Genomic DNA, 55,932 nt, shown 5'->3' on the forward strand with positions numbered 1-55,932 from the left:
GTTCCGACCTGGCAAAGTACATCACCGGACAGACCATTATCGTCGATGGCGGCGCGCTGCTGCCGGAGAGCGTTACCGCGCTGGTGTAGGTTCGGTTTGAATAGCGGGCAGCAGATTTCCATTGCCCGCCGGTGGCCGTCTCGCTATGTTGGGATATCGAACTACATGGAGTCGGCCGCCATGCACTCCCCCCAGGAGCTGGGTACTTACTGCCTGAACGCCTTTACCCGAGCGGTTCCTGCATCGCTTGCCGCGTTCTACCGTATTGATGATGGCTTGAGCGCAGTCGATTTTCAGCTTCATGGCGACCCCGCCCGCATGCACGACAGCTACCTGCGCCGCTACCGCCATCTCGATCCGCTACAGCCTGGCTACTGTCAGCGCCTGGAGCGAGGGGTCGTATCGCTGCGCGATGCGCAAAGGCTACAATCAAAACAGCGTAATGACGGTTATCAGACGTTTCTAAGCCAGCACGACGTGGTGGATGTTACCGAAGTGTTGTTTTACCGCCACCGGCGCCCGGTTATGGGCATATCGCTACTACGCAAGTCATGCTTCGGCCGCTTTAACTCGCATGAACTGGCGACGCTGCAATCGCTCCAGGAGATGCTCCAACTGGCGGTTACCCACACCCCCCACGCCTTGGCTCCGGCCGAGTACGTACCAGTATCGCTGACTAAACGCGAAGCCCAACTCGTACCGCTTCTACGCGAAGGCGCCAGCAATAAGGCCATTGCCCGCGCACTCGGCATCGAGCCTTCGACCGTCAAGACTCACCTCGATAACCTGTATCGCAAGTTCGAGGTCAACAACCGTACCGAACTGGTCGGGCGGCTTTAATAATCATCCCTTGAGGGGATGCAAACTTCGTTTTCTGAGAAGGGCATACTGAGTAGGGTGTTTAAACCCATTTACGTGGACGCTGTTGAGTAACAGGGCTCGGCCAAAGCCAGGCCCTGTTTGAATCAGTTAGGTTCGGGATATTGCGTTCGAATCCGCTGCTTTAATGCTTCACGCTGATGCCGTTGTCGCGCAGTATGTTACAGAGGTTCCAGAGTTTTTGAACGATGTCATTATGGGGCATGGTGTTTCAGGCTTATGAATCATTCAATGGTAGGGGCGTAGCGTGTTGCTGTCGCTGGTCATCAGGTTCAAAAGGCGCGGGTTAACGAAGAGCTTTTCATTGCCGGCCGTTTTTTCCTGCAAAACGCCGATATCCACCAGTTGTTTAAGGTAATGGGACGCGGTCTGGCGTTTTGCGATTCCCTTATCGACCAGATTGATGATGCGACAATAGGGTTGCTCGAAAATGGTTTGAACTAGTTCGTGGCTATAGATTTTGGGCAGCTGTTGTCTGATATGCGCTTCTGTCAGAGTAATCAGTTCGCGCATGACGGCAATTTTGGCGCAGGTCCATGTCGATACCTGCTCTACTCCCTGGAGTATAAAAATCACCCATTCCTGCCAGCTTCCTGTTCGGGTGACGTGCGTCAGCAAACGGTAGTAATCATTTTTATGGGCCACGATATAGCGGCTCAGGTAGAGAATGGGCAGGGTCAGCAGCCGTTGTTCGATCAGGTAGAGGACGTTGAGTATGCGCCCGGCCCGGCCATTACCGTCATGAAAAGGGTGGATGGCTTCGAACTGGTAATGGCTGACGGCCATTTTGATCAATGGGTCGGTGTCATCTTCTGTGTGCAAATAGTTTTCCCAGTTGGCCAGCAGATGGCGGATGACCTCCTCGCCATGGGGAGGCGTGTAGATAGTTTCGCCGGTTGCCTGGTTGCCGATGATGGTACCTGGAATCTTGCGGATATCCATGTCCACGCCCTTGAGTGTGCTGCAGATTTCGACGGCCGTATTGGTGCACAAGGGCTTGCGCTGAAGGTAGGTAAACCCTTCAAAAAGCGCAGTGCGGTATCTTAGCGCTTCCTTGGTGGCGGCATCGGCCCCCTGGCCTTCCTGTGAATATTGAAACAGCTTGTCGGTGGTCGTGACGATATTTTCGATCTCGGAGCTGTCCTTGGCTTCTAGCAATGGCAGAAGGTTGATAAGCAGTGTCTGATTGGGAATCAGCTCGCCAGCTTGCTTGAGTTCAGCCAATGCGGCGCGAGCACGAATGCAGGCCTTGAGAATCGCCACCGTTTCCAGCGCTTCTTCGGCGGGTGGCAGTGGGGGGAGCTGATTGTAGGGTTGATCTGCCTGCCAAGCCATGTACGTTTTTTCCATTTATATCGACATTTTGTGACGCGGTAGCCAGTCTATGTCGATGCCATCGACATCACAATAATCAGTGTCGAAAAAATACATAAAAATCGACAATTGCCGCTCTGGTATCGATACCTTCACCGTATCTGAGAGTGCTTTGGCTTAGCTTGTTTTTGGCCGCCCTATCGCTTCGCTTAGCTCGGCCAGCATGCTATCGAGTTGGCCGTTAAGTACCTTGTTGAGTTGTTTGGCGCCGCCGGACAGGGCGAGTGGTTGAACTGCTCGGCGATAAATTGTCGGAAGCACTGTGGGTTGGCATATGGCGTGTTCGCTTTGAGTTATCGATCTCATATTAACGAAAGGGTGTTAGGAGCTTAAGGCGGTCTCATTCGTAAAGCCAATGCGTCACTAAGTAACAAAATGTTTCCAAAACTTTGTTAAAGTAGGCGTCTCAAGGCGGGAGGTTGGTGGCTGCGTGGCTATCTCAACGTTTACTGCGTTGACGCTTTCCGGCAGTGGCACACTCTCATTATCTCTTTTCTTGGAACCTCTCCATGCACGACCATCATGGCGCTTACAACCTTGCTTTGGTGATGCTTTCGCTAGGCATCGCGGCCATTGCCTCGTTTACGGCGCTGGACTTGGCCGGGCGGGTGCGGGCGAGCCAGGGGGTGATGCGCCATCTATGGCTCGTGGGTGGGGCCTTTGCCATGGGGATTGGCATCTGGTCGATGCACTTCATCGGCATGCTGGCGATGGAGATGGGCGAAGGGGTGGCCTACGGCATACCGCTGACGGTAGCGTCCTTGGTGGCGGCGATTCTCTCTTCGGCGTTGGCGCTGGGCATCGTGCAGACCGGGAGGCTCTCTTTCGTGCGCTTGGCCTTCGGCGCGTTGGTGATGGGCAGTGGTGTCTGTTTGATGCACTACGTGGGAATGGCGGCAATGCAGACGCAAGGGCCGCTGTCCTATCAGCCTTCGTTGTTTACGGTCTCGGTCGTTATTGCCATTTCGGCCTCGGCCGTGGCGCTATGGCTGGCGTTTAAGCTCAACCCGACGGCAACGCGGCGCCCGCCGCTATGGCAGCGTTTGGTGGCGGCGTTGTTCATGGGGGCGGGTATTTCCGGCATGCACTATACCGGCATGGCGGCGGCGATTTACCCCGAAGGGGGAATGCTGGCGTCCAGTAGCGGGCTGTCTACCTATGAGCTGGCCATCACCGTGGCGCTGGTATCTACCTGCATTATGCTTTCGGCGCTACTGATTTCGCTGTTCGATGTCCATATGTCGTCGCGCAATGCGCAACTGGCAGCGTCGCTGCAGGAGGCCAATCTCGAACTCAAACAGATGGTGTATCGTGATGCGCTCACCCAGCTACCCAACCGGCTAATGCTGGAGGAGCGGCTGGATCAGCAGCTGAGTGCTCAACCGTCTAGCTTTGCACTCTTCTTCGTCGATCTCGACCGCTTCAAGCAGGTCAACGACAACCTGGGTCATCACGTGGGCGATCAGTTGATTCAGCAGACCGGTGCACGCCTGCGCGCTGCCGTGCGTGATACCGATACCGTGGCCCGCGTAGGCGGCGACGAGTTCATCGTGCTGGCGGGTGACAGCGCCGCGCGTGCCGAGGCCGAAAGCTTGGCCAAGCGCTTGGTGAGTACGCTGGATAAACCGTTCCAGATCGGCACGAGTGTGGTCAAAGTCTCCACCAGCGTAGGGATCAGCCTCTACCCAGAGGATGGTCAAGACAAGCACGAACTCATGGTCCACGCCGATGCGGCGATGTACGCCGCCAAGCGCCTGGGGCGCAACAACTATCAGTTCTTCGACCCCGATATGACCTCCCACGAAGAGCGCCGGGTAACGCTCGAACGGCGCCTGCGCCATGCCATCGAGCACGCTGCTCTGCGCCTTGCCTATCAGCCCAAGGTGAGCGTCGAAACCGGGCAGGTTACCGGCGTCGAGGCGCTGCTGCGCTGGGAAGACGACGAGTTGGGCGCGGTGCGTCCCGACGAGATCATTCCGCTAGCCGAGGAGACCGGGCTGATTCTGCCTATCGGCGAGTGGGTACTGCGTACCGCTTGCCGCTATGCCCAGGCGTGGCGCGAAGAGACCGGGCAGCCGCTGGCGATGGCAGTGAACATTTCCGCCGTGCAACTCAACCATCGCCACTTTGTGGCTACGGTGAAAGAGGTACTGGAAACGACGGGCTTGGCGCCTGCGTCTTTGGAGTTGGAATTGACCGAAAGTGCGCTGGTGCTCAACCCCGACCTAGCCTTGGAAACGCTGACCGAGCTGCGCGCCCTGGGTATCGCCCTGTCTATCGACGATTTCGGTACCGGCTACTCCAACCTGGCCCAGCTGCGCCGTTTTCCTATCGATCGTCTGAAGATCGACCGCGCTTTCATGTCCCACGCGGTGACCGACCGACAAGACGCCGCCATCGTCCGCGCCGTGGTCGCGCTGGCGCGCAGCCTCGATCTGCAGGTCGTCGCCGAAGGGGTAGAGAACGAAGACCAACTGAGCCTGATCCGCCAACTGCACAGCGACGAGTACCAAGGCTATCTATGCAGTCAGGCGCTTTCGGGGGAGGCGCTAAAGGCGTTCATGCAAGAGTATGCCAAGCGTTCACCGTAACGTTTGAGCATATCAATCCAATTTCCTGCAACGAAAGCAGGCAAACTATTCGCTCCTCCTGGACACGTTGAGGCTCTATCCTGGGCGTTATTTACCAGGAGAGCACCATGGCGACGAATGCTTTCTCGCTTCGGCAGGTCATTGCCCAACATCCCGCGCGGCGCGACGACATCGGCACCTTGGTGACCCGGCGGCCGCTACCGGGCCCAACACTCGATCAGCTCGATCCGTTTTTGTTTCTCAACCATCACGGCCCGCAGGTCTACCCGCCGCATAACCAGGGGTTGCCGTTCGGGCCTCATCCGCACCGTGGTTTCGAGACGGTCACCTTCATTCTCGACGGCTCGCTCGCTCATGCCGATAGCGCCCAGCACCAGAGCGTGATCCACGCCGGTGGCGTGCAGTGGATGACGGCGGGCAGCGGGATCGTCCACGCCGAAATCTCCCCGCCCGAATTCCTGCAAGAGGGTGGGCCGCTGGAGATTTTGCAGCTGTGGATCAATTTGCCGTCGCGACTGAAAATGAGCGAGCCGCGCTACGTTGGCCTTCAGCGCGACGCCATTCCCGCCATTGCACTCCTGGGTAATGAAGATGCGAGCGGCGCAGAGCTGAACCTGATTGCCGGACAGTGGAAAGACCAAACAGGGCCCATCGATACACTTACGGGCGTATTCATGTCTACGCTGAGGCTCGACGCTGGGGCAAGCGTGGCCCTGCCCGTGGCGCCCGGCCGCCAAGTGTTTCTCTACGTGATCGATGGCGACGTAACAATAAGCGGCGAGCCTGCCAAAGCGCACCATCTGATCGAAGTGGACCGCCAGGGCGACGGTTTAACGATCGAGGCGCACAGCCAAGCGCGCTTGGTGTTTGGCCATGGTGACGTGATCGATGAGCCCGTCTATTCGCACGGCCCCTTCGTCATGACCACCCGCGAGGAGATCGTCGAGGCCATCGAAGATTACCAAGCGGGCAAGTTTGGCGGTCTTGGCGCTTAAACCGGTTCACCGCGATAGTAGTGCCATAAAAATAGCGACCCTACGCTGCGCCAGGGTGCCCAGTGGGCGACCATCTGGCGCGCCTTGGCGGGCGTGGGTTTGTCGTCGAGCCCTTTGAGGCGGCCTAGGGCCACGCGCAGGGCGAGATCGTCTGCCGGGAAAATGTCTGGGCGCTTGAGCGAGAACATCAAGTAGATCTCGGCGCTCCAGCGGCCAAAGCCGCGCAGGGCGGTGATCGCGGCGATCACTTCTTCGTCGCTCAAATGCTCCAGCCCATCGGCGCTGAAGGTGCCCGCCAGTTCCGCCTCGGCGAGCCCCTTGGCGTATTCCACCTTGCGCCAAGAGAGCCCTGCGTCGCGCAGCGCTTGGCCTTCTATATCGATGATGGCCTTGGCGTGCAGCTCGGGCAGCAGGGTATTTACCCGGCCCATGATGGCACGCGCCGCTTCGGTAGAAATCTGCTGGCTGACGATGGTGGAGAAAAACGTGGCAAAGCCCCTGTCGCGCTCGCGCGGCGAGGGCGCTCCCACCTGCGGGAGCGCCCGGGCGATATCGGGGTCGGCCTCGGCGAGGGCTTGCATGGCGTGAGCAATGACGTCGGGTGACATGGCGTTATGCCTCCTGGTGAGCAATGGAGTGGTGGCGCAGAGTGGGGCCAAAGCCTTCAGTGTCGGCTCGATGAGGCTGAGGATAGCGAAGAGCCGCCCGTCTATTTTCGCTGGACGTATTTATACTTTCGTCTAGTCTTGCGATCATTGTGGCCAAAGCATCTGTGACTAGCTCCTTAGTGAACTGACTGCAGTAAATAGAGAGTAAAGCACGCCGAGCGTGCGTTGGGAGACATCATGCAAGAGTCGACGCAGGGGCTAGCGCGTAATCCGCGCCTGGCCGAGTTCGCATTGGCGTTGGGTGGCTTTGGTATCGGCACCAGTGAGTTCGTCATCATGGGGCTGATGAACCGCGTGGCCGAAGATTTGGCCGTTGCCCCTCAGCAGGTGGGCTATGCGATTAGCAGCTACGCCTTGGGCGTGGTCATCGGCGCACCGATCATTTCGGCGCTGGCGGCGCGCGTGCCCAAGCGGCTGTTATTGATCGTGCTGATGCTGGTGTTTGCCGTGGGCAACATCGCCAGCGCCATGGCGCCGGGCTTTTGGTCGTTCGTTGGCCTGCGCTTCATCGCGGGTCTACCTCACGGGGCCTACTTCGGCGTTGCGGCGCTGGTGGCTGCGGGGGCCGTGCCCATCGACCAGCGCGCCCGCGCCATTTCGCGGGTCATGCTGGGGTTGACCACGGCGATTCTGATCGGCGCCCCTCTGGGCACCTGGACGGGCCATATGTTTGGCTGGCAACTCGCCTTTGCCGCCGTGGGCGTGATCGCGCTCTTGACCGCCGTTGCCATCCGCTGCTGGGTGCCGGTACAGCCTGTCGATACGCAGGCAAGCCCCGTGCGTGAGCTTTCGGCGCTGCTCAAACAGCGTGTGCTGGTTACCGTGGCCATTGCTTGCGTAGGCTGCGGCGGTATGTTCTCGATCTTTAGCTATGTGATGCCGACGCTGACTCAGCAGGCAGGCATGAGCGAAGCCCTGGGGCCGCTGGTGCTGGTGATCTTCGGCATTGGTTCGATCTTCGGCAACCTGATCGGCGGGCGCATGGCCGATAAGAACCTGATGCGGGCGATTCCGATCATTCTGATCTGGTGCGCGCTGGTGCAGGGGCTCTACTACTTCGCCGCCAACTACGTTTGGACCGGATTGCTCTTCGTGGGTCTCGTGGGTACCAGCATGGCCTTGGCGCCCTCGCTGCAAACGCGCTTGATGGACGTCGCCGAAGACGCCCAGACCATGGCGGCCTCACTCAATCACGCCGCATTCAACGGTGCCAACGCCCTGGGCGCTTGGCTGGCGGGGCTTGTCACCAGCACCGGGGTGGCGTGGTCGAGCACCGGTTTGGTCGGCGCTGGGCTTGCGCTGTGCGGCTTAATAATTTTCCTTTTTGGTCGCTGGCTGGAAAAGCGCTACCCGCCGCAGCAGGTAAACCGCCAAGCCGTGTGAAAGTGGCGAAAACACGTTGGTTTGCCTAGGGTGTAGTAGGGACGAGCCCATATGGAGGTGATCTATGCAAACCCAACACACTCAACGTACGACGTTTCGCTTTCTCACTCTTGGCGCCATTGCCGCGCTGACCATTGGCCTTGCCGGCTGTGGTACCACCACCGGTGAGCGCTCTGCTAGCGGCGCGGGTATTGGTGCGGCGGTAGGCGCCGGTGCGGCGGCGGCCACCGGCGGTAGCGTCGGCGGTGGCGCCATTCTGGGCGGCGCCGCAGGTGCCGCAACGGGCGCGCTGACCGACGAGGACGACATCAACCTCGACCGTTAACGGCACAGCCTGAATCCGCGCATGCCCATATGGAAGTGATCGGCATGCGCGGCGTTGTATTCAGGCCCCAGCACATTGCCGAAGGTCTTGCAGGCACCGTCGCGCGCCGCGCGCAGAAACGCCGCATTTTCCCCCTCATTCCCCCAATCTCGGCTCAGCGTTAGGCGTTGACCATTGTCGAAACGAAAGCCCGTAACGTCCAGTGCCTCGGCGGTGGCGTGTTCGCTGCGACGCCCGCTTTCACGGTTATAGACGTTACGACAGGCAAAGCTCCCCACGTGATCCACTTGGCGCACCCGGCTGCCCATGATTGTTTCGGCTGCGGGCTGGAGCTCATGGCGCTCGAACATTACCCAGGCTAGCGCCAGCGGGCAGGTAGCAACGAAGCTGCTACTAAACGCCACGCGTCCGCCCTGCACGCGCACGACGTTCTCTAGCGGGCAGGCGGCGGTAGGGCTGTAGTCGGCCAGCGGCGTATAGCGAAACTCGCCCTCGGGAACGGTATCCAACGCCGCTAGGCAGCCTTCCCGGTCGTTGGCCAGGCGCTGAAGCTTGAGCTTGGTGATCGGCGTCACCGGATCATCGACGCGTAACGGCGCCCAGGGTGCCCACTGGCGCGGAATCTCGATCAACCCTTTATCGAAGGCGACGCCGAGCGCGATCAGCGCCAGGATGAAAACGATACGACGCATGGCATCTCCACAGTAGTGTCGCAAGCTACGGTAGTTACGACAGCTACGGTAGTTACGACAGTTGTAACGGGGGTGGCGAGGTAGGTGAGCGCTACAGTCCCGCTCTTGGGTATGCGATACTGCGCCTCTTTTGCGGCGCTATCGCCATCGTCGGTCAAGCTTGCGATATCGCCACCTCTTTGCCAATGAAAGGGAATAGTGCTGCATGTCCCACGATACGGTCTCTCAGGGCACTCTGTTCATCGTCTCTGCGCCCTCGGGTGCGGGCAAGACCAGCCTGGTGCGTGAGCTGATCGAGAGCCTGGACGGTATTCAGGTCTCGGTATCGCACACCACGCGCGCCAAGCGTGAAGGCGAGGTGGATGGCGTCAACTATCACTTCGTCACCGTGGATCGCTTCGAGGCCATGATCGCCGAAGGCGCCTTCTTCGAATACGCCAAGGTGTTCGATAACTACTATGGCACCTCTTGCCAAGCGGCGCAGACGCTGCTCGATGCGGGCCAGGACGTCATCCTCGAGATTGACTGGCAGGGCGCGCGCCAAGTGCGCGAGCGGATGCCCGAGGCGGTATCGATCTTCATCCTACCGCCCTCGCGCGACGAACTCGAACGCAGGCTGTCGGGGCGCGGCACCGACGAGCATGCGGTCATCGCCCGGCGCATGCGCGATGCGGTCAGCGAAATGTCGCACTTCGACGAGTACGACTACCTGGTGATCAACGACGATTTCACTACCGCGCTCGAGGAGCTGCAGGCGCTGGTGGTCTCCCAGCGTCTGCGTTGCGAGACGATGCATTCGCGCCATGCGCCGCTGCTGGCTGCACTCTTGTCACAGCAGCCCAGGGTCGAGTAATCTAGTCGGTCACATCGATTTCTTTTGCCGGGTCGACCCGCTTCCCACCATCGCAAGCGTCGACCCGGCGTCGTCATTATAGGAAGGCACTCATGGCACGCGTTACCGTTGAAGATTGTCTGGAAAACGTCGAAAACCGTTTCAAGCTGGTGATGATCTCTACCCAGCGCGCACGCCAGCTGGCGCGCGGCTCCCGCGATGCCCAACTGCCTTGGGAAAACGATAAGCCGACGGTCATGGCGCTGCGCGAAATCGCTGCGGGCCTGGTCGACCACAGCGTGCTCGACGAGCCCGTCGAGGCGCCGGTGCGTCAGCGCCCCGTCATCACCAGCGCCCAGATCGACGACTGAGTCTTCGTCGTACGTATACGTAGCACAGTAGAGGCGCGGTAATGTTCACGATCGATGACCTGGCCGACCGGCTCGGCGGCTATCTGCCCCTGGAAGAGATCCAGCAGGTCAAGCGTGCCTTCTATTACGCCGAGCAGGCCCACGATGGCCAGCGGCGGCGCTCCGGCGAGCCCTATGTGACCCACCCGCTGGCGGTGGCCAACATTCTCGCCAACATGCACATGGACCATCAAAGCTTGATGGCCGCCATGTTGCACGACGTCATCGAAGACACCGGGGTCTCCAAGCAGGCGCTGGCGGCCCAGTTTGGCAAGCCCGTGGCCGAACTCGTCGACGGTGTTTCCAAGCTCACCCAGATCACCTTCGAAGACAAGGCCGTTGCTCAGGCTGAAAACTTCCAGAAGATGGTGCTGGCGATGTCGCGCGACATCCGCGTGATCATCGTCAAGCTGGCTGATCGGCTGCACAACATGCGCACCTTAGGCGCGCTGCGCCCGGACAAGAAGCGGCGCATCGCCCGTGAGACGCTGGAGATCTACGCTCGCATTGCTGGGCGCCTGGGCATCAACACCATCCGCATCGAGCTTGAAGATCTTTCCTTTCAGGCCATCCACCCGATGCGCTCCGAGCGGATCAAGCGCGCAGTGGCAAGCGCCCGTGGCCATCGGCGCAGCGCCATGCGCGAAATCCAAACCGCGCTGCAAAAGAGTCTGGACGAAGACGCGCTCAATGGCACCGTAGTGGGGCGGCAAAAGCACCTCCTCTCGATCTACAAGAAGATGCGCGACCAGCGTAAACCCTTCGCCGAGATCATGGACGTGTTCGGGTTTCGCATCATCACCGAGGATGTCGCGAGCTGCTACCGGATTCTCGGCGTGGTGCACAACCTCTACAAGCCGGTACCCGGGCGCTTCAAGGATTACATCGCCATTCCCAAGGCCAACGGCTACCAGAGCCTGCACACCACGCTCTTCGGCCCTCGCGGCATGCCGGTCGAGGTACAGATTCGTACTCGCGAAATGGAGGCCATGGCCAACAATGGCATCGCCGCGCACTGGCTCTATAAGGCGGGTCAGACTACGCATCCCATCGCCGAAGGCAGCCATGCGCGCGCCCGCGCCTGGGTGAAAGGGCTTTTGGAGATGCAGCGCCACGCCGGGGACTCGCTGGAGTTCATCGAGCACGTCAAGAATGACCTCTTCCCCGACGACATCTACGTCTTCACCCCCAAGGGCGACATCATGGAGCTGCCCCAGGGGGCGACGGTGATCGATTTCGCCTACACGGTGCACACCGATATCGGCAATAGCTGTATCGCCTGTCGCATCGATCGTCATCTGGCACCGCTCTCCACGCGCTTGGAAAGCGGCCAGACGCTTGAGATCATCACCGCACCTGGAGCGCGCCCTAACATCGCCTGGCTCAATTTCGTCGCCACGGCCAAGGCGCGCTCGGCCATTCGTCACGCCTTGAAGCATCAGCAGCAGGCCGAGGCGATGACGCTGGGTCGGCGGCTGCTCAACAAGGCGCTCTCGGCTTTCGAGACCAGCCTCGAAGAGCTCGATGAGGCGGTCATTACGCGTGCGCTAGAGCAGCTAGATGCCGCGAGCGAAGAGGCGCTTTTGGAGTCCATCGGCCTGGGTAACCGCCTGGCTCACGTGGTGGCGCGGCGCTTGGCCGATGTCGCCGACGGTAGCGACGTCATCGAGCGCGCGCGCAATGACCAGGCCGTGATCATCAGCGGCAGTGAAGGCATGGTGATCAACTTCGCTCGCTGCTGCCATCCGCTACCGGGCGACCCGGTGGTGGGGCATCTCTCGGTTGGTAAAGGGCTCGTCGTCCACCGCGCCGAGTGCAAGAACGTCGACGAGCGCAAGAACGATCCCGAAAAGCTCTTTGCCTTGAAGTGGTCGGAGACCATCGACGAGGACTTCCCCGTGGCGCTGCGCATCGAGATCGAGAGCCGCCGGGGGCTGGTGGCCGAGCTCGCGGGTCTGGTCACCGACGCCGACGCCAACATCGAGCGCATCGGCATCGAGGAGCGCGATGCGCGCCTCTCCACGGTGAACCTGACCCTGGCGGTGAAGGGGCGCATTCACTTGGCGCGCATTATCAAGCGCATTCGCAACCTCCCCAACGTCGGCAAGATCACCCGTATTACCAACTAAACGACAATAACCACGGCGTCGAGCCAGACTGCGGTCGTGGCTTCGAGGCGTTTATTTTTTGATTTTTATTTAGCAAGGCTTTATCCAGGAGACTCACATGAGCAACAAAGCCGTCATCAACACCGACAAAGCCCCCGCCGCTATCGGCCCTTACTCCCAGGCAATCAAGGCGGGCAACACCGTCTATCTGTCGGGCCAGATTCCGCTAGACCCGGCGACCATGGAGATCGTCTCCGACGATTTCGAGGCCCAGGCGCGTCAGGTCTTCAGCAACCTGAAAGCGGTCTGCGAAGAAGCGGCGGGCTCGCTTGGCGACATCGTCAAGCTCAACCTCTACCTCGTCGATCTGGACAACTTCGCCATCGTCAACCGGGTGATGGAAGAGTTCTTTGCGGCACCTTTCCCCGCCCGCGCGGCCGTGGGCGTCAAGGCGCTGCCCAAGGGCAGCCAGGTCGAAGCCGAAGCGGTGATGGTGATCGGCGACTGAATGCCAAAGAGCGAGCCTAGGGCTCGCTCTTTGCATATCGGCGTTAGGTTCCAGCCTGTTTTAAAAGGCGTGTTTAAAAGGGCGTGGCATCACACGTTTTGGGTTTCCAAAAAGCCGCCCTCTTTGAGCATCTGGCCGTAGCCTTCGCGGAAAGTGGGGTAACGGAAGGTGTAGCCCGTTGCTAGCAGCCGCTGGTTGTCGCAGCGCTTGCTCGCACGGCGACGCAGCGGTGACTGCATGGTATCGGTTGCTTCGACCTTGAGCTCCTTGGCGAGCCACATCATGACGTTGTGCAGGGTGACCGGCTCGCAGTCGCTACCGAGGTAGAGCTCGGCCAAGGGCTTGCCGCTCTCCTGACAGGCGATGAGGTGCGCGATGATACCCACACAGTCGTCGCGGTGGATGCGGTTGGAGTAGATCATCGGCGTAACCGCCGCCACGCGTCCGCCTGCGACCTGATGGATCATGCGATCGCGCCCAGGGCCGTAGATGCCTGAAAAGCGCACTACGGTGCCTGGCAGGGGGTGGTCGATCAATGCCTGCTCGGCGTCGCGCATGAGCGTGCCGGAGAAGCTGGTCGGCTCGGTCGGGCTCTCTTCGTTGACCTCTTCGCCCTCTTGCTGGCCGTATACGCTGGTCGAGGAGACGAAAAAGATACGCCGTGGCGGCGTTTCGTGCTGCTCCATCACACCAAGTACGCGCTTGAGGCCGTCCGGGTAGGCGCTTTGGTAGGCGCTCTCTTCGAAGCGGTCGGCGCTAACGGTGTAGATGACGTAGTCGGCCTGGGGTAGTGACGCGGGGTCGAGCGACTCCAGGTCGTTGAGATCCAGTGCCAGGGGCTCGATGCCGGTGTCCGCCAGCGCCTCCACACGCCGACGTACGCCAATGACGCGATGTCCTTGTTCGAGCAACTCGTTGCCTAGGGTGATGCCGATATCGCCACAGCCGATGATGAGTACGGTAAGCTTCACCTTGTTCGCTCCTTTTGATTAATATTCCCTATCAGATACAAAGTTTTGACGCCTTATGGCATGGTCATCACCTTGTCTGTCCCTTATTCCCGTCCCGGAGACTGCTACGAGAGGATGCCCTACTTGGCACTGCTATGACTCTAACAGAACTTCGCTACATCGTAACCCTCGCGCAGGAGCGACACTTCGGGCGGGCGGCGGAACGTTGCCACGTCTCTCAGCCAACGCTCTCGGTGGCGGTGAAAAAGCTCGAAGACGAGCTCGATACGCCGCTGTTCGAGCGCTCCAAGTCGACGGTCCAGGTCACGCCGCTGGGCGAGAAGATCGTCGCGCAGGCCCAGCGCGTGCTCGAACAGAGCAGCCTGATCTTCGAGCTGGCCAGCGCCGGTAAGGATCAACTGGCCAATCCGCTGCGTATCGGCGCCATCTATACCATCGGGCCCTATCTCTTCCCGCATCTGATTCCGGCGCTGGCCGAGGCCGCCCCGCAAATGCCGCTCTACATCGAAGAGGGGCTAACCGGTACGCTGCGCGGCAAGCTGCGCAGCGGCGAGCTCGACGTCATCATCGTCGCGCTGCCCTTCACCGAAACCGACGTGGTGACCAAGCCGATCTACGAAGAGCGCTTCGAGGTGTTGCTGCCCGCCCAGCACCCCTGGACCGAGCGCGAGGCCATTGCCAAAGAGGATCTGCTCGACGAGCGTTTGCTGCTTTTGGGCGAAGGGCACTGCTTCCGCGATCAGATTCTCGAAGCCTGCCCGGCGATCACCCATCAGCTCAATAGCCCCACCAACACGCTGATTGCCGAGGGCGGCTCGCTCGAAACCATCCGTCACATGGTCGCCTCCAAGCTTGGCATCACCGTATTGCCGCAGTCGGCGCTGGGCACGGATCAATACGAAAGCAAGCTCTTGGCCAGCCGCCCCTTCGTCGAGCCCGCCCCTTCGCGCACGGTAGCGATCGCCTGGCGGGCGAGCTTTCCTCGGCCCAAGGCGATCGACGCGCTGATAGACGCCATCGCTCACTGCCGCAAACTCGAGCGTAACGGCACCCCATGAGCGCCCTCGACGCTCCGGTGACCGCGCTCAAGGGTGTCGGCGAAGCGCTGGCGCAGAAGCTTGGGCGCCTGGGTATCGAGCGCGTCGCCGATCTCCTATTCCACCTGCCGCTGCGCTATCAGGACCGCACGCGCCTGACGCCCATCGGCACCCTGCGCGCCACCCAGGAGGCGGTGATCGAAGGCGAGGTCACGGCCAGCGATGTGGTCAAGGGGCGCAGGCGTAGCCTGTTGGTGCGTGTGCGCGACAAAAGCGGGGTGATGAGTCTGCGCTTTTTCCACTTCTCGCCTGCCCAGCAGCAACAGCTGCGCCCTGGGGCCGTCGTGCGCGCCTTTGGCGAGGCGCGCGCGGGGGCTACGGGGCTTGAGATCTATCACCCTGAATACCGCCTGCACGGCGGCGATGCGCCGGTAGAGGAGTACTTCACGCCGATCTACCCGACGACCGAAGGGCTCAATCAGGCACGCCTGCGTGCCCTTGCCCAGCAGGCGCTGGCGCTGCTCGACGAAGCCCCAGAAGCACTGCCTGAGGCAGTTCCCGACGCCCTACGCCAGCGCTTTCGACTGCCCGGGCTACACGCCTGCCTGCATCTCTTGCACCAGCCGCCGCCAGACGTGGATATCGAGCTGCTCGCCAGCGGCCGTCACCCGGCGACGCGACGGCTGGCGCTAGAGGAGCTTTTGGCGCACCAACTGAGCCTGCGCGAAATGCGCCTGCGGATTCAGGCCGACGGCGCGCCTGCCTTGCCCTCGGGGCGCAGCCTGCAGGCACGTTTTCTGGCCAAGCTCCCCTTTGCTCTGACCGGTGCCCAACGCCGCGTGCTCGAAGAGATCACCCTCGATCTTGGGCGCAGCGCGCCGATGCTGCGCCTGGTACAGGGCGACGTGGGCTCGGGCAAGACGGTGGTAGCGGCCATGGCGGCATTGGCGGCGCTGGAGGGGGAGTGCCAGGCGGCGATCATGGCGCCCACCGAGATTCTCGCCGAGCAGCACTACCGCGCGTTCAAAGCTTGGTTCGAGCCGCTGGGTATCGAGGTGGCGTGGCTAGCGGGCAAGCTCAAGGGCAAGGCGCGTTTGGATGCCAAGTCGGCCATTAGAGACGGTCGGGCGCGCATGGTGGTCGGCACCCACGCGCTTTTTCAAGACGACGTGCACTTTCAACGCCTGGGCCTTGCCATCATCGACGAGCAGCACCGCTTTGGCGTCCATCAGCGCCTGGCGCTGCGCGAGAAGGGCGAAGCGGGCGGGCTCACCCCGCATCAGTTGATCATGACCGCCACGCCGATTCCCCGCACCTTGGCCATGAGCGCCTACGCCGACCTTGATGTGTCGGTGATCGACGAACTGCCGCCGGGGCGCACGCCGGTGAAGACCGTGGTGGTCTCGGACGAGCGCCGCCCCGAAGTGGTCGAGCGTATCCGCCGCGCCTGCAGCGATGGCCGCCAAGCCTACTGGGTCTGCACCCTGATCGAGGAGTCCGAAGCGCTACAGTGTCAGGCCGCCGAGGTGACCCGTGATACGCTCACCGAGGCGCTACCGGAGCTTGCCATCGGCTTGGTTCACGGGCGCATGAAGGCCAGCGAAAAGGCCGATGTAATGGCCGCGTTCAAGCAAGGGGAGCTCGATCTTCTGGTGGCTACCACGGTGATCGAGGTAGGCGTGGACGTGCCCAACGCGAGTTTGATGATCATCGAAAACCCCGAACGCCTCGGGCTCTCCCAACTGCATCAGCTGCGCGGGCGCGTTGGCCGCGGCAGCACCGAGAGCTTTTGCGTGCTGCTCTATCACCCGCCGCTCTCCCAGGGCTCGCGCGAACGGCTCGGGGTGATGCGCGAAACCACCGATGGCTTTCGCATCGCCGAAAAAGACCTGGAAATTCGCGGCCCCGGCGAAGTGCTGGGCACCCGCCAGACCGGCCTCGCCCAGATGAAAATCGCCGATCTCGAGCGCGACGCCGACCTACTCGAACGCATCACCGCCCTAGCCAACGAGTTACAGCACGACGCCCACGCTACCGCCATACTGGTACGCCGCTGGCTCGGCGAAGCCGCTGGGCGCTATGGGCAGGTGTGAGAGCTACGTTACAAGCACCGGTATAGCTTTGGGCTGTGATTGGCGCTCGCTAAGCCGTCTTCGTCAATGCATGTATAAACATCCCGGTTTTAGTGGCATCGCTGATTAGAACTTTTCGTCTCTTGATGTTTCGCCAGATATTCCCATAACGTCAGGTCTTCCAATGAATCGTGGGGATGCTCATCGTTGTATTCCATCATCCAAGATGCTGTCAGTTCTCCGGCAGGCCATTCCAACTTTGATCGAACAACCAGTTCGAGGTCCATCTCACCAGCATGGGCTACTCCTGGTAACGGGTTACATTGAGGCTTTTGGGTAAATGGGCGTAGGGGGAGACTAGGTTAGGGCTCCAGCCCAGCTTAACTTCGTTATCAGGCAGAAAGTGTACGTGTAGGTAGCGGTCTTCTCCGCTACGTTCAGGGATAGTAACCTCTGCAGTGTGCTCCTCTTCATTGTGAGGTGGGCGTAACGTAAGCAAGGCCATTGAAGTATCCGTTTGTTGTATTTTCTCGTACTCTTCATATTCTTCTTTTGTAGTGACATCGACATACCACAAAATTTCTGCGCTATCGCTTCGAAATGACCAACAGCATGTCATGCCATGCCAACCATCCCAATTGCCCTTGATATGCTGTTGTCTCCCGATATCATCCCAATCTTTTTCATTTAGCCTTTTATTACCGCCCCAATTGTCATGCACCCAGTACGTGACAACGGGGTTGTGAGTATGGTTATGACCTACAAGAGTAAACTTTGGAGCATGAAAAATAAGCCAAATTGAAAAGGCAATGAAAATGCCGAAAATGGTCGTCCATATCCAAAATGGTATAAGGCTGATGTATCGGCGAACGTAGCTGTAAATCAAAAAAACTCCCTAACAAAATTAATTAATCAAACGTCTATAAATATGAACTAGACGATCACTAGCTTGCATTAGTAGCGCTTCAGTTGCTGCCAATAGCACTACCTGCACGCGCTGTGGTCGAGTGCAGGCGAAAATGCCACCAAAAAGCTCTGGATGTTGCTGGCTAAGCAGCCGGATAATGTTGCGAGCCCTCGGGCCACCTGTTTCCCACAGTAATAGGCACACAGAAGGATTCCCAGTTCCTTGATCAGGATCGAAAATGACCCTAAACGAGCTCGGCCAGTAAACCAATTAGCGCATAGCGCCGCTGGCGGCTCCGTCATCCGGTGGAAGCTTACCAACCTCCACCGCCGCCGCCACCACCACCCCCGCCTGAAGAACTACCACTGGAGGAGCTACTGCTGCTCGAAAATCCAGAGCTGGAGGCGGAGGCAGGCCGTGCTGCCATCATGGCCGACGCGACGCCTGCGGTGATGCCACTCATGCTGGGTGAAAGTCGGCTCGGAGTGAAATCGTCCCCGCTATACCAGCGAGGCCGGTAATCCGACTCGACGTCGCTGATCGCGTGTCGTGTCAGATCATTCTCGAAGCGCTCCGTCCAGGGCTTCTCGACACCAAGCGCCATGGCGTAAGGCAATATCGCTTCATAGCGCAACACCGTCATATCTGGCTCGCTCTGGAAGTTGAGCCGCTCCTTCTCTGCGGTCTCCAGATACATCTTGAAGCCCTCGATCTCGTCCATCACCTTGCGTCCTTGCAAGGTATGCGCCCCCATATAAGTACCGAAGATGATAGTGATCGCCAAACTCAATAAAAGGGCAATGAAAATCAAATCCATTCCGAACAAATCATACAGACCGATCAATAATTTCAGGTAGCTGAGTGTCGCCACTGCCACGATGGCACCCACCAGCACGCTCACTACAAGTGGCTTCCGTATAGCCCACTGCATAACCAGCAACAGCGGCAAAAGCGGTATGCAGGAGAGCACCATGGCGATAAAATCACCGAGTTCCAACACGTCGAAAGAGAGCATCAAGAGTATCGACACAACAAACAGTGCCACGCCGAAGAGGGTATAGCCCCGGTTGTGGGTGAAGAACACCGAACGATTCTCTTTTTGCAGCGCTGATGTAAAGCGAGACTTTGTGCGCTGGATAGCTCTCCCATGTTTGGCGTCGGTGGTGACCGGACTGTTTTTGCGCAGGAAGTCGAAAATGACTTTCTCGCCCGGGGGAAGCGAGTCGGGCGCCTTGCCAGTCGTTTCTAGCGTCATCGCCTTCTTGTCCTCCTTGCCGAGGGTCACCAATCCCTTGACGGCCAATGACACCACGGCTGCGGAAAAAGCGGTCCAGCCCTTTTTTTTCCAGCGCTCCTTGTAATAGACAAAGTGGATCAGCGCAGGAGAAACCCCTTCCGGTGCATAGAAGCGAGGAATGATGGTGCCCTTGGTCGGGCTTCGGCCGACGCGATACCAGGCAGAGAAAAAGTAGAGGAAGATCACTAGAAGCAGAGCGGCCGCCCCGACCACCTCTCGGTAGTCCGACAACCAGTAGCGCATCTCATGGGCGAAATCAGGAGAGAGCAGTGCTCCTTTTTCAAAGGCTACCGCAATCGTCATCCCCTCTCGAACCGCCAACGGCTGCGTCATATCAAAGCGAGCGGCGTTATCCTCGAGCTGCTCCATGTGGGCCGCTTTCTCGGTCGCTCCTTGAGGTCCGGTAAAGACGTTAAGCTCACGAATCTCGGCACCTTCGGGCAGTGTGACAAGTGCTGATGCCTTGAGAATCGGGAGCTCCCAGAAGTTTCCAGTCGCATTCCAGTAGAGTTCATCGTGCTCCTGGAACATACGAGCCGCCCGGTCGATTCGATAGCGTATCTCGTAGGTGTGTGTGCCATGCGGCAGAATGGCATCGGTGCGCCCGATCTGGATACGCTTGCCGTTCATCAACTTATTGACCGTATAGCGTTCAGGCTCTCCATTGCGCTTCACCGAGAGCACGTCGAGCACCTGCCTCACTTGGCGTCGGCCCTCGCCAGCCAGGACAGTAGGAATATCGCGAAAAATACCACGCTGAATCTGCTCGCCCTCGGCATGAACACGGATCGTCTCGGTGATCTCTACTGAGGAGTCAGGCTTTACCTTAATGTCCGCCTCTAATCGTTCGATAACCTCTTCCGCCATTACCGGCAGCGCCACCATACCGGACAGCATGAAGATGACGATAGCGAGCCATACGGTACTCGCTATCTTACTCATAGACACTTGCCTATTCATGGCAGATATTCCTTGCTCTATTTCCATGCCGCTATTGGGCGAAAGTCACTTGCGGCACGCTACGCCCTTCGTTATTAAGCTTAAAATATTGAGCTTTTTCGAATCGAAAACTTATAGCGACGATATTGGAGGGGAAAGACTCTACCGCCACATTCAGGTTGCGTACCGTGCCGTTGTAATAGCGGCGTGCGTATTGGATGTCGTTTTCCACTGTCTGCAACGCACGTTGAAACTCCAGAAACGTGGTGTCCGCTTTGAGGTCTGGGTAGGCTTCCGCCACCATCAAAAGGCGTCCTAGCGCCCCAGAGAGTTGATCCTCTGCCTCACCACGCTGCGTCAGAGACTCCTTGTCTTGCGCCGCCAGCACTGTCTGCCGGGCAACCGTCACCGTATGCAATGTTTCGCGCTCGTGTCGCATGTAAGCCTTGACGGTTTCCAGCAAGCTAGGGATCAAGTCGGCCCGGCGCTTCAATTGTACATCGATTCCGGACCAGCCCTCCGTGCTTAATTGCCGATATCTGACCAAACTGTTGTATAGGAAAATGAAATAAACGATGAGCGCCACAAACAGCACGAACCCTGCCCACTCCATACTTTCTCCCTGTGGTGTCGCCTACTTATAGGCGAAGCTGATCGCGTTGGGTCGACTTGCCGGTGATGAGCGTAAAAGAGGATACCGAGTAGGCCAGTAAGAGCAACCCCAAACCGGCATAGAGAGGCAATGTCTTACAAAAATTTAAGAAATATCTTACAAACAGGTGAAGATTTTAATTTTTCTAGTTAAGTTTTGACCGTCATATCGAGCGTTATAAAACATCACCTGCCCAGGCTATCGTCAGTATAAGCACGCTATATCTTCAAGGTGACGGTTTAGGCTTTGTAGAGTGTGACGCTAAACGCTCAGCCGCTTCGCCCAGCGGGGCGAGCTGCTCGGCCATCAGGCGCAGCTGGCTATGCACCGGGCGGTAGGAGGGTAGCGCGTCGTCTTCTCCTTCCCCTTCCGAGGGCGCGCTCTCCTTGAGGGCCTCCAGTAATGCATTGATCTCCGTGTCCAAGTCATCCAGGGTGCGCCGCGCGGCGAGCCCGTCGGCCATCTGCCCCAGCACGGCCATGAGGCGCTTGGCGATGGGCATCAGGTCGGCATCGGCGTCTTCGTCACCCAGCTGATGGCGATGGGTGCCGAGGGCCGAGAGATGGCTCAAGAGCGTATTGGCCAGCACCAGAAAGCGCAGGCCATGGTCGGCGTCGGCTTTGGTGGTGTGCTTGGGCTCGTGGAGCATGTTGGTGAGCAGGGTCGAGAAGGCCGCATCGGCATTGTGAGCGTTGCGCCGCGCCAGCCGGTAGGCCAGGTCGTCCTGTTTGCCCGCTTCGTACTGGTGGATGATCTCCTCCAGGTAGCGGGCTTGGCTCGTTAGCACTTTGGCGGCCTCGCGGTTCAGCCGCCGTCCCTTCCAGTCCGGCAGTACGAAAAAGATCGCCAGCCCCGCAATGAGCGAGCCCAAAAGGGTATCGAACAGTCGCGGCCAGATTAGATCGAAACCGTCCCCCACCTGATTGAAGCTGCACAGCACGAGCAGCGTGATCGACGCGGTGGCAATGACGTAGTTGCGCTCGCGATTGGCGAAGAACACCACACCGGCGATCACCGCGATGACGCTCTGCACCGTCGGCTGGGGAAACAGCGAAATCGATGCCCAGCCCACTACGAGCCCCAGCACCGTCCCGGCGATCCGCTGGGTCATGAAGCGGCGCGTGGTGGCGAAGTTGGGGCGGCAAACGAACAGCGTGGTCAGGAGTATCCAGAAGCCCTGCTGCGGATCGAGCCAGTGCAGTAGCCCATAGCCTGTCACTAGCGCCAGAGAGAGGCGTACGGCGTGGCGAAAGGTGGGCGAGCCCAGGGTCAGGTTCATGCGCACCCGGTTCCACGCTTCCAGCAGGCTCTTCGGTGAGCGATCGAACAGCGCGCTGTCGCGGCGGCCATCGAGGGCGTCGGGGTTGTGGGCGCTAGCGATCTGCGCTTCCAGCGTGGTCAGGTTATCGGCCAGGGCGTTGAGCGGGCGCATCAAAGGGCGCCATTCGGGCTTGCCGCGCTCGGCCAGGTTGTCGATCGAGGCGCGCAGATCGGCCAGCGCCTCTTCGCTTTGGCGATGATCGAAAGGGCGGTTGAGTAAAAGCGACTTGGCCAACTGGCGGCAGGCGCGGCCCTGCTGGTCGAGCAAACGCTGGCAGCGAAACAGCACGTCGTGGTGAAAGAACGCCTCGGTCAGGGCGCCGTAGGGGTAGTGGGTCGAGCTCGCCCGTTCGTGAATGTCCTGAGCGATGAAGTAGATCTGCAGGTAGCGGTTGAGCTTACGGCTGCCGCGCTGGCCCTCTAGGCGTCGAAAGATCATCTCCTTGGCCTGGTTCAGAGCATCGACCACTTGGCTATTCTGACGCGCCAGCGCCACCCGGCGGGCGTGAACGTCTACGCCGCGCACTGGCTCGAACAGCGCCGATTTCAAGATCAGAAACTCCCCCAGCCGCTTATAGACCCGCGCCATGCTCTGCTTTACCGGCTGGCGCGAGAACAGCGCGCACCAGAGTACCGAAATGACGCCGTACCAAGCTGCCCCGGCCAGAAGCTGCATTTGGCGGCTAGCCACTTCCGCATCCACGCCGCCGTGCTGCTCGATGTTGATCATCGAGTAGATCGACAGGATCAAGGTGCCCGAGGTGATGGTGGCGTAGCGCTGGCCGATGGCGCCAAGCATGATCAAGGTGAAGGTGGAGAGCGCAAGCCCCACGGCGAAGAGCCACGGCCAGGGAAACAGCCACTGAATGATGAACGAGGCCGAGGTAAAACACGCCAGCGTGACGACGAGCGCTTGCAGGCGCCCCTGCCAGCTATCGTCGGTCTCGGAGAGCGCGCAGGCAATGATGCCGAGAAACAGCGGAATCACCAGGGCGATATTGCCTAGTCCCAAGCTCAGCAGCAGCGCCCCGCTGAAGGCGATGAACACCCGCAGGCTGTAGGCGAATTTGTCCAGGGTCCAGAGACGACGAAACGGTAGTGCAATCGGCATGGAGGCTCACTGAGCAATAATTGTTAGACTTTAGTATAAGGCTGACAGTATAAGACCGACGAGTGGGCATTGTCTCTACTCAATGATGACGTCTAAGGCTGTCATTCACCGTGTTCTAAAAAATAGCACACCAAAACACTATGATTGGAACGCGCAATTTTTCAATACTCGCCATGTGGGGCAACCCACGATACTAAAAATAAAGGACCCTTATCATGGATCTCAAATCGTTGCTGAACTGGCGACTGCACCTCGTAGTTATCGTGCTGTCGCTGCTTGCCGAGTGGATCGGCATTCTGCGCATTCCGCTTGGCCCTGGCACTTTGCTCCTGCTGCCCCTGCTATATGCCTTCGTTCTTGGCGTCGTGCTCAATCCGCACCTCTTCGCCGCAAGCGAAAACGTCATTCCCAAGCGGGTCAGCGCTGCCGCTGGGCCGGTCATCCTGATCGCCATTTTGCCGTTCATCGCCAAGTTCGGCTCGACCATCGGCCCTGCCGTCGATCAGATCATCGCCGCTGGCCCGGCGCTGATCCTTCAGGAGCTGGGTAACCTGGGTACCATGCTGATCGCGCTACCCTTTGCCGTGCTGGTACTGAAGATGGGACGCGAAGCGGTAGGGGCAACCTACTCCATTGCGCGCGAGCCCAACATCGCCATCATTTCGGATCGCTACGGCCTGCGTAGCGCCGAAGGCATCGGCATCATGGGCGTCTACGTGGTCGGCACCATGTTCGGCACGCTGTTCTTCGCCCTGATGGCAAGCTACATCGCCTCGCTGGATATCTTCGACATTCGTGCCCTGGCCATGGCCTGCGGTGTAGGCAGTGGCAGCATGGTCGCCGCCTGTTCGGCCGCTCTGGCCGAAGCCGTTCCCGCCTCGCGCGACGAACTGCTCGCCTTCGCCGGTGCCAGTAATCTGCTCACCTACGCCACCGGCCTCTACGTTTCGCTGTTCATCGCCCTGCCGGTGACCGAATGGCTCTACAAGCGTCTTGCTCCCCTGCGCCAGGAGGCCCGCCATGAAAACGTCTGAACCGACCGACATGACCCTCGACGCCGAGGCTCTCGAAGAGCTAAGACCCGAGCAGCAACTGGGCAAGACCTGCTTGGTATTGGCCGCTGTGTGCTTGGCCGCCTGGTTCAGCAACATGGTCAATGGTGCGCCGCTGCTCGATGCCTTGCCCGGTATGCTGCTGCTCTACGTCATGGTGGTCGTAGGCCTGCTGATCGGACGGGTGATGCCCTTCTACCTGCCGAGCGTCGCCTGGGTCTCCCTGGTCAGCATTCTTGCCACGCTGCCGGTCATGCCGGGCAGTGAGTGGGTCGTTGCCCAGCTTGCCGAGATCAACTTTCTGGCCATGGTAACGCCGGTACTCGCCTACGCGGGGCTGACCCTGACCGGGCGCGAGTTCGCCATGTTCCGCCAGACCGGTTGGAAGTTGATCCTAGTGGCGATTCTGGTCTTCTTCGGCACCTTCGTCGGCTCGGCCTTTGTGGCCAACTTGCTGCTCTAGCCGTGGCCGTAGATAGAGAATCGATGAGCAGGAGAGAAACGATGAATAGCTCCGTTGCGCTACCCCAAGACGCCGATATGCGCGCCTGGCGCCACGCCTTTCACCGCCATCCCGAAACCGCTTTCGAGGAGCATCGCACCAGCGCGCGCATCGCCGAGCTGCTGCGCGAGTGGGGTCTTGAGGTCACCACCGGCATCGCCGGAACCGGTGTCGTCGCCGTGCTCGATGGTCGCCTGGGCGAGGGGCGCTGTATCGGGCTGCGCGCCGATATCGATGCGTTGGACGTGCTCGAGCAGACCGCGCTCGACTACGCCTCCCAAACCCCTGGCAAAATGCACGCCTGCGGTCACGATGGCCACACCACGATGCTGCTGAGCGCGGCATGGGCGCTCACTCAAGCGCCGGACTTCGCCGGGCGCGTGGTGTTCATCTTCCAGCCCGCCGAAGAGAACGAAGGCGGTGGCCGCGTCATGGTCGAGGAGGGGCTGTTCGAGCGCTTTCCCATGGAGGCAGTCTACGGCGTGCACAACTGGCCGGGCATGCCGGTAGGCACCGCTGCCGTGCACGATACGGCGGTCATGGCGGCCTTCGACATCTTCACCCTGACGCTCACCGGCAAAGGCTGCCACGCCGCCATGCCGCATCTGGGCACCGATACCGTGCTGGCGGCCTGTCAGTTGGTCAATCAACTCCAAGGGGTGATCAGCCGCGAAACGCCGACGCACCAGTCGGCGGTACTGAGCATTACCCGTATCCATGGCGGGGAGACCTATAACGTCATTCCCGAAGAGGTCGAACTCAAAGGCACGCTGCGCTGCTTCGATATGGCGCTGAAAGAGCACCTAGAGGCGCGCTTCAAGCAAGCCGTTGCGTCGCTCGCCGAGTTCCATGGCCTCACCTTTACGCTGGACTACCGGCGCTGCTATCCGGCGACGATCAACACGCCCGAGCACGCCAGCGCCTGCGCCAGCGTGCTCGAAGGCCTGCTCGGCAGCGAGAACGTGCGGCGTAACCCGCCGCCGAGCATGGCCTCGGAGGACTTTTCGTTTCTGCTTGAGCAGCGCCCTGGCGCCTATATCTGGCTTGGCAACGGCGAAGACTCCGCCGCGCTACATAGCCCTCATTACGACTTCAACGACGCGCTACTGCCCATTGGCGCCCGCTACTGGGTAAGCCTGGTCACGACGCTGCTCGCTTAACGCTTTTTCACCGGCGACCGCTCCTCCGATTGACGATGCCCGCACTGGGTAGGGGAGCGGCTTGGCCGAAAACCGCACCAGAACCTGAAGAGAACCTGCAAAGAGGGACGTTTCATGGCACTACGTATCTGTGTGATTGGCCTCGGCCAAATGGGCGGCAACATGGCGCTGACGCTTTCACGCGCCGGTTTTGCGGTCACCGGGAGCGATCTTTTCCCCGCCGCGCGCGAGCGTCTGGCCGCACAAGGGCTCGAGGTCGTGACGCCGGAGGCCCTGCCGGACGCCGAGGTCTACCTGCTCTCGCTGCCCACCTCGGCGCACGTTAGCGAGGTCATCGAACGCGCCCCTGGGCTTCTCCAACGCGCGCCCAAGGGCAGCGTGATCGTCGATACCTCGACCAGCGACCCGGCGGTCAGCCGTGCGTTGGCGGAAAAGGTAGCCGCAGCGGGGCTTGGCTGGTTGGATGCGCCGGTAAGCGGCGGCCCCAAAGGCGCAGCCACCGGCACCCTGGGCATGCTGCTGGGCGGCGATACCGCCACCATCGAGCGGGTAGCGCCGATGCTCGAAGCGATGTCGGCCAAGCGCACCCACGTAGGCGGGCCGGGGAGCGGGCATGTGGTCAAACTGGCCAACAACTACCTGTGTGCTGCACACCTACTGACCACCGCCGAAGCCGTGGCCATGGGCGCCCGCGCAGGCGTCGAACCCGAAGCGCTGCTGGCGGGGATCAATAGCGGCTCGGGACGCAGCGCCGTGAGCGAAGTGAACTTTCCCACCTGGGTGGTCAACGAGCGTTTCGACTCGGGCTTCACCACGGGCTTGATGCGCAAAGACCTGCGTCTGGCGCGCGATACGGCCGCCGAACTCGGCATTCCGCTTGCGCTGCTGGAGGCCGTCGTCGCGGCCTGGCATGCCGACCCCGACGCGCCCGCCGACAGCGATGACTTCAACCATATCGTCAGCCCCATTCTTGCCCGTGCCACCGACTCGGAGAGCGCCCAATGAACCGTCTTACCCAGCAGGCGCAAACGCGTCTCGATGAACTACTTAGCCATTTCGGCATGAACGCCGCTACGCCCCTGAGCAACTGGATCGACGGCCGCTTGGTGGCCGGTGAAGGCGATGAGATCGTCCTCGACGACCCGGTGACCGGCGCCACCCTAGTGCGCTATCGCGACGCTGGTGGCGCGCTGCTCGACGCCGCCGCCGAGGCCGCTGCTCGCGGCCAGGCGGCTTGGTGGGCGTTGACCGCCAGCGAGCGTGGCCGCCGCATGAACCGCGCACTGCGCGCGCTGGAAGGCGACGAAGAGGCGCTGGCGCAGCTCGAAAGCGTGGTGGCGGGCAAACCGGTGAACGACTGCCGCGCCGAAGTGGGCAAGGTTCGCGAGATGTTCGAGTACTACGCCGGGTGGTGCGACAAGCAGCACGGTGAAGTGATCCCGGTACCGACATCGCATCTCAACTACGTGCGCCATGTGTCCTACGGTGTCGTGGGGCAGATCACGCCCTGGAATGCGCCGATGTTCACCTGCGCCTGGCAGCTGGCGCCTGCCCTGGCGGCGGGTAATGGCGTGGTGCTCAAGCCTTCCGAGCTGACCCCGTTCACCTCGGTGGTGATCGCCAAGCTGCTGGAGGAGAGCGGTGCGCTGCCGCAGGGGCTGCTCAACGTGGTCAACGGTTTGGGGCGCACCACTGGCGCAGCGCTGACCGCTCACGAGCGTATCGCCAAGCTGGTCTTCGTCGGCTCGCCCCAGAGCGGGCGGCTGATCGCCGAGGCGGGCGCGCGGCGGCTGGTGCCGAGCGTGCTGGAGCTGGGCGGCAAGTCGGCCAATATCGTTTTCGCCGATGCCGAGATCGGCGAGGCGGTGGCCGGCGCGCAGGCGGCCATCTTCGCTGCCGCCGGGCAGAGCTGCGTGGCGGGTTCGCGCCTGCTCGTCGAGCGCAGCGTCTTCGATGACGTTACCACTCGCCTGGCACGCGCCGCCGAACAGATCGTCGTGGGCTTGCCCAGCGATACCGCTACCCGCATGGGGCCGCTGCAGAATCGGCGCCAGTTCGAGCAGGTCATGAGCATGATCGATGCGGCCGTTGCCGCTGGAGCGCGCGTGCTGACCGGCGGCGGGCGCCCAACGACGCTGCCCGACGAAGCCGAGGGCTATTTCATCGCGCCGACGGTACTGGTCGACGTAACGCCCGACATGGCGATTGCCCAGCAAGAGGTCTTCGGCCCGGTGCTCGTCGCCATGGCGTTCGACGACGAAGCCGAGGCGGTGCGCCTGGCTAACGCCACGCGGTTCGGGCTTGCCGGAGCGGTATGGAGCCAGAACGTGGCGCGGGCTCATCGCGTGGCCGGGCAACTGCGCGCGGGCACCGTGTGGATCAATAGCTACAAGGCGATCAACGTGATGTCGCCCTTCGGTGGCTTCGGCGAGAGCGGATTTGGTCGCTCCAGCGGCCTCGATGGGCTCAAGGAGTACAGCGTGCCGCAGAGCGTCTGGGTGGAGACGGCCCCCGAGGCGAGCGTGGCGTTCGGTTACGGTAACGGCGTGGGTTGATCGTGAGCGGGGTCGCGAAACGCCTGCAGCCAGCGCTGCAGGTGGCGCAGCAGCAAAAGGCTTGCCTTGGGCTGCTGGCGCCCCACGCGGGTCACCATGTGCGCCTTGGAGCGCTGGAACAGCGGCGTTTCCACCTGGCGCGCCACGAGCGTGCCGATCTCCAGATCGTGAGCGATGGCAAAGGCGGGTAGCAGCGTAATGCCCATGCCGCTGCGCACGAACTGCGCCAGAATCGACATCGAGTTGGTGTTCATCGCCAAGCGCGGCGACAAGCGTGCCTGCTGAAAGGCCAAATCGACCATTTGGCGTACGCCGTGATTGGTGTCCCACATCGCCATGGGCTCGCGGCTGAGCTGATCCAGCGTGAGGGGGTAGGCTTGGGCTGCCAAGGCGTGGTCAGGATGCAAAATGGCCATGAGCGGCTGGTGGCTCGAGGCCCAGAAGCGCAGCTGTGGGTGGGTCCGTTCGTGAAACATGAGGCCGATATGACTGCGGCTTTCTACGATGCTGTCGATGATCTCTGAGGTGCCGGCGGTGTGGATGTCTAGCTGGATACCGGCGTAGCGCTCGGTGAACTCGTGCAGCGGTGAAGCGACCAGGTCGCTGACGAAGCCTTCGCCGACGGTAAGGCTGATGGTGCCGGTTTCAAGACGCTGGTAGGCATCGAGCGAGGTGGCGAAGCTATCGTCTAAAGAGCGCCGTCGCTCGCAGTACTCAAGCAGCATCTCGCCCACCGGGGTGGCGCGGATACCGCTGCGCTGACGCTCGATGAGCGCGGCCCCCAAGGCCTCTTCGAGCAGGCTGATCTGGCGGCTAACGGCGGAGGGCGCGATGTTCAAGCGCGCCGCCGCACGGCGCACCGACCCCGACTCCAACGTAACGCTGAAATACACCAACCGCTGATGCGGTATGTCCATCGCAAGCGGTTCCTTTGTCGTTCAATTAAGCACTAATCTACACGTCGATAATACGCTGCACTATGCGTATCGCCATTACGGAACCGAACCCGTGCGATGATCATTGAGTATCGCCCTGAGTCGTATTACTTCTTATAGCTCATTCATTTTGACGACCCGCTTTCCTAGATTGTCGCCGTTCAGCACGCCGATTAGCGCTGTGGCGATGCTATCGATCCCACCTGTTATCTCATCTAATCGCCAGCTTAACTGATTTTTTGCCACCAGCGGCGCCATGAAACGTTGGAAGTTACACCAGTGTTCGAGATAGTGGGGTACGACGAAAGGAATGATCGCGACGTTTTTTGCCACGAGTGTCGCCATGTTACGCGGGCCCTGGCGAGGTTGAGCTGACTGGTACTGACTTACTAGCCCGCATAGCACGATACGCCCACCCTGGCGCATCGTTTCGATTGCCGCCTGCAAGGCCGTACCACCCACGTTTTCGAAATGAAGTGAGATGCCGCTAGGCGCGGCCTTATCTAGGTGCTTAGCATAGTCGGGATGGCGGTGGTCAAGCACCTCTTCAAAACCTTGCTGGTATAACCATTCGCGTTTGTCTGCGCGCCCGGCAGTTACTATGACACGAGCACCTCGGCGCTTTGCAAGCTGCGCTGCAAGCGATCCAACCGCTCCGGCGGCGGCGTTAACCAGTACGGTATCCTGTGGCGTTGGTGCGCCAATAAGCTCCATGCCCACCCAGGCCGTAAAGCCGGTCATACCAAGAGGGTGTAAATATGAAAGCGGCATATGTGCGGCAGGGATCTTGATCATCTCCTTTGCGCTACTGGCAACGCTTTCCTGCATGGGCAGGTGTCCTACGACGAAATTTCCGGGCGCAAAACCAGCAACCTGGCTTTGCATAACCTCGGCGAGTGTCCAGCCCGAGAGTTGGCTTCCTTTTTCCCAACGTTCGATATAGTCATAGCCCATGGGATGCATGCGTGTTCGCATATAGGGGTCAACGCTAATATAGCGTGGGCGTAGCAGGAGTTGAGGATGACGCGGAAGAGTGATTGCGACCGTTTCGATATGATGTGGTGATAGTAAGTCGTCCGGTCTCTCCCGAAGACGCAGACCGCGTGTCGTCGTCACCGTATTTAGCATCTTAAAAAGGCTCAAGGGGCCGATACGTGAACGCGGCGGCAAAGAACTGGGTAGTGAAACGACCCGCCATAGGCGGGTCATCAGTCGTTACAGATACTTCAACAGCTTCTGTAGCTTGGTCATGTCGGCGGAGTCGCCGACCAGACGTACTTTGCCTGCCATCATGCCGTCGAGGAAGGCTTGTTGGGTCGGCTTCTTGAGTACTTTGAGGGCGGTGTCGGCGTCGCTGAAGCGCAGTTCCAGATCCAGATCCACCGGCAGGCCCTTGCCGGTTTCGATGCCCTGGGGCGTCATCCGGTAGTAGCGTGCGGTGGCAAGGTCCTCGGTCGCGATGCCCCAGTCCAGGCGCTTGACGCGCTCGAGCTGTTCGCGAAAGCGGGGCTTGCGACGCTGGGCACGCTTGAGCAGCAGGCCCAGAAACCACAGCGTCAGCTTCAGTTTCATTAGGAAACCGCGTCCTTCAGGGCTTTACCCGGCTTGAAGGCGACGTTTTTGCTGGCGGGAATGTTCAGCGGTGCGCCGGTTTGCGGGTTCTTGCCGGTGCGGGCGGCGCGTTCACGTACGGTGAAGGTGCCAAAGCCGATCAAGGTGACGTCTTCGCCCTTGGCGACGCTGTTGGTGATTTCGTCGAGAATGACGTTGAGTACCTGACCTGCCTTGTCCTTGGAAAGATCGGCGCTTTGCGCGATGGCGGCGGCGAGTTCGGGTTTACGCATTAGGAATCTCCCTGAATGAAAAAAAGCCAATGGCACTTCGTGTTGTTGAATCGTCACCCTGACGGAGTGGCGCTTGACTGAGCCCTTTAACGAGGCCCTTGTTTAAGCCCGCCGCGAAGGCAGCGGAATCAGCCTAGCAGTGTCGGGGCCGCTCTGGAAAGCTCCACTTTCCTTCGCACGCAGCCGCCTGTCAACGCAAACCCCTGTAAGCGTCCTTCGGCGTCCTCGGCCAGGGCCGTTAGATCACCGCCTTCGCCTTCGATGCGCCAGTGATCGAAGCGCGCTCGGGGCGGGTAAGCCACCACCGGTAACAGCGGCGTTTTGACCACCACGGGCCAAGCGCCGTAGGCCACGGCGGTGGGCGTGCCGCTTAGGGTGGCGGCCAGCGCTTTGGCGCCTGCCTGCAGCGGTGCCACGTACATGGCGCTAATGCCCTCGACGCAGGCCGCGTCCCCCAAAGCGAAGACATCGGGGTGCGAGGTGCGTAGGTAGCGATCGACCGTAATGCCTTCGGCGCTGACCGCAAGCCCCGCCGCCTCGGCAAGCGAGGTCTCGGGCGCAAGGCCGGTGGCGAGGAGCACGATATCGGCCTCGACGCTGCTGCCGTCGTCGAGGGTAAGCGTCACGCCCTCATTGATGCTGCGCTCGAAGATAGCGATGGTGCGTTTGAGCGCAAGCGTCATTCCCGCGTCGGTGAAGGCCGAAGCTAGCGCCTGGCCGAGCGGCGTGGGCAGAAGGCGCGGCAACGGCTCGCCTTCGGGAGCAATCAGCGTAACCTGATGGCCGCCAGCGTGCAGGTCGTTGGCGAATTCGCAGCCGACCAGCCCGGCGCCGACCACTGCCACGCGCGCTTTGTTATCGGCCAGTGCGGCGTGTAAGCGACGGTAGTCGTCAAGGTCGTTGACCGTAAAGCAGCGCGCGGCGACGCTTTCGGGTACGGCAAAGGGCGCGCGCGGTGTGGCGCCGGTGGCAAGAACCAGCTGATCGAAGGTAAGGCGTTCGCCATCTTCAAGCATCAAGCAGTGGTTATCCACATCCAATGAGACCACCGGGTTGTGGACGATCAGGCGCGCATCGAGCTCGCGGGCTAGCTCGTCGACGCCCTTGGGCGCCAAGCGCTCGGCGGAGAGCTTTTTGGCAAAGCCGGTGGAGAGCAGCGGCTTACTGTACTCTTCGCCGCCATCGCGGCTGATCAGGGTGAGCGAGCGGGCGTCCTTACCGCAGCGCAGCGCCCGCGCTAGGCCAAGCCCGGCCATGCCGGTGCCGATGATGACGAGCGCGCTATGCTGTGAGGCCATGCAGTCACCTAGGGAAACGTTGAACAAAAGCCAATCAGTTCAAGATGGTACACTAGCGCCTCGTTTCGTGGGGGGAGAATCCTGTGACCGTTTCTAGTCGGCGGCCGCGCTCGCAGCGCGATGGGCTGGGGTGGCGACCCGTCGCGGCGCAGCGCCCGGCCATGAGTGCACCCTGGTGGCCGTGGCTGGCCTCGCGCGATTCGCTCACTGCGCGCTTGATCGAGGCTAGCGCAGGCCGCGCGTTTCACGTGCACCTGGTCGGCCAGGGGGTAGGCGTGCCGACGCGCGACGAAGCTTTGGCGCTGGGGTTGCCTGCCAGACGGCACGCCTGGATTCGTGAGGTGGCGCTGTGCGTGGACGAGCGCCCTTGGGTGGTGGCGCGCTCGGTGGCGCCACTCGATCGTACCCTCAAACAGCGCCTGTTGACGCTGGGCGAGCGCTCTTTGGGAAGCTGGCTGTTTCGCCAGCCCGATCTCGTGCGCGGTGGCCTGGAAGCAACGCCTGCGCAAGCGCCCTTTGGCGCGTGCCCAAGTCGTTGGGGGCGGCGCTCGATATTTCACCATGGCGCTACCACGCTGCTAGTGCAGGAATTCTTCACCATGGCCATGGCGGATGATTTGCGCTTGCCGACGCGCTAGTCTTGGCCGACGACCGTGGTTGGCGCTTTTGACGAGGTAGACATGGACAGCTCTTTGTTGCGACCGGTGGGGTGGGCAAGGCTCCCCGATTTCATTCGTTTGATGCGGCTCGACCGCCCCATCGGCACCTGGCTTTTGATGTGGCCAACGCTATGGGCGCTGTGGCTCGCTGCCGATGGCTTGCCCGAACGCCATCTGCTGCTGATTTTCGTGGCTGGGGTCTACACCATGCGCGCGGCCGGCTGTGTGATCAACGACTACGCCGATAGGCGCGTCGATGGCCACGTCAAGCGCACCCGCCACCGCCCGTTGGCCACCGGGCGCATCGCCGAGCGCGAAGCGCTTACGCTGTTCGTTGCTCTGGTCGCGCTTGCCTTCGTGCTGGTGCTGTTCACCAACGCCTTCACCGTGATGCTATCGCTTGGCGGCGTGGCGTTGGCGTTCATCTACCCCTTCATGAAGCGCTATACCCATCTGCCTCAGGTTGTCTTGGGGGCGGCCTTTTCCTGGGCCATTCCCATGGCCTTTGGCGCCGTGTTGGGCTACGTTCCGCTCGAAGGCTGGCTGCTGTTCGCGGCCAACGTGCTGTGGACCGTGGCCTACGATACCCAGTACGCCATGGTCGACCGTGACGACGACCTTAAAATCGGCATCAAGTCGACCGCGGTGCTGTTTGGCGATGCCGATCGCGGCATCATCGCCGGGCTGCAAGTGGCGACGCTGGTGCTGCTCTGCGTTGTGGGCGGGCGCCTGGGGTTGGGAGCGTTCTTCTGGCTCGGACTTTCGGGCATGGCGGCGACCTTTCTCTACCAGCAATGGCTGATTAGCGAGCGCGAGCGCGACCCCTGTTTCCAGGCGTTTCTCAACAATCACTGGTCGGGTTTGCTGGTGTTTGCCGGTATTGGCCTCAGTTTGTGGCCTGTTGCTGGTTAATTCGCGCCGTTGTCATAGAATTGTCATCTCGGCATGGTGAGATTGTCACTGACCTGTCATGGACTCTTTCTGTGTAACCGCGAGGCTTTGGGATGACCGCCAAGACCGTATTGATCGTCGACGATGAAGCGCCCATTCGCGAGATGATCGCCGTGGCGCTGGAGATGGCAGACTATCGTGTGCTCGAAGCGGACAACGCTCAGGCGGCCCATGCCTTGGTAGTGGACCACCAGCCCGACCTTCTCCTGCTCGACTGGATGATGCCCGGCACGAGCGGCATCGAGCTCGCGCGGCGGCTCAAGCGCGAGGAAGCCACGGCGGAGCTGCCCATCATCATGCTTACGGCCAAGGGCGAAGAGGACAACAAAATCCAGGGCCTCGAAGCCGGAGCCGACGACTACATCACCAAGCCCTTCTCGCCGCGTGAGCTGGTGGCCCGGCTCAAGGCGGTGCTTCGGCGTACCACCCCGCGCGGGGTGGAAGACCCCATCGAGATCAACGGCCTGCTGCTCGATCCGGTGAGCCACCGGGTCAGCGCCGACGGCCGTGCGCTGGAGATGGGGCCCACCGAATATCGCCTGCTGCAGTTCTTCATGACCCACCAAGAGCGTGCCTATACCCGTAGTCAATTGCTCGATCAGGTCTGGGGCGGTAACGTCTACGTCGAGGAGCGCACCGTGGACGTGCACATTCGCCGCCTGCGTAAGGCCCTGGGTGATGTGCATCAAGGGTTGATCCAGACCGTGCGCGGCACTGGGTACCGCTTCTCCGCGCGAGTATAGCGATGCGCCTGTGGAGCCGCGAACTCTGGCGTTTGGCGTGGCTCGCGACGCTAGGCGTCTGCCTCGGCTGGCTCGCCGGTGCCCCGGGGCTGGGTTTGGCGGCGGGGCTTGCTGGCTGTTTGGTCTATCATCTGCGCCAGCTGCGTGCGCTGTTTTTATGGCTCACGCTTCGCCCTAGCGACGAGCCGCCAGCGGCGCGCGGCATGTGGGGCGAGCTGTTCGATCGGCTGTATCGCTACCAGAAGGGGCAACGGCTGACCCAGAGCCGCCTGCGCGCCATGCTGGGGCGTATCCAGGAGTCGTCGGAGGCGATGCGCGACAGCGTGGTGATGCTCGATCGCCATGGCGATCTGGAGTGGTGGAACAGTGCCGCTAGCGAGATGCTGGGGCTTGTGACCGCTCACGATCGCGGCCAGCACATTACCAATCTCCTGCGCGACCCGCGCTTTGTCAGCTACTTCAATGCACGTGCCTACGCCGAGCCTCTGACGCTTTCGTCCCCCATCGACGAACGGCGTATCCTGCAGTACCAAATCACCCTCTACGGTGATGACGAGCGCCTGGTAATGGCGCGCGACATTACCAGACTTCACCAGTTGGAGCAGATGCGACGCGACTTCGTTGCCAACGTGTCCCACGAGTTACGTACGCCGCTGACGGTGCTCGCGGGTTACCTCGAAACCTATGAGGATATGGCGGAACAGTTGCCCCCACGGCTAAGTAAGGGTATCCAGCGCATGCAGGAGCAGACCTTGCGAATGCAGAACCTGGTCAACGACTTGCTGCTGCTATCGCGACTCGAGATCGATCAGGGCGGCGATGATCACGCCGAGCTCGAGGTGGCGCCGTTATTGATGAGCATTGCCGAAGACGCCCGAGCGCTTTCTCGTCGTCGCCATACGCTGCAGGTGGAAATCGAAAGTAAGAAGCGCCTGCTTGGTAGCGAGCAGGAACTGCGCAGCGCCATCTCCAACCTCGCGTTCAATGCCGTACGCTATACCCCCGAAGGCAGCACCATCGTGCTGCGCTGGCGCATAGAGGCAAGCGGAGAGGGGTGTATCGAGGTAACCGACGATGGCGAAGGCATCGATCCCATACATATTCCCCGCCTCACCGAACGCTTTTACCGCGTCGACAAAGGGCGCAGTGCGGCAACCGGCGGTACCGGTCTCGGGCTGGCCATTGCCAAGCACGTGCTCTTGCGCCATCAGGCGCAACTAACGATTACTTCCTCTCCGGGTAAAGGGGCGAGTTTTTATTGCCGATTCCCTGCCGGTCGTTTGCGTTAGAAAGGCCGGTGCTGGCGTTTTATCGCTGTAGCGCCACGAACCATTTACCACGGGCTATTTAGTACGAGCTATCTACTACGAACTATCTAGCGCGAAATATTTCAAGCGCGCGAATCCTGCCTCTTCTTTAGCGATTTTGTTATGTAACGTCGAGTGTCTAAGTGTGCCAGTGTGTCACGCAGGGCGTTCATCTATGTCTCATGTGTCATTTCGATACACATAAGTGAGCAGTTGTTGCCGTTGAATCAAACCGGGATTAATTCTTTTATCATATATAAGTTATTGAAAATGAATGATTTAAAAGTCTTGTCGAATAATTGGCATGCCGTCTGCAACACTCTGGTCAAGGAAGCCAACCGCTAGTGAATCTTAATTGGCATACTCGATTAGGCTTTACTCTTCCTTCACTTTAAGCGGTCTAACAGCGATCTAGGAGGTGGGATATGATGTCCAAGGAATTTCTCAAGAAAGCTGGCATTCTCGGTGTGTCGTTCGGTCTGATGGCTAGCCCGCTGGCCTTTGCACAGACTTCTTCTGTCCAAGAAGGTACGTCGATCGAAGAGAACCAAGATGACTACGTGGATCAGGAACCGGTCCAGCCGCAGTCTGAGCACACTCCTGATCCGGCACAGTACGATGTCGAAGATCTAGAGTATGACGAAGGCGATCAGGTCAACGTAACCGAGCCGCATTCGCACGGTGAGCATAACCACACTGCGACCAATAGTGATGACGCTACCTTTGATGGACCGGAAGAAGTGGTAGAACGTAATCACGACTAAAATTTAGTTACATTGTTTTACCGTTTGGCATAGTCTTACTACGCTCAGGATGGAGCAAAGTGCAGACAAGGATGTCAGAAGGACGGCAAGGATGAACATCTGATTCAAGGATTGAATCAAGCGGCAAACAACAGCGTGAGTGAGGGCTAAGTTCCAGGGTTGGAATTCCCGCAAAAGGATAGGAAGCTTACGTTACGTATTGATCCGCTAGCAGTACTTAGAGACCCCGCCTCGGCGGGGTCTAATTGTTTATATCTGCTTCACATCTTTATTTCATCCCTATGGTCTTACTCGTCTTTCTTCATTTACTTTTCTTCTTGATTTTTTAGCTTACAAAATATTTGGCCTATAGCTTCTTGCAATACGACTATATATCCATACGTCTATATGTAAGAGCTTTAATCGCTTGACGCCCTGTTTACGTCTCTTGCGTTTCCTATTCGGTATGGCGGACTGCGGTAATAGGCATCCCACATCAGTACGCTACCCGCAACCGCGCCAGGAATGAGAAACAGGTTGGCCAACGGAACCCAGGTGATGATGACGATCAAACCCCCATAGCTCAGCGTCGGCCACCAGCGGCTCGCGAGGCGCTTGCGCATGTCGGCAAAGCTCACCTTGTTGTTGTCCATTGGGTAGTCGAGGTAGGTGATGGCCATGACCCAGGCGGAAAAGAGCGCCCAAAGCAGCGGGGCGAGCACGTTGACGCCGGGAATCCAGCTGAGCACGAAAAGCCCCGCCGCCCTAGGCAAGATGTAGCCGAGTTTGACCAGCTCGCGACCCACGGCATCGATGGCGGTTTTGCCTAGGCCACGGTCGTCGAGCGGTTCGTGCTGGGTAGCGCGGCGCTCTACTTCGGCGGCGAGAAAGCCGTAGAAGGGCGCGGCGATGAGATGAGTCACCAGGGTGAAGGTGAAAAAGATCACCACCAGCAAGCTCACCACGAACAGTGGCCAGATCAACCAGTCGAGCCAGCCAAGCCAGCTAGGTACCAGGCTCATCCAGTAGGCCAGCCAGCCGTTGAAGCGGTTGACCACCAGCGTCAGCATGACCGCGTAGACCAGCAAATTGACCAGGATGGGAAAGAAGACGTAGCGCCGCAGGCCAGGGCGGTAGACGAGGCGCGTGCCGCGGCTCAGCGCGGTAATGGCGTCGAGCATGAGGGAGTTCCTCGCAGTAATAGACATCGGACGGCGTTCACGCCGTCCGCGCTATTGCAAAAGGAATCCTGCGGCGAATCAAGACTTTTTTAGTACCTGATCGCTGAGCTTAGCGGGATCGCTGTGACGGATGTCGAGCCCCTTGACCAGATAGACCACGTATTCGGCGAGGTTGTTGGCATGGTCGCCGACGCGCTCGAGGGCGCGCAGCACCCACATGATGCTGAGTACCGAGCTGATGGCGCGGGAATCCTCCATCATAAAGGTCATTAGCGAGCGCATGGCGCTGCCGTACTCATCGTCCACCGACTCATCCTCACGCACCACCTGCATGGCAAGCTCGGTATCGAAACGTGCAAAGGCGGTGAGGGCATCGCGCAGCATCTTGCGCACGTGTTCGCTAATGTGGCGCACCTCGACCAAACCGCGCACCGTACTGGTACTCTCGCTCAGCGTCAGGGCGTTACGGGCGATCTTGCTGGCCTCGTCGCCGATGCGCTCGAGATCCGAGGTGGCTCGAATCACCGCCAGTACCAAGCGCAGGTCGGAGGCTGCTGGCTGGCGGCGCGCCAGTACGCGGGTACACTCATCGTCGATCTGCAACTGCAGGTCGTTCACCTGACGGTCGTTGTCGCGCACCTTCTCGGCCAGGCGGCTGTCGCCTTCGAGCAGCGCAATCACTGCGTCCTGAACCTGTTTTTCCACCAGGCCGCCCATGGCCATCAGGTGGGTCTTCAACTCCTCCAGTTCCTGGTTGAACTGGCGGGAGATATGCTGGCTATGCGTATCGCTGGTGATATCCATGGGGTTCTCCTGGGAGAAGAGCACGGGCTAGGAAAGGCGTCCCGTGATGTAGTCTTCGGTGCGCTGCAGCCGCGGGTTGGTGAAGACCTGATCCGTCGACCCATACTCCACCAGCGCCCCCTGCTGCAAAAAGGCGGTGTAGTCGGAAACGCGGGCGGCCTGCTGCATGTTGTGAGTGACCAGTATTAGCGTGAGTTGGCTTTTCAAGTTACGAATGAGCTCCTCGATCTTGAGCGTCGAGATGGGGTCCAAGGCCGAAGCGGGCTCATCGAGCAGCAACACCTCGGGCTCTACCGCCAGCGTACGCGCGATCACTAACCGCTGCTGTTGGCCGCCGGAAAGCTGCCACGCCGAGCGGTGCAGGCGGTCCTTGACCTCGTCCCACAGCGCTGCCGCGCTGAGTGCCCACTCGATGCGATCGTCGCGCTGACGCTTGGGCAGGCGCTTTTGTAGCCGCAGTCCAAAGGCCACGTTCTCGTAGATCGACATCGGGAAGGGGTTAGGCGTCTGAAACACCATGCCCACCCGACGCCTGAGCTCGCTGACATCGAGCTTGGGATCGTGAATGTCGCGTCCTTCGAGCGCGATGCGGCCCTCGGCCCTGGCCGACTCGTTCAAATCGTGCAGGCGGTTGATCGCGCGCAGCAGCGTCGATTTCCCGCACCCCGAAGGGCCAATGAACGCCGTGACCCGGTGCCGAGGTATCTGCAGCGTCAAATCGCGCAGTGCAGGTTTGCCGCCGTAGGCCAGCGAAAACCCTTCGATGCTCAGGCTGCACGCCTCGGCCGCGAAGGTGGGCATGGGTGGGTTCGATGACGGCGCTAGCATTCGCCTCCCCGTTGGCGTCTTAGATGATGACGCAGAAATATGGCAGTTATGTTAAGCACCAGCACGATAGCGACCAGCAGCGCCGCCGTGGCGTAGATCAGCGGGATGGCGGCCTGGACGTCCTCGCCGTGAAAGGCGGTATCGAACAGATGGTAGCCAAGGTGCATGAACTTGCGCTCCAGGTGCAGATAGGGGAAGTCACCGTCTAGCGGCACTTGAGGGGCGAGCTTGGCGACCCCCACCAACATCAGCGGCGCCACCTCGCCAGCGGCGCGGGCCACGGCGAGAATCACCCCGGTCAGCATCGCCGGGGTCGCCATGGGCAGCACGATACGCGTCAGCATCTCCAGGCGCGTGGCCCCCAACGCCATCGCGCCTTCACGCTGAGCATCGGGAATACGTGCAAGCCCCTCTTCGGTGGCTACGATCACAACCGGCAGGGTCAACAGCGCCAGGGTCAGCGAGGCCCATAGCAGCCCGCCGGTGCCGAAGGTGGGAGAGGGCAGGGTATCGCTGAAGAACCACTCGTCCAGCGAGCCGCCGATACCGTAGACGAATACTCCAAGCCCAAAGACGCCGTACACGATCGACGGCACGCCAGCGAGGTTGCGCACGCCGATGCGCACGAGCCGCGTCAGCCGCCCCTGATGGGCGATTTCGTTAAGGTAGATGGCCGCTAGCACGCCAAAGGGCGTGACGATCACCGACATCAAAATCACCATCAGCACGGTGCCGAAGATGGCGGGCCAGACGCCACCGCCGGTATTGGCCGCGCGCGGCCCCTCGCTTAGAAAGCGCCACAGGCCGTTTTGCCAGGCGTTCAGCTTCTCCCATAAAGAGAGCGCATTGGGCGCCTGGGCGTGAAGCACGCCGCTCAAGGGCTGCATCAAAGAAGCGCCACTTGCGGTTTCGAGAGTTAGCGTGGCTAAAGACCGTGCGCTGGGAGGAAGGGCTAGCTGCGCTTGAAGCTCTTTCCAGGCCGCTTCGCCCTCCAGATGCCCGTTGGCGCTTTCGAAGGCGACGAGGCGGCCGATGAAATCGCCCCAGGGCGTGCGCTCGAGACGAATCACGTCATCAGGCGTGCGCGTAGAGACGATGTCGTCGACCGCGACCCAGCGCCAGCGCTGGCCGTCGCTGTCCTGATTACCGGTGAAGTAGAGCCGTTCTTGGCCCTGCTGCGCGGGCAGCGCCGTCTCGCGAATGGGCTGTCCCGCCAGCGTCTCGCCGGAGCGCAGGGTGACCTCCTGCAGGGGAGCGGGCCAAAAGTGGCCAAGCCCCCGAGTGGCCAGGAGCCCCACCAACATGATGAGCAACAGCAGTGACAGCGCTAAGCTCGCGGCGCAGAGCCATGGCCACAGATGATCCAGCGTCGAGCGGCGTAAGGTCGTGCGCATCACTTGCCCCCCAGCAGCCGGTAGCGTCGCCGCAGGCGTTGGCGTACGAGTTCGGCCAGGGTGTTGACGATGAAGGTGAAGAGAAACAGCACCAGCGCGGCGAGAATCAGTACGTGGTAGGTCAGGCTGCCGGGGGCGGCCTCCGGCAGTTCGATGGCGATGGCGGCGGCCACCGAACGCAGCCCCTCGAAGGGGTTGGCGCTCACTAGCGCCATGTTGGCGCTGGTCATCAGCACGATCATGGTTTCACCCACGGCGCGGCCAATGCCGATCATCAGCGCCGCGAAAAGCCCAGGCCCCGCACAGGGCAGCGCCACGCGCCAGAGCGACTGCCAGCGGCTTGCGCCCAGCGCCTGGGCGCCTTCGAGCAGGGCGGCGGGCACGTCCGCTAGTGCATCATCGGCAAGCGAGTAAAGGCTCGGAATCACCGCAAAGCCCATGGCGATACCCACGATCAGGGTGTTGCGCGTGGTGTAATCGAGCCCCCAGTGGCGTTCGAGCCAAAGCGGAAGGTCGTTGCCGAACCATAGCTGCTCGAGGCTGGGCGCAAGCCACAGTGCGAGTGCCATCATCAGACCCAGCCAGGGTACGAGCCACAGCCCCGCCGAGGCAAGTGACAAGCGCCGCCGTAGCCGATGCCCCAGGCGATACCACAGCACGCCGATCAGCGCGGCGCTGACGGGGAGCCACACGATGACCATCAGCGTGCTGAGCAGGTGGCGCTCGACCCAGGGCGCGAGCACAAGACCGGCAATGAAGCCGATGACCACGCCGGGCACCGCTTCCATCATCTCCATGGTGGGCTTGATGCGCGAGCGAAGCCGAGGCGACATGAACAGCGCCGAGTAGATCGCCGCCCCAAGCGCTACCGGTACGGCGAACAGCAGCGCGGCGAGCGCGGCCTTGAAGGTGCCGAAGAGCAGTGGCGAAAGCTTGGCAAGCGCTAGCGTCTCTGGCAGCCGTAAAAGCGGCAGCGTCTCACCCACGAGAAAGATCCCAATGGCCAGAATGGCCACGAGCACGGTGATGCCGCCCGCCGTGATCAGTCCCGTGGCCAGGCGGTCCTTGAAACGCCGGAGGTCGAGCGGCGAGGCAAAACGCCGAAATGCGCTCATATGACGCTCATGCAGGCACCGTGGCCGGAGTCGAGATAGGCAGGCGGAAAGGGCATACGCTTCACTCTACGACGTTTTGATGACAGTTTCATGACGCCTCCAGGCTAGCCAGGCGGCGCTGGCGCTCTAGCTCATCGCTGGCCAGCGGAACGAACCCAGCCGCGCGCACGATTTCCTGGCCTTCGGATGAGAGCATCAGCCTGATCAGCGCCGCCTCGGCGGCAGGTAGCGGGTGGCCGGGTGGGGCGTTGACGTAGAGATAGAGATAGCGCGACAAAGGGTAGTCGCCACTCTGGATGGTGCGCTCCTCGGCAGGGACGACGTCACCGCTGTCGGTCATCAGGCTTAGCGCGTGCACGGCGGGCGTCAAATGGTTGAATCCGGCGTAGCCCATGGCCGCGAAAGACTCGCCCACCGCCGCAACCACAGCGGAGGAGCCAGGATATTCGCTGATGTCGGGACGAAAGCGGCCATGACAGAGCGCGCGCTCCTCGAACAGTCCATAGGTGCCCGAGGCGAGATTGCGTCCGTGCAGGGCAATACGCCCGTGGGGCCACTGGCTCGGCCCCATGAGCTCCTCCCACCGGCGTATCGGCGCCGGTGCGCCGCAGCTGAGCGTGGTCGAAAAGATGGCGTCGGCCTGCTGGCGCGTCAGCGCCTGCAGCGGGTTATGGCGGTGGACCACGATGAGCAGGGCGTCGCGGGCAACGCGTAACTCCAGCGGTGGATAGCCGTAGCGCGCGGTGAATCCGTCACGCTCGTTTGGCGTCATGCGCCGCGACATCGGGCCCAATCGCGTGGTGCCTGCCATGAGCGCGGTGGGGGCGCTGGCCGAGCCGCCTGCGAGAAACTGTAGCGTTACCTCGGGGTAGTGGGCGGTGAGCGCTTCGCTCCAGCGCAGCATGAGCCCGGCCATGGAATCGGAGCCGGTAGCGCCCAGCGTGCCGCTCACGGCACCGGCCTGCGGCTGCGCCAAGCTCGGCGCGTTGCAGAGCAGGGCGATGGCAAACAGCCCAAGGCAGGCGTAGACTTTTGCCAGGGCAAGGTAACCGCTCTTCAAACCTGTGCGCTCCTATGCTTAACTGCCGACCACTTCTTGACGTCGATGCTCGACGATTTGTTACAGCTGATTTGCTACAACCGATTTGCTACAACAATAACCCGATTAAGCGACCAACTCATGACACTTGCTAATACCGACTTGGACGACGTTCCCGCACCTCAGGGCCAGCTTACCCTCAAGGTAATGGCGTCGCGCCAGGATACCAATTTCTACGGCGATATTACCGGCGGCTGGCTGGTGAGTCACATGGATCAGGCCGCTGAGCTCGCTGCCGGGCGCGAAGCAGGAGGGCGCACGGCGACGGTGGCGATCGAGTCGATGGATTTCTTGAGCCCGGTGCGGGTGGGGTCGATCGTAAGTTTGTTCACCCGTATTCGCGAGATCGGTCATAGCTCGATCAAGATCGACGTCGAGGTCTGGACGCGCGCGCCCCACGCTCGTCACGTCGAAGAGCGTCAGAAAGTCACCGAGGCCTGTTTCGTGATGGTGGCGCTGGACGACAACGGCCGTATCCGCGCCGTACGCAGCACGCGCGAGTCCTCTGTTAGAGCTTAGGCGATACGCGCCTCGTACTTCTTAGCAGCGGAGTAGTACTCCTTGGCAATAAAACGGGGCGCCTTGAAGGCGCCCCGTTTGCGTAGCGAAAGCGGTGTCGCGATCAGGCGCCGACGTTTTCGCGTCCTTTGAGGTAGGCGTATTCGCTGATGTCGCTGAAGCGACGCTGGGCGCGCTGGAAAGCCGCGTAGGATTCGTAGATCCGACGCGAGGCTTCATCGTTGTCCACCTGCTCCTGAATGACCGCCTGGGAGGCTTCGAAGAGCGCCTGCATGACGTCTTCAGGAAGCTCGCGCAGCTCGACACCGTGCTCATCGACCAGGGTATCCAGCGCCTGGGCGTTGCGGTAGGTGAACTCGGTATACATCGCCAGGTTGGAGGCCCGCGCGGCTTCACGAATTACCGCCTGCAGGTCTTCGGGCAGGGCATTCCAAACGTCCAGGTTGATCATGGTCTCAACGGCGGCAGTCGGCTCGTTCCACACGCTGGTGTAGTAGTAGTCGGCTACCTGGTGCAGGCCGAAGGCCATGTCGTTGTAGGGCCCGACCCAGTCAGCGGCGTCGAGAACGCCGGTCTGCAGCGAGGTGAAGATCTCCGAGCCCGGCAGGTTGACCGTAGTGACGCCAATGCGGTTCATTGCTTCACCGGCAAGGCCCGGCAGGCGCAGGCGAATGCCCTGCATGTCGGCCAGTGAGGTGATCTCTTTTTTGAACCAGCCCGCCATCTGCGGGCCGGTATTGCCCACCGCGAAGGGCTTGAGGTTGTGCTCACCGTAGAGCTCGTCCCACAGCTCCTGACCGCCGCCGTAGTAGAGCCAGGCGTTGAGTTCGCTGGTGGTCATGCCGAAGGGCACGGCGGTGAAGAACTGCGACGCTGCGACCTTGCCGCGCCAGTAGTAGGGCGTGGAGTGGCCAATCTCGGCGGTACCGGCGGCCACGGCATCGAAGACCTCGAAAGCAGGCACTAGCTCACCGGCACCGTGAACGCGAATGCGGATACGCCCTTGGGAGAGCTCCTCGACGCGCTGGGCAAAGTCGTTGGCGCCGGTACCCAGTGCCGGGAAGTTCTTCGGCCAGGAGGTGACCATGTCCCAGGTGTAGGTTTCCTGAGCCTGGGCAGTGGAAACGAAGGGTGCAGCGGCGGCACCGGCGGCGCCGATACCGGCGGTCTTCAAGAATTGGCGGCGTTGCATGGCGGGCATGACTCCGAAATTATGCGTTTTTTGTCGTACGCAGAGGGCGTAGTGTCCGCCGACCAGTATGCGGCAAGCCGGTTTTGTCGAGCAAGTGCGCCACAAGCGTTACTTAGGTCTTAGGCGCTTGGGTCTTACAGCGGCGTCAGCTTGGCAAAGCCGAGTACTAGCCACTTCACACCTTCGCCCTCGAAGCTGACCTGTACCCGTGCCCGCGCCCCTTCTCCCTCGGCGTTGAGGATGATGCCTTCACCAAACACCGGGTGCCCGACCCGCTGGCCAACGTGCAGGCTGGGTAGGTCACCCTCCGCTTCGATGCTGGTTTGGGTGAAGCCGCCGCGCGAGGCGGTGACCGGCCGCGACACCTGGCCGCGCAGGCGAACCTCTTCGAGCAGGTGCGGCGGTAGCTCACGTAAAAAGCGCGACGGCCGGGGGAAGACCTCCTTGCCGTGCAGCCGCCGGGTTTCGGCGTGGGTAAGGTAGAGCTTATCCATGGCGCGGGTCACGCCGACATAGCAGAGCCTGCGTTCCTCTTCGAGGCGCCCGGCCTCCTCCAGCGACATCTTATGGGGAAAGAGCCCCTCCTCGACCCCGGCGATGAATACCACGGGAAACTCGAGCCCCTTGGCCGAGTGCAGCGTCATCAACTGCACGCTGTCCTCGAACTCTTCGGCCTCGTGATCGCCGGCATTAAGCGCTGCCTCGGACAAGAACGCCTCCAGCGCCGCCATACCTTCACCCGCCTCCGGGGTCTCGAAGGCATCGCCCTGGGTGAAGGCGCGGGCGGCAGTCACCAGCTCCTCGAGGTTTTCGACCCGCGCCTGGCCCTTCTCACCGCGCTCGCTTTGATGGTGCTCGATCAGCCCCGTATGCACGTTGACGTGCTCGATGATCTCGTAGAGCGAAAGGCCCGAGGTATCGTTATCGAGGCGCTCGATCAGGTTGGTGAACGCCTTGACCGCATTGCCCGCGCGGCCCTTCAAGGTGCCGTCGCCCAGGGCGTCGTGCAGCGCCTGCCACAGCGAGACGCTCTGTTCGCGTGCGCGATGGCGCACGATCTCTACCGTGCGCGTGCCGATACCCCGGGTGGGCACGTTGATCACCCGCTCCAAAGAGGCATCGTCGTCGCGATTGAGCAGTAGGCGCAGATAGGCCAGGGAGTTTTTGATCTCCAGGCGCTCGTAGAAGCGGTGCCCACCGTAGATGCGGTAAGGAATACCCTGACGAATCAGCGTCTCCTCCAGCAGGCGCGACTGGGCGTTGGAGCGGTAGAGAATGGCGATGTCGCGCCGGTTCAGCCCCTGGTCGACCTTCTCCTTGATGGTATCGACGATGAAGCGCGCCTCTTCGAGGTCGTTGAAGCCCGCGTAGACCGAGATCGGCTCGCCTTCGGCGCCCTCGGTCCACAGGTTCTTGCCCATGCGTTCGCTGTTGTGGCTGATCAGGGTGTTGGCGGCTTCCAGAATCGCGCTGGTGGAGCGGTAATTCTGCTCCAGGCGTACGGTTTTTACCGCGGTAAACTCCTGCTCGAAGCGGCGGATGTTCTCGATCTTGGCGCCGCGCCAGCCGTAGATCGACTGATCGTCATCGCCCACCGCCGTCATCGGCGTCTCGGTGCCGGTCAAGAGCTTGAGCCAGGCGTACTGCAGGGTGTTGGTGTCTTGGAACTCGTCGACCAGTACGTGCCCGAAGCGCTCGCGGTAGTGCTTGAGCAGCGCAGGGTTATCGCGCAAGAGCTCGAGGCTTCTAAGCAGTAGCTCGCCGAAATCGACCAGGCCGCCGCGCTCGCAGGTGAGCTGATAGCGCTCGTAGAGTTCGACCATCTGGCCCATGTAGGCGTCACCGGCTACATCGACCTGCTGCGGGCGCAGCCCCTCCTCCTTGCAGCCGGAGATGAACCCGAGTACCTGGCGCGGCGGGTAGCGCTCGTCATCGATGGCGTAGTCCTTGAGCAGGCGCTTGATCAGGCGTAGCTGATCGTCGGTATCGATGATCTGGAAGTGCTGAGGCAGGCGAGCATCCTGCCAGTGGGTGCGCAGCAGGCGGTGGGCGATGGAGTGAAAGGTGCCGACCCAAACGTGGCGCAGCGAAATGCCCAGCAGCGCCTCGAGGCGGGTGCGCATCTCCCGCGCGGCCTTGTTGGTGAAAGTGACCGCCAGCAGGGCGTAAGGCGAAAGCCCTTCGGCCTGCATCAGCCAGGCGATGCGGTGGACCAGTACGCGGGTCTTGCCCGAGCCCGCTCCGGCCAGTACGAGAAGGTTACCCTGAGGGGCGCTGACCGCCTCGCGCTGGGCCGGATTGAGCTGATCGAGTATCGCCGTGACGTCGTCCATAGAAACCGCTGCTGGCCTGCAAAGTGGGCGCTCAGTCTAGCACAGCCGACGCACTGGTTGCGTATACAGCGGCTTAGAGGAAACGCTCGACGAGCGCTTGCCTTTGCTTTCTAGCCTTCACCCTCATCGGGATAGCGCAGGGTGTTGAGGCTGCGCTTGACCGCCTTGAGCTGCTCGGCGAGTTTGGGGCCGCGCGTTTTGGCCACGCCCACGGCGAGCACGTCGATCAGCACCAAATGGGCGATACGTGAGCTCATCGGTGTATAGATTTCGGTGTCTTCGTGCACGTCGATGTAGAGCGGCAGGCTCACTTCCTCGGCCAGCGGGGTGCCGCTAGGGCACAGGCCGATCACCGTCGCGCCTGCTTCGCGCGCGAGACGAACGCTTGCCACCAGGGCTTTGGTACGTCCGGTTTGCGAGATGGCGACGACGACGTCACCCTCCTTGAGCGTCACCGCCGACATGTTCTGCATGTGCGGGTCGGCATAGGCGGAGGTAGAGATCTGCAGGCGGAAGAACTTGTGCTGGGCATCGAAGGCCACGGCACCAGACGCGCCATAACCGTAGAACTCCACCCGGTTGGCCATGGCCAGCGCATTGACTGCGCGGCCCAAGGCGTCGTTGTCGAGCCGGTCGCGCACGGATAGCAGCGTGCCCACGGTCGAGTCGAAAATGCTGTGAGAGAACTCCGCTACCGAGTCGCTATCGTTCATCGAGAACTGAGCGAACTGGCTGCCTGAGGCGAGCATCTGGGCCAGCTGGAGTTTGAAATCCTGAAAACCGTTGCAGCCTAACGCGCGGCAGAAGCGCACCACCGTCGGCTCGCTGACCTTCGCTTCGGTCGCGAGGTCGACGATGCGCATGTGGATCACTTCTTCGGGGTTGCGCAAAACGAAGCGCGCCACCTTTTGTTCGGAGCGGCGAAAAAGCTCCATCCGGCGTCTCATCTCATCGAACAGGGCGCGGCTCACGGTCAGCTCCTTCGTCGTTCAGCGTTGTCGTATCGAATCCGCCTAGCCTACACCAGCACGGCGAAGCCAGCAGGAAAAATGCGTTCAAGGCGCCATGCGCATATGGATACGTCGCATAACGTTGAAAGCACGTTTGCGATTTTTTCGCTAACGGTCATCATTTTGTCAATTAGGTTATAGTAAGAAGTGACGTGCCGCGCTGCATCATTATGGCGTCACGGATGCAGGTGGCCGTAAGCACTCACCTGGAGGAACGTCGATTATGAAAAGCGTCGAACGAATTACCTCGGTTAAGAGCGAACTGCTCGATATCCTAATGAGCATGAAGGTAGACGAGCACGCCGAGCGCCAACGCAGCGCCGCCCAGCGCCATCTGCGGGCCCGTCGAGGCATCGAATTACACCGCGAAATTCAAAAACTCTCGAAAGATATCGCTCCTCTTCCCGATGATGAAGAGTATCCCGAAAGCGATCTGCACTGACGGTCTTGCGATAGTTCACGAGCGCTAGGAATAAATGCTTAAACCTAAGCGCTTACAAAGACGAAGCCCTGCACGAAGGCAGGGCTAAGTTATCTTCTACGCCTTCAGGCCCTTATAAAAAGCCCGCCAGGAAGACGATGATCACGCCTAACGGCGCTACGTACTTGGCAAGTAGGTTCCACAGGCTGTAGTCGTAGACGTCCATCGCAAGCTCTTTACGCGCCTCTTCCTTATCCAGACAGATCGAATAGAAAATAATGGCGCCGAGCCCGGTCAATGGCAGCAGGATTTTGCCGGTGAAGGTATCCAGGAAGTCGAAGATATTCAGCCCGAAGATCAGCACGCTATCCCAGACGTTGAACGACAGCAGTGCCGCTACACCGACCAACCAAACGGCCACGGCGCTGACCAGCGTGGCGCCCAAGCGGCCCAGCGCAGTGCGCTCTTCAAGCGTTTCTACGACCGGCTCCAGCAGCGAAATCGCCGAGGTGAGTGCGGCGAAGGTCAGCAGCAGGAAGAAGGCAAGGCCCAGCAGGCTACCACCGGTCATGTTGCCGAAAGCGATGGGCAAAGTAACGAAGATGAGTCCAGGACCTTCCGAGGCATCCAGCCCGTTGGCGAAGACGATGGGGAAGATCGCCAGCCCCGCCAGCAGCGCAATGGCGGTATCCAAAATGATGACGGTACGCGCGGTGCTGAGTAAGTTAACGTCCTCACCCAGGTACGAGCCGTAGGCCATCATGATGCCCATACCCAATGACAGCGTGAAGAACGCCTGCCCCATGGCCGCGAGCATGACGCCGCCGTTGAGCGCGCTCCAGTCTGGCGTGAACATGAAGCTTAGCGCTTCGCCGAAAAAGCCGCTGAGCGCGCCGTAACCCACCAGCACGATGAGCAGCACGACCAGCGCAGGCATCAGCACGCGCGCTGCCGCTTCGAGCCCCTTGGTCACGCCGCGGGCGACGATGACCACTACCAGCGCCATGAACAAGGAGTGCCAGATCAACAGCGCCTTTGGGCTTGCCAGCAGGCCGTTAAAGGCCTCACCGCTGGCCTCGGCATCTTGGCCGGTGAAAGAGCCGATGACCGAGCCCAGGGTATAGTTCAGCGACCAGCCGCCGATGACGCTATAGAACGACAGGATCAAGAACGACGCCAGAACGCCGCTGATCCCCACCATCGCCCAGCCTCGTGAACGGCCATGCCGATGGGCCAGCTCGCTCATGGTGTTGATCGGGTTCTTCTGCCCCCGACGCCCGATCATCCACTCGGCGACCAAAATCGGCAGGCCCACCAGCGCCACACAGGCGAGATAAACCATGACGAACGCCGCCCCACCGCTTTCACCCGTTAGGTAGGAGAAGCGCCAAATATTCCCCAACCCCACCGCGGATCCCGCAGCGGCCAGCACAAAGCCCATCTTCGAGGACCACTGTGCATGTGCAAGTTTTGCCATACCTCACCTATTCGTTGCGTCGACTTATAGTATGTTTTTTTCAGCAAGACGAAACGACACGTTTCACCTCCCCAAGTAAGCGCAATTTAGCCGAAAAAGGCAGTGTTTGTCAGTAAAACGGCATGCAAAGCGGGGTAGGACGAGAGGTGCTGTCAAAAAAGTGTGGTCTGGCGTTCACCGGCGAAAGCGCTGAGCGGGGCCAGCATAATATCCTTTCCCAGCGCTTGATAAAGCTGGCGGGCCATCTCGGGGGACGTGCGGTTATCGGCAGTATGCACAAATAAGAAAGGGGTTTTCCCCTGATTTATCCACAGCTTTAGCTGACGATGCCAGGGCGCGAAATAGCGCTCGTTGATCTCTTTGTCAATATGGCCAATGAAGCGAATGAGCGGAAATTTTCCTGTGGAAAGCACGTGTAGTGGGAGTTTCGGCTTTTCCTGCTGCGCGTGGGCGAGCCCTGGGTGGCCGTTGGCGGGCGTCGAGAAGAGCGGGCGCACGTCGAGCATCACCCGATTGGCATTAAAAGTTATCAACAATTGGTTCAAGGCCCTTTCTGCCTCACCCTTGTGGAAAAAATCGGGATGGCGCACCTCGACTGCGCAGGGAAGATGTGCAGGCCATTGGCGCAGAAGGGCCTCGAGTTTGGGAAGCTCACTTGGGCCGAAATCCCTTGGCAGTTGCACCATGGTGGGCCCCAGGCGGTCGTGCAGAGGAGCAAAGGCATCGAGAAAGGCCCAGGCGTCATCCAGTTGCGTCAGGCGCTGCTCGTGAGTGACTCGGGCGGGAAGCTTCAGACAAAAGCGAAAGTTCGGCGGCGCCTGGCGCGCCCAGGAAGCGATGGTCTCGGCCTTCGGCGCGCCGCTATAGAAGGTGGTATTACCCTCGACGCTCGAAAACACCGCGGCGTAGTCGCCAAGCAGGTCGGTCTTGGCATGACGCGGATAGAGGCTGCCTTGCCAATCCTGGTTGGCCCACATGGGCAGGCCCAGGTAGAGCGGCGGGGTCATACGTTGAGGGCCTCTTCCTTGGGGAGATATTCCATGACACTCTACTCGTGGCGCGGTGGATAAAGCGACAAGCGACGATAACCTAGCACAGCGTTCTCCAGCGAACACTGATTCGCTGGAGAACGCTATTGGCCGCGCCCTGTGACGGATTCGTTCAATCGCTGCGGAGCGCCCCATGGCCCACAAGATTACCGTACTGCACGGCCCCAATCTCAACCTGCTCGGCACGCGCCAGCCCGAGATCTACGGCCACGAGACGCTAGACGACGTCAACAATACCATGCGCGAAATCGCGGTCCTTGCTGGCTGGGAGCTTCACTGCCAGCAGAGTAACCACGAAGGTGAGCTAATCGATGCGATTCACGCCGCACGTCTCGACGGCACTCACGCGATCATCATCAACCCGGCGGCCTATACCCACACCTCGGTCGCCATCCTCGATGCCCTGAACGCCTTCGACGGCAAAGTGATCGAGGTGCATATCTCCAATGTGCACAAGCGCGAGGCTTTTCGCCACCACTCCTATGTGTCGCTGCGCGCCGATGGGGTGATCGCGGGGCTCGGCACCCACGGCTACGTGGCGGCGCTGGAGGCCGTCATTAACGCCGCCGATAAGTAGGAAATAAGCGCTAGCTAACCAGCAGTGAGGTGTCGAGCAACCCGATCACTACGCTCAGAGTGAAAAATGAGACCACGGTTGCGAGTAGCAACGCCGCTGCGCTGATATCGCCAACGCCATAGCGCTGGCCAAAAAGCGGGTAGATGCTGATCATGGGCGCGGCGGCGAAAAGCACCGCGCCCGCGATGAAGACAGGATCGATGCCCGGCACCAGCAAGAACGCACCTAAAATGATCAACGGATGAAGCACCAGCTTACCCGCCACGATCTGCCCCACGCGACCGGCAAGGCCCTTGAGCTCTAGCCCGCACAGCGCCCCGCCAATGACGAACAGTGCCGCCGGCCCCGCCGCCTCGGCCAGCATATCGATAGCTTTTAGAGCGGGGCTGGGAAGAGGTGCCTGCGTTAGGGCCAAGAAAAGCCCCATCAATAGGCCGATCAGCACCGGATTCTTGCTCAAATTTAACAGCGTCGTACGTAGGGTCTTGCCCAAACTGGCGCTGCGATGGGTGGCCATCTCGGCCAGAATCAGCGCCGTGGGAATGATCAGTAGCGTCTCGACCACCATGTTCAGCGCCATCATGATCGCCGCTGGAGAGCCGATCACCATGGCAGCGACCGGGTAGCCAATAAAACCGCTGTTGGACGCCGCCATGCCTAGCGCCTGCATCGCCCCCGTTTGTAGGGGCTCACGCTGAATTTTTAGGCTCACGAAGAGCCCGAAGGCAAAGACCAGCGCCGAGCCGAGACCGTAAGCCAGCAGGTAGTTGAACTGTAGGATCTCCTCTAGCGGCTGTTGGGTGAGCGCGCGTATCACCAGCGCAGGCAGCGCCAGATACATGACGAAAATGCCCACGCCCTTCATCTGCTCATGGTCGATCAACCGCGTGCGCCGCGCGGCATACCCCGAACCGATCAGGAGGAAAATGGGGGTGGTGATCGTCAGAATGGCGAGCATGATAAAAGCGCCGCTAGAAGAAGAGAGAAACACGCGAGGTGAAAAGCGCGATAGGTAGACGGCATTGCTCCGCCATCAGCGCCAATCTAGCATGATGTTCGAAAAGCGAAGGACTCAATCGTAAGCTGTTGAGTAAGAAAAATCCTAATAAGAGGTGCTGAGTCAAGAAAATCAATCTGAATTACATGGTGCGCTCAGGCGAGATGGCTGAGTTTTTGTTCGAAGCTTTTGGATCGGCGGAGAAATCTTTCAAGGCGCGATACACTCTACCTAAGCGCCCTCGGGCGCTCATAGTAGATAGTAGGATTCGAACCTCGAGATTTTCTCGATCACGCATAGTAGGACAGCGTCATGGCTAAGTTTTTTAAGGAATTCAGAGAGTTTGCCGTCAAAGGCAACGTTATCGACATGGCGGTGGGGATCATTATCGGCGGCGCCTTCACGCTGATCGTGCAGAGCCTGGTACGGGATGTGATGAACCCACTGATTGGTCTCTTGGTGGGAGGGATCGACTTCTCCAACCTTTTCGTCGTGCTACGTGAGGGGAACGTCGCTGCGCCTTATGCCACCCTTGCCGATGCACAGGCGGCGGGCGCGGTGACCCTCAACTTGGGGCTCTTCCTCAATGCGGTAGTGAGCTTTGCCATCGTCGCTTTCGTGGTCTTTCTGCTGGTACGTAGTATCAACCGCTTGAAGCGCGAAGAGGTCGTGGCGCCCAAAAGTCCGGTAGAGAAAGCCTGCCCCTACTGCTTTATGACCGTGCCGATCAAAGCGACCCGCTGTGGCCACTGCACGTCCGAGCTGCCAGCACCTGCCGAGAGCGTGCCTTCGGGCGAACCCGCTAAGGCCTGAGCGAGGGGCATCTTTGATGACTTTAAATAAAGGCTTGCAGCCTTCTCGCACTCGGCATCGACTAGCGCAAGCCTTTTACTCACCTAACGCCAACGGGCGCCTATTAAGGCGCCCGTTGGCGTTTTCATGCGCTGAGTGAGGTGGCTCACGCGCGCTTTTTCTTGCCTTCGATCTGATTGTCGCGGGCATCGCTGGGTTGCGGCAGCGAAGGTAGCGACTGGGCCAGCAGCTCGACGCTGTGGCGGTAGTAGAGCTGGCTCTTGTTGTGCTCGCCAAGGCTTGCGTAGAGGCGGGCGAGTTCGGCGCAGACCACGCCGTTGGGGCGCTGACGCTGGCTGGCCTCGAAGTACTCCTGGGCCTTGTCCCACTTGCCCGTGCGCAGCGAAAGACGCCCGCAGGTGAGCAGCAGCTCGGGGTCGTTGGGGCGTTCGCGTAGCCAACCCTCGGCGGTAGCGAGCTGGCGCGCCGGGTCGACATTGAGCAGGCCGTAGCGGGTGACTAAGCGCGCATCCCAGTGGTGATCGAGCGCCTTGTGCAGCAGGCGCTCGGCGATCACTTCCTCTTGGCTCTGTACCAAGGCATCGGCGTAGAGCACCAAAAGCTCGGTGTTGGCGCGCAGATACTCGGGCATGTCGGCCCACAGCGTGCGCAGGCGCTCGATGTTACCCGGCGTTCTGAGTTCGAACAGGATAAGCTCGCGGTAGGCCTTGAACTCGAGCTGTTCGCGCTCTTGAGACGAGATCAGCTTTTGCGCTGCCAGACGTGGAATCAGGCGGCGCAGGCCTTCCCAGTCGTTGACGCTCAAGTGTACCTGCTTGAGCAGCTTGAGCACCTGGGGATGGTTGTTGAGCTTACGATCCAGGCGGTTAAGAATCGCCAAGGCCTCCTCGGGCTGCTGGCGATCGATCATCAGTTGAGCCTGCATCAGTCCAACCGCCGTGTCGGCGCCTTCGGTGGTCAACTGGGCCTGATTGAGGTGCTCCTGGGCGGTGTCGTAGTGGCCCTGGTAGTGTGCGGCCAGCGCCGCTGATAGGTAGTTCACCAACGGCGTGCTGGAGTCGTCGGCAGCTTTGACCAGCGTGCGTTCGGCACGCTTCCAGCGGCCCTCGGTGAGCGCTACCAGGCCACGCACGGTGCGCTTCATGGCACGACGGTTACGCGCCCGGCTGTTCCAGGTACGAAACCGCCCCACCGGGCGAATGATGCCGGTGAGCAGGCGAAGCACGAAGTGCACCACGATGAAAGCGCCGAGCAGCAGCACCAGGCCGAACCAGAACGAGGTTTGGACCGAGGTATCGCCAACCCGAATCAGCCAGTAGCCCGGCACCGACATCATCAGGTGCCCGAACAGGGCGCCGACCGCAAGGCCGGCAATGATCAGCAGGATCAGTTTTCTCATTCGTCACCTCCGCTGCTGCGCGCGAAGCGCTGCTCGATGAAGCGCGTCATGGCTTCCTGAGAGGCGCTGATATCGGGCAGCTCCGGCTCGACGTCGTTCTGCTTGAGTTCTTGCAGGCGGCGAATCACGCTCTGAGTCTCTTCGCGCGAGGTATCGTAGTAGGCGTTGAGCAGTTCCAGCGCCTTGTCGAGGCTGGTTTCGTACAGGGTTTGCTCTTCGCGCAGCAGGGCGAGCTGCGACTGTTCGAGCACCAAGCGCAGGCTCTGACGCAGGTAGGCCTCCTGCTCGGGGGTGACCAGCGTCTCCATGGCTTCGTCGTGATGGCGAATCACCACCAAATCTTTCAGCTCTTCGCCGAAGCGGGCCAGCTGGCGCATGAACGGGCCGGTAGGGGGCTGTTCGATGCCGGAGGTGACGGCCTGCTCTTCGATCTCTTGAGAAAGGCGCAGGTTGGCGATGCGCTGCTGCTGGGCATTGAGTGCCAGATAGATACCGGTGCGATCGACCCGAGGTACGGCGTCGAGAGCGGCGAGTTCGTTGGCGATTTCACGCCGCACCGGTGTCAGTGCGGCGTTGTCGGCCTCGACCAGGCGCTCGTCGGCACTACTTAGAAGCGCTGCGGCGCCTTCTACGTCGCCTTCGAGCTGCAGACGCTGGTTGGCCAGACGCAGCAAGTAGGCTACTTCGGCGTGCAGCCAGTCGCGCTCGTCGGTGTCCTGCGACTGCGATAGTTCGGTGAGCACTTGATCCAGCGTCTCGTCGACGTTCGAGCGGTAGTCGGCGAACTCGCCGCGCAGTCCTTCCAGAGTGTCGTTGAACGTGCTCTCGCGCTCGGCTTCGCCGCTGTCGAGGCTATCCACGCGCGAGGTAAGCTCGCTTACGCTCTGCTGGGTAGCGTTGCTCT

At 60.7% G+C, this 55,932-nt stretch carries 53 protein-coding genes and 1 pseudogene (2 of these 54 cut by a window edge); 26 read left to right on the plus strand and 28 right to left on the minus strand.

Annotated elements, in window-relative coordinates:
* Nucleotides 1-89, plus strand: partial view of an SDR family oxidoreductase gene (locus LLY24_RS00795; protein ID WP_259034366.1) — the end only. 682 nt of this gene lie to the left of the window's left edge; only the last 89 of its 771 coding nucleotides appear in the window; the start codon falls outside the window, past its left edge; the stop codon is at nt 87-89.
* Between the two features lie 91 nt (nt 90-180).
* Nucleotides 181-840 carry a helix-turn-helix transcriptional regulator gene (locus LLY24_RS00800; protein WP_259034367.1) on the plus strand — a complete coding sequence of 220 codons (660 nt, stop codon included), beginning with the start codon at nt 181-183 and terminating at the stop codon, nt 838-840.
* 267 nt (nt 841-1,107) lie between these two features.
* On the opposite strand, the gene fic is transcribed toward LLY24_RS00800, so the two are convergent.
* A complete protein-coding gene (fic, locus tag LLY24_RS00805; protein WP_259034368.1) occupies nt 1,108-2,214 on the minus strand; it encodes a protein adenylyltransferase Fic in 1,107 nt (368 codons plus the stop codon).
* 548 nt (nt 2,215-2,762) lie between these two features.
* Here fic and LLY24_RS00810 point away from each other — a divergent pair.
* Nucleotides 2,763-4,844 (plus strand): putative bifunctional diguanylate cyclase/phosphodiesterase, encoded by a 2,082-nt coding sequence (locus LLY24_RS00810; protein ID WP_259034369.1) that lies wholly within the window; start codon nt 2,763-2,765, stop codon nt 4,842-4,844.
* A 107-nt stretch (nt 4,845-4,951) separates the two neighbouring features.
* A complete protein-coding gene (locus LLY24_RS00815) occupies nt 4,952-5,839 on the plus strand; it encodes a pirin family protein (RefSeq protein ID WP_259034370.1) in 888 nt (295 codons plus the stop codon).
* Here LLY24_RS00815 and LLY24_RS00820 read toward each other — a convergent pair.
* A complete protein-coding gene (locus tag LLY24_RS00820) occupies nt 5,836-6,447 on the minus strand; it encodes a DNA-3-methyladenine glycosylase family protein (protein WP_259034371.1) in 612 nt (203 codons plus the stop codon). The two genes, LLY24_RS00815 and LLY24_RS00820, sit on opposite strands and share 4 nt — an antisense overlap.
* A 237-nt stretch (nt 6,448-6,684) precedes the next feature.
* Between LLY24_RS00820 and LLY24_RS00825 the strand changes: the two genes are divergently transcribed.
* Together LLY24_RS00825 and LLY24_RS00830 are read left to right on the plus strand one after the other, a co-directional pair.
* Nucleotides 6,685-7,890 carry an MFS transporter gene (locus tag LLY24_RS00825; RefSeq protein WP_259034372.1) on the plus strand — a complete coding sequence of 402 codons (1,206 nt, stop codon included), beginning with the start codon at nt 6,685-6,687 and terminating at the stop codon, nt 7,888-7,890.
* A 64-nt stretch (nt 7,891-7,954) separates the two neighbouring features.
* The gene (locus LLY24_RS00830) at nt 7,955-8,215 is read left to right on the plus strand and encodes a hypothetical protein (RefSeq protein WP_259034373.1); all 261 of its coding nucleotides are present in this window, start codon (nt 7,955-7,957) and stop codon (nt 8,213-8,215) included.
* Here LLY24_RS00830 and LLY24_RS00835 read toward each other — a convergent pair.
* Nucleotides 8,212-8,907, minus strand: a complete 696-nt coding sequence (locus tag LLY24_RS00835) for an extensin-like domain-containing protein (protein ID WP_259034374.1) — start codon at nt 8,905-8,907, stop codon at nt 8,212-8,214. The genes LLY24_RS00830 and LLY24_RS00835 overlap by 4 nt on opposite strands.
* A gap of 205 nt (nt 8,908-9,112) precedes the next feature.
* Between LLY24_RS00835 and gmk the strand changes: the two genes are divergently transcribed.
* The 4 genes from gmk to LLY24_RS00855 all read left to right on the plus strand — a co-directional run bounded on the left by gmk (nt 9,113) and on the right by LLY24_RS00855 (nt 12,765).
* A complete protein-coding gene (gene gmk, locus LLY24_RS00840; protein ID WP_259034375.1) occupies nt 9,113-9,760 on the plus strand; it encodes a guanylate kinase in 648 nt (215 codons plus the stop codon).
* Between the two features lie 92 nt (nt 9,761-9,852).
* Nucleotides 9,853-10,110 (plus strand): DNA-directed RNA polymerase subunit omega, encoded by a 258-nt coding sequence (gene rpoZ / locus LLY24_RS00845; protein ID WP_259034376.1) that lies wholly within the window; start codon nt 9,853-9,855, stop codon nt 10,108-10,110.
* Between the two features lie 41 nt (nt 10,111-10,151).
* Nucleotides 10,152-12,278 carry a RelA/SpoT family protein gene (locus tag LLY24_RS00850; RefSeq protein WP_259034377.1) on the plus strand — a complete coding sequence of 709 codons (2,127 nt, stop codon included), beginning with the start codon at nt 10,152-10,154 and terminating at the stop codon, nt 12,276-12,278.
* 97 nt (nt 12,279-12,375) lie between these two features.
* Nucleotides 12,376-12,765, plus strand: a complete 390-nt coding sequence (locus LLY24_RS00855; RefSeq protein WP_259034378.1) for a Rid family detoxifying hydrolase — start codon at nt 12,376-12,378, stop codon at nt 12,763-12,765.
* Nucleotides 12,766-12,854: 89 nt separating this feature from the next.
* Here LLY24_RS00855 and LLY24_RS00860 read toward each other — a convergent pair whose 3' ends face one another.
* Entirely contained in the window at nt 12,855-13,736 is an 882-nt protein-coding gene (locus tag LLY24_RS00860) for an SDR family oxidoreductase (RefSeq protein ID WP_259034379.1), read from the minus strand.
* Nucleotides 13,737-13,870: 134 nt separating this feature from the next.
* On the opposite strand from LLY24_RS00860, the gene LLY24_RS00865 reads away from it, so the two are divergent.
* Both LLY24_RS00865 and recG read left to right on the plus strand, forming a co-directional pair.
* On the plus strand, nt 13,871-14,794 hold the full coding sequence (locus LLY24_RS00865) for a hydrogen peroxide-inducible genes activator (protein ID WP_259034380.1): 924 nt from the start codon (nt 13,871-13,873) through the stop codon (nt 14,792-14,794).
* Nucleotides 14,791-16,866, plus strand: coding sequence for an ATP-dependent DNA helicase RecG (gene recG / locus LLY24_RS00870; RefSeq protein ID WP_259034381.1), 2,076 nt, complete (start codon nt 14,791-14,793; stop codon nt 16,864-16,866). The genes LLY24_RS00865 and recG overlap by 4 nt, the downstream gene beginning before the upstream one ends.
* A gap of 89 nt (nt 16,867-16,955) precedes the next feature.
* On the opposite strand, the pseudogene LLY24_RS00875 reads toward recG, so the two are convergent.
* From LLY24_RS00875 to yccS, 5 genes and pseudogenes are all read right to left on the minus strand, one after another.
* Nucleotides 16,956-17,084 (minus strand): annotated as a pseudogene (locus LLY24_RS00875) (IS3 family transposase); the annotation flags it as partial.
* Between the two features lie 62 nt (nt 17,085-17,146).
* Nucleotides 17,147-17,731, minus strand: a complete 585-nt coding sequence (locus LLY24_RS00880; protein WP_259034382.1) for a DUF3304 domain-containing protein — start codon at nt 17,729-17,731, stop codon at nt 17,147-17,149.
* A gap of 334 nt (nt 17,732-18,065) precedes the next feature.
* Nucleotides 18,066-20,009, minus strand: coding sequence for a DUF2207 domain-containing protein (locus LLY24_RS00885; protein ID WP_259034383.1), 1,944 nt, complete (start codon nt 20,007-20,009; stop codon nt 18,066-18,068).
* A gap of 31 nt (nt 20,010-20,040) precedes the next feature.
* Nucleotides 20,041-20,601, minus strand: a complete 561-nt coding sequence (locus tag LLY24_RS00890) for a LemA family protein (RefSeq protein ID WP_259034384.1) — start codon at nt 20,599-20,601, stop codon at nt 20,041-20,043.
* A 265-nt stretch (nt 20,602-20,866) separates the two neighbouring features.
* Nucleotides 20,867-23,071, minus strand: coding sequence for a YccS family putative transporter (gene yccS / locus LLY24_RS00895; RefSeq protein ID WP_259034385.1), 2,205 nt, complete (start codon nt 23,069-23,071; stop codon nt 20,867-20,869).
* Between the two features lie 215 nt (nt 23,072-23,286).
* Here yccS and LLY24_RS00900 point away from each other — a divergent pair, with 215 nt between their 5' ends.
* From LLY24_RS00900 to LLY24_RS00920, 5 genes are all read left to right on the plus strand, one after another.
* The gene (locus LLY24_RS00900) at nt 23,287-24,105 is read left to right on the plus strand and encodes a DUF3100 domain-containing protein (protein ID WP_259034386.1); all 819 of its coding nucleotides are present in this window, start codon (nt 23,287-23,289) and stop codon (nt 24,103-24,105) included.
* Nucleotides 24,092-24,586 (plus strand): hypothetical protein, encoded by a 495-nt coding sequence (locus tag LLY24_RS00905; RefSeq protein ID WP_259034387.1) that lies wholly within the window; start codon nt 24,092-24,094, stop codon nt 24,584-24,586. The genes LLY24_RS00900 and LLY24_RS00905 overlap by 14 nt, the downstream gene beginning before the upstream one ends.
* Nucleotides 24,587-24,627: 41 nt before the next feature.
* Complete coding sequence (locus tag LLY24_RS00910) at nt 24,628-25,785, plus strand: M20 aminoacylase family protein (protein WP_259034388.1); 1,158 nt, start codon at nt 24,628-24,630, stop codon at nt 25,783-25,785.
* A 114-nt stretch (nt 25,786-25,899) separates the two neighbouring features.
* Nucleotides 25,900-26,790, plus strand: a complete 891-nt coding sequence (locus LLY24_RS00915) for an NAD(P)-dependent oxidoreductase (protein WP_259034389.1) — start codon at nt 25,900-25,902, stop codon at nt 26,788-26,790.
* Nucleotides 26,787-28,340: an aldehyde dehydrogenase family protein gene (locus LLY24_RS00920; protein WP_259034390.1), complete on the plus strand. Its 1,554-nt coding sequence runs from the start codon at nt 26,787-26,789 to the stop codon at nt 28,338-28,340. The genes LLY24_RS00915 and LLY24_RS00920 overlap by 4 nt, the downstream gene beginning before the upstream one ends.
* Here the strand turns inward: LLY24_RS00920 and LLY24_RS00925 are convergent.
* The 5 genes from LLY24_RS00925 to LLY24_RS00945 form a co-directional block, all read right to left on the minus strand.
* On the minus strand, nt 28,319-29,257 hold the full coding sequence (locus tag LLY24_RS00925; protein ID WP_259034391.1) for a LysR family transcriptional regulator: 939 nt from the start codon (nt 29,255-29,257) through the stop codon (nt 28,319-28,321). The genes LLY24_RS00920 and LLY24_RS00925 overlap by 22 nt on opposite strands.
* A 132-nt stretch (nt 29,258-29,389) precedes the next feature.
* The gene (locus tag LLY24_RS00930; RefSeq protein WP_345799629.1) at nt 29,390-30,484 is read right to left on the minus strand and encodes a zinc-binding dehydrogenase; all 1,095 of its coding nucleotides are present in this window, start codon (nt 30,482-30,484) and stop codon (nt 29,390-29,392) included.
* A 6-nt stretch (nt 30,485-30,490) separates the two neighbouring features.
* Nucleotides 30,491-30,847, minus strand: coding sequence for a hypothetical protein (locus tag LLY24_RS00935; protein WP_259034392.1), 357 nt, complete (start codon nt 30,845-30,847; stop codon nt 30,491-30,493).
* Entirely contained in the window at nt 30,847-31,119 is a 273-nt protein-coding gene (locus LLY24_RS00940) for an HU family DNA-binding protein (RefSeq protein ID WP_259034393.1), read from the minus strand. Before LLY24_RS00940 ends, LLY24_RS00935 begins: the two co-directional genes overlap by 1 nt.
* 128 nt (nt 31,120-31,247) lie before the next feature.
* Entirely contained in the window at nt 31,248-32,417 is a 1,170-nt protein-coding gene (locus LLY24_RS00945) for an NAD(P)/FAD-dependent oxidoreductase (RefSeq protein WP_259034394.1), read from the minus strand.
* An 83-nt stretch (nt 32,418-32,500) separates the two neighbouring features.
* On the opposite strand from LLY24_RS00945, the gene LLY24_RS00950 reads away from it, so the two are divergent.
* The 5 genes from LLY24_RS00950 (at nt 32,501) to LLY24_RS00970 (ending at nt 36,841) form a co-directional block, all read left to right on the plus strand.
* A complete protein-coding gene (locus LLY24_RS00950; protein ID WP_259034395.1) occupies nt 32,501-33,055 on the plus strand; it encodes a chorismate--pyruvate lyase family protein in 555 nt (184 codons plus the stop codon).
* Nucleotides 33,056-33,097: 42 nt separating this feature from the next.
* On the plus strand, nt 33,098-33,988 hold the full coding sequence (gene ubiA, locus LLY24_RS00955; protein WP_259034396.1) for a 4-hydroxybenzoate octaprenyltransferase: 891 nt from the start codon (nt 33,098-33,100) through the stop codon (nt 33,986-33,988).
* A 92-nt stretch (nt 33,989-34,080) separates the two neighbouring features.
* Entirely contained in the window at nt 34,081-34,770 is a 690-nt protein-coding gene (phoB, locus tag LLY24_RS00960; protein WP_259034397.1) for a phosphate regulon transcriptional regulator PhoB, read from the plus strand.
* 2 nt (nt 34,771-34,772) lie between these two features.
* The gene (gene phoR / locus LLY24_RS00965; RefSeq protein ID WP_259034398.1) at nt 34,773-36,059 is read left to right on the plus strand and encodes a phosphate regulon sensor histidine kinase PhoR; all 1,287 of its coding nucleotides are present in this window, start codon (nt 34,773-34,775) and stop codon (nt 36,057-36,059) included.
* Between the two features lie 443 nt (nt 36,060-36,502).
* Entirely contained in the window at nt 36,503-36,841 is a 339-nt protein-coding gene (locus tag LLY24_RS00970; RefSeq protein WP_345799630.1) for a hypothetical protein, read from the plus strand.
* A 398-nt stretch (nt 36,842-37,239) separates the two neighbouring features.
* Here the strand turns inward: LLY24_RS00970 and cysZ are convergent, their stop codons facing one another.
* The 6 genes from cysZ to LLY24_RS01000 form a co-directional block, all read right to left on the minus strand.
* Nucleotides 37,240-38,001: a sulfate transporter CysZ gene (gene cysZ, locus LLY24_RS00975; RefSeq protein WP_259034399.1), complete on the minus strand. Its 762-nt coding sequence runs from the start codon at nt 37,999-38,001 to the stop codon at nt 37,240-37,242.
* 78 nt (nt 38,002-38,079) lie between these two features.
* A complete protein-coding gene (gene phoU, locus LLY24_RS00980) occupies nt 38,080-38,805 on the minus strand; it encodes a phosphate signaling complex protein PhoU (RefSeq protein ID WP_259034400.1) in 726 nt (241 codons plus the stop codon).
* A 27-nt stretch (nt 38,806-38,832) separates the two neighbouring features.
* On the minus strand, nt 38,833-39,606 hold the full coding sequence (gene pstB / locus LLY24_RS00985; RefSeq protein ID WP_259034401.1) for a phosphate ABC transporter ATP-binding protein PstB: 774 nt from the start codon (nt 39,604-39,606) through the stop codon (nt 38,833-38,835).
* 20 nt (nt 39,607-39,626) lie between these two features.
* Nucleotides 39,627-41,027, minus strand: coding sequence for a phosphate ABC transporter permease PstA (pstA, locus tag LLY24_RS00990; RefSeq protein ID WP_259034402.1), 1,401 nt, complete (start codon nt 41,025-41,027; stop codon nt 39,627-39,629).
* Complete coding sequence (locus LLY24_RS00995; protein WP_259034403.1) at nt 41,027-42,142, minus strand: ABC transporter permease subunit; 1,116 nt, start codon at nt 42,140-42,142, stop codon at nt 41,027-41,029. The genes pstA and LLY24_RS00995 overlap by 1 nt, the downstream gene beginning before the upstream one ends.
* An 88-nt stretch (nt 42,143-42,230) precedes the next feature.
* A complete protein-coding gene (locus LLY24_RS01000) occupies nt 42,231-43,202 on the minus strand; it encodes a PstS family phosphate ABC transporter substrate-binding protein (RefSeq protein ID WP_427854525.1) in 972 nt (323 codons plus the stop codon).
* A gap of 120 nt (nt 43,203-43,322) precedes the next feature.
* On the opposite strand from LLY24_RS01000, the gene LLY24_RS01005 reads away from it, so the two are divergent.
* Nucleotides 43,323-43,760, plus strand: a complete 438-nt coding sequence (locus LLY24_RS01005) for an acyl-CoA thioesterase (protein WP_259034404.1) — start codon at nt 43,323-43,325, stop codon at nt 43,758-43,760.
* A gap of 103 nt (nt 43,761-43,863) precedes the next feature.
* On the opposite strand, the gene LLY24_RS01010 is transcribed toward LLY24_RS01005, so the two are convergent.
* The 3 genes from LLY24_RS01010 to hexR form a co-directional block, all read right to left on the minus strand.
* Complete coding sequence (locus tag LLY24_RS01010) at nt 43,864-44,952, minus strand: TRAP transporter substrate-binding protein (RefSeq protein WP_259034405.1); 1,089 nt, start codon at nt 44,950-44,952, stop codon at nt 43,864-43,866.
* A gap of 134 nt (nt 44,953-45,086) precedes the next feature.
* On the minus strand, nt 45,087-47,285 hold the full coding sequence (uvrD, locus tag LLY24_RS01015) for a DNA helicase II (protein WP_259034406.1): 2,199 nt from the start codon (nt 47,283-47,285) through the stop codon (nt 45,087-45,089).
* A gap of 110 nt (nt 47,286-47,395) precedes the next feature.
* A complete protein-coding gene (hexR, locus tag LLY24_RS01020; RefSeq protein WP_259034407.1) occupies nt 47,396-48,256 on the minus strand; it encodes a transcriptional regulator HexR in 861 nt (286 codons plus the stop codon).
* Nucleotides 48,257-48,518: 262 nt separating this feature from the next.
* Between hexR and LLY24_RS01025 the strand changes: the two genes are divergently transcribed.
* Nucleotides 48,519-48,737: a PA3496 family putative envelope integrity protein gene (locus tag LLY24_RS01025; protein WP_259034408.1), complete on the plus strand. Its 219-nt coding sequence runs from the start codon at nt 48,519-48,521 to the stop codon at nt 48,735-48,737.
* Between the two features lie 112 nt (nt 48,738-48,849).
* Here the strand turns inward: LLY24_RS01025 and LLY24_RS01030 are convergent, their stop codons facing one another.
* Entirely contained in the window at nt 48,850-50,193 is a 1,344-nt protein-coding gene (locus LLY24_RS01030; RefSeq protein WP_259034409.1) for a sodium-dependent transporter, read from the minus strand.
* A gap of 152 nt (nt 50,194-50,345) precedes the next feature.
* On the minus strand, nt 50,346-51,200 hold the full coding sequence (locus LLY24_RS01035; protein ID WP_259034410.1) for a DUF72 domain-containing protein: 855 nt from the start codon (nt 51,198-51,200) through the stop codon (nt 50,346-50,348).
* Between the two features lie 175 nt (nt 51,201-51,375).
* Between LLY24_RS01035 and aroQ the strand changes: the two genes are divergently transcribed.
* Nucleotides 51,376-51,819, plus strand: a complete 444-nt coding sequence (aroQ, locus tag LLY24_RS01040) for a type II 3-dehydroquinate dehydratase (protein WP_259034411.1) — start codon at nt 51,376-51,378, stop codon at nt 51,817-51,819.
* A gap of 10 nt (nt 51,820-51,829) precedes the next feature.
* Here the strand turns inward: aroQ and LLY24_RS01045 are convergent, their stop codons facing one another.
* Entirely contained in the window at nt 51,830-52,777 is a 948-nt protein-coding gene (locus LLY24_RS01045) for an AEC family transporter (protein WP_259034412.1), read from the minus strand.
* Nucleotides 52,778-53,128: 351 nt separating this feature from the next.
* Here LLY24_RS01045 and mscL point away from each other — a divergent pair, with 351 nt between their 5' ends.
* Nucleotides 53,129-53,629, plus strand: coding sequence for a large conductance mechanosensitive channel protein MscL (gene mscL / locus LLY24_RS01050; RefSeq protein WP_259034413.1), 501 nt, complete (start codon nt 53,129-53,131; stop codon nt 53,627-53,629).
* 145 nt (nt 53,630-53,774) lie between these two features.
* Here mscL and LLY24_RS01055 read toward each other — a convergent pair whose 3' ends face one another.
* On the minus strand, nt 53,775-55,028 hold the full coding sequence (locus tag LLY24_RS01055) for a heme biosynthesis HemY N-terminal domain-containing protein (protein WP_259034414.1): 1,254 nt from the start codon (nt 55,026-55,028) through the stop codon (nt 53,775-53,777).
* A protein-coding gene (locus tag LLY24_RS01060) for a uroporphyrinogen-III C-methyltransferase (RefSeq protein ID WP_259034415.1) crosses the window boundary here: on the minus strand, nt 55,025-55,932 show its 3' portion. The gene runs 550 nt beyond the window's last position; 908 of the gene's 1,458 nt are visible here — the last part of the coding sequence; its start codon lies off the right edge, out of view; its stop codon occupies nt 55,025-55,027. Before LLY24_RS01060 ends, LLY24_RS01055 begins: the two co-directional genes overlap by 4 nt.

The organism is Halomonas dongshanensis, assembly GCF_024790395.1.
Lineage (GTDB): Bacteria > Pseudomonadota > Gammaproteobacteria > Pseudomonadales > Halomonadaceae > Vreelandella > Vreelandella dongshanensis.

Coding starts and splice junctions, on each gene's coding strand:
- LLY24_RS00800 (WP_259034367.1), top strand. CDS start 181: ATGCACTCCCCCCAGGAGCTGGGTACTTACTGCCTGAACGCCTTTACC.
- fic (WP_259034368.1), bottom strand. CDS start 2,214: ATGGCTTGGCAGGCAGATCAACCCTACAATCAGCTCCCCCCACTGCCA.
- LLY24_RS00810 (WP_259034369.1), top strand. CDS start 2,763: ATGCACGACCATCATGGCGCTTACAACCTTGCTTTGGTGATGCTTTCG.
- LLY24_RS00815 (WP_259034370.1), top strand. CDS start 4,952: ATGGCGACGAATGCTTTCTCGCTTCGGCAGGTCATTGCCCAACATCCC.
- LLY24_RS00820 (WP_259034371.1), bottom strand. CDS start 6,447: ATGTCACCCGACGTCATTGCTCACGCCATGCAAGCCCTCGCCGAGGCC.
- LLY24_RS00825 (WP_259034372.1), top strand. CDS start 6,685: ATGCAAGAGTCGACGCAGGGGCTAGCGCGTAATCCGCGCCTGGCCGAG.
- LLY24_RS00830 (WP_259034373.1), top strand. CDS start 7,955: ATGCAAACCCAACACACTCAACGTACGACGTTTCGCTTTCTCACTCTT.
- LLY24_RS00835 (WP_259034374.1), bottom strand. CDS start 8,907: ATGCGTCGTATCGTTTTCATCCTGGCGCTGATCGCGCTCGGCGTCGCC.
- gmk (WP_259034375.1), top strand. CDS start 9,113: ATGTCCCACGATACGGTCTCTCAGGGCACTCTGTTCATCGTCTCTGCG.
- rpoZ (WP_259034376.1), top strand. CDS start 9,853: ATGGCACGCGTTACCGTTGAAGATTGTCTGGAAAACGTCGAAAACCGT.
- LLY24_RS00850 (WP_259034377.1), top strand. CDS start 10,152: ATGTTCACGATCGATGACCTGGCCGACCGGCTCGGCGGCTATCTGCCC.
- LLY24_RS00855 (WP_259034378.1), top strand. CDS start 12,376: ATGAGCAACAAAGCCGTCATCAACACCGACAAAGCCCCCGCCGCTATC.
- LLY24_RS00865 (WP_259034380.1), top strand. CDS start 13,871: ATGACTCTAACAGAACTTCGCTACATCGTAACCCTCGCGCAGGAGCGA.
- recG (WP_259034381.1), top strand. CDS start 14,791: ATGAGCGCCCTCGACGCTCCGGTGACCGCGCTCAAGGGTGTCGGCGAA.
- LLY24_RS00885 (WP_259034383.1), bottom strand. CDS start 20,009: ATGAATAGGCAAGTGTCTATGAGTAAGATAGCGAGTACCGTATGGCTC.
- LLY24_RS00890 (WP_259034384.1), bottom strand. CDS start 20,601: ATGGAGTGGGCAGGGTTCGTGCTGTTTGTGGCGCTCATCGTTTATTTC.
- yccS (WP_259034385.1), bottom strand. CDS start 23,071: ATGCCGATTGCACTACCGTTTCGTCGTCTCTGGACCCTGGACAAATTC.
- LLY24_RS00900 (WP_259034386.1), top strand. CDS start 23,287: ATGGATCTCAAATCGTTGCTGAACTGGCGACTGCACCTCGTAGTTATC.
- LLY24_RS00905 (WP_259034387.1), top strand. CDS start 24,092: ATGAAAACGTCTGAACCGACCGACATGACCCTCGACGCCGAGGCTCTC.
- LLY24_RS00910 (WP_259034388.1), top strand. CDS start 24,628: ATGAATAGCTCCGTTGCGCTACCCCAAGACGCCGATATGCGCGCCTGG.
- LLY24_RS00915 (WP_259034389.1), top strand. CDS start 25,900: ATGGCACTACGTATCTGTGTGATTGGCCTCGGCCAAATGGGCGGCAAC.
- LLY24_RS00920 (WP_259034390.1), top strand. CDS start 26,787: ATGAACCGTCTTACCCAGCAGGCGCAAACGCGTCTCGATGAACTACTT.
- LLY24_RS00925 (WP_259034391.1), bottom strand. CDS start 29,257: ATGGACATACCGCATCAGCGGTTGGTGTATTTCAGCGTTACGTTGGAG.
- LLY24_RS00930 (WP_345799629.1), bottom strand. CDS start 30,484: ATGACCCGCCTATGGCGGGTCGTTTCACTACCCAGTTCTTTGCCGCCG.
- LLY24_RS00935 (WP_259034392.1), bottom strand. CDS start 30,847: ATGAAACTGAAGCTGACGCTGTGGTTTCTGGGCCTGCTGCTCAAGCGT.
- LLY24_RS00940 (WP_259034393.1), bottom strand. CDS start 31,119: ATGCGTAAACCCGAACTCGCCGCCGCCATCGCGCAAAGCGCCGATCTT.
- LLY24_RS00945 (WP_259034394.1), bottom strand. CDS start 32,417: ATGGCCTCACAGCATAGCGCGCTCGTCATCATCGGCACCGGCATGGCC.
- ubiA (WP_259034396.1), top strand. CDS start 33,098: ATGGACAGCTCTTTGTTGCGACCGGTGGGGTGGGCAAGGCTCCCCGAT.
- phoB (WP_259034397.1), top strand. CDS start 34,081: ATGACCGCCAAGACCGTATTGATCGTCGACGATGAAGCGCCCATTCGC.
- phoR (WP_259034398.1), top strand. CDS start 34,773: ATGCGCCTGTGGAGCCGCGAACTCTGGCGTTTGGCGTGGCTCGCGACG.
- LLY24_RS00970 (WP_345799630.1), top strand. CDS start 36,503: ATGATGTCCAAGGAATTTCTCAAGAAAGCTGGCATTCTCGGTGTGTCG.
- cysZ (WP_259034399.1), bottom strand. CDS start 38,001: ATGCTCGACGCCATTACCGCGCTGAGCCGCGGCACGCGCCTCGTCTAC.
- phoU (WP_259034400.1), bottom strand. CDS start 38,805: ATGGATATCACCAGCGATACGCATAGCCAGCATATCTCCCGCCAGTTC.
- pstB (WP_259034401.1), bottom strand. CDS start 39,606: ATGCCCACCTTCGCGGCCGAGGCGTGCAGCCTGAGCATCGAAGGGTTT.
- pstA (WP_259034402.1), bottom strand. CDS start 41,027: ATGCGCACGACCTTACGCCGCTCGACGCTGGATCATCTGTGGCCATGG.
- LLY24_RS00995 (WP_259034403.1), bottom strand. CDS start 42,142: ATGAGCGCATTTCGGCGTTTTGCCTCGCCGCTCGACCTCCGGCGTTTC.
- LLY24_RS01005 (WP_259034404.1), top strand. CDS start 43,323: ATGACACTTGCTAATACCGACTTGGACGACGTTCCCGCACCTCAGGGC.
- LLY24_RS01010 (WP_259034405.1), bottom strand. CDS start 44,952: ATGCAACGCCGCCAATTCTTGAAGACCGCCGGTATCGGCGCCGCCGGT.
- uvrD (WP_259034406.1), bottom strand. CDS start 47,285: ATGGACGACGTCACGGCGATACTCGATCAGCTCAATCCGGCCCAGCGC.
- LLY24_RS01025 (WP_259034408.1), top strand. CDS start 48,519: ATGAAAAGCGTCGAACGAATTACCTCGGTTAAGAGCGAACTGCTCGAT.
- LLY24_RS01030 (WP_259034409.1), bottom strand. CDS start 50,193: ATGGCAAAACTTGCACATGCACAGTGGTCCTCGAAGATGGGCTTTGTG.
- LLY24_RS01035 (WP_259034410.1), bottom strand. CDS start 51,200: ATGACCCCGCCGCTCTACCTGGGCCTGCCCATGTGGGCCAACCAGGAT.
- aroQ (WP_259034411.1), top strand. CDS start 51,376: ATGGCCCACAAGATTACCGTACTGCACGGCCCCAATCTCAACCTGCTC.
- LLY24_RS01045 (WP_259034412.1), bottom strand. CDS start 52,777: ATGCTCGCCATTCTGACGATCACCACCCCCATTTTCCTCCTGATCGGT.
- mscL (WP_259034413.1), top strand. CDS start 53,129: ATGGCTAAGTTTTTTAAGGAATTCAGAGAGTTTGCCGTCAAAGGCAAC.
- LLY24_RS01055 (WP_259034414.1), bottom strand. CDS start 55,028: ATGAGAAAACTGATCCTGCTGATCATTGCCGGCCTTGCGGTCGGCGCC.